The sequence below is a fragment of the Bacillota bacterium genome (assembly GCA_036504675.1).
In the GTDB taxonomy this organism is placed as follows: domain Bacteria; phylum Bacillota; class Sulfobacillia; order JAJYWN01; family JAJZPE01; genus DASXUT01.
Genome location: DASXUT010000004.1, coordinates 1 through 53,485, shown reverse-complemented (window position 1 = coordinate 53,485; position 53,485 = coordinate 1). Strand labels below are relative to the sequence as shown.

General features: G+C 64.7%; 49 protein-coding genes and 1 pseudogene. 32 read left to right on the top strand and 18 right to left on the bottom strand.

The features are described 5' to 3' along the window. Both VGL40_00350 and VGL40_00345 read right to left on the bottom strand, forming a co-directional pair. Positions 1–150 (bottom strand): transposase (locus tag VGL40_00350; protein HEY3313724.1); only part of this gene is annotated, 150 nt, incomplete at its 3' end. Positions 151–1,562: 1,412 nt separating this feature from the next. Then, complete coding sequence (locus VGL40_00345) at positions 1,563–3,014, bottom strand: CBS domain-containing protein (protein HEY3313723.1); 1,452 nt, start codon at positions 3,012–3,014, stop codon at positions 1,563–1,565. Positions 3,015–3,386: 372 nt separating this feature from the next. Between VGL40_00345 and VGL40_00340 the strand changes: the two are divergent. The 10 genes and pseudogenes from VGL40_00340 (at position 3,387) to VGL40_00295 (ending at position 12,557) form a co-directional block, all read left to right on the top strand. Beyond that, positions 3,387–3,627 (top strand): annotated as a pseudogene (locus VGL40_00340) (hypothetical protein). 107 nt (positions 3,628–3,734) lie between these two features. Next, a complete protein-coding gene (locus tag VGL40_00335; GenBank protein ID HEY3313722.1) occupies positions 3,735–4,733 on the top strand; it encodes a dipeptide ABC transporter ATP-binding protein in 999 nt (332 codons plus the stop codon). A 57-nt stretch (positions 4,734–4,790) separates the two neighbouring features. Continuing rightward, positions 4,791–5,966 (top strand): molybdopterin-guanine dinucleotide biosynthesis protein MobB, encoded by a 1,176-nt coding sequence (locus VGL40_00330; protein ID HEY3313721.1) that lies wholly within the window; start codon positions 4,791–4,793, stop codon positions 5,964–5,966. A 309-nt stretch (positions 5,967–6,275) separates the two neighbouring features. Further along, positions 6,276–7,463, top strand: a complete 1,188-nt coding sequence (locus tag VGL40_00325; protein ID HEY3313720.1) for a thiolase family protein — start codon at positions 6,276–6,278, stop codon at positions 7,461–7,463. A 30-nt stretch (positions 7,464–7,493) separates the two neighbouring features. Further along, positions 7,494–8,345, top strand: a complete 852-nt coding sequence (locus VGL40_00320) for a 3-hydroxyacyl-CoA dehydrogenase family protein (protein HEY3313719.1) — start codon at positions 7,494–7,496, stop codon at positions 8,343–8,345. Positions 8,346–8,357: 12 nt separating this feature from the next. Continuing rightward, positions 8,358–8,687 carry a 3-hydroxyacyl-CoA dehydrogenase family protein gene (locus VGL40_00315; protein HEY3313718.1) on the top strand — a complete coding sequence of 110 codons (330 nt, stop codon included), beginning with the start codon at positions 8,358–8,360 and terminating at the stop codon, positions 8,685–8,687. 33 nt (positions 8,688–8,720) lie between these two features. Continuing rightward, a complete protein-coding gene (locus VGL40_00310; GenBank protein ID HEY3313717.1) occupies positions 8,721–9,509 on the top strand; it encodes an enoyl-CoA hydratase-related protein in 789 nt (262 codons plus the stop codon). 13 nt (positions 9,510–9,522) lie between these two features. Next, the gene (locus tag VGL40_00305; protein ID HEY3313716.1) at positions 9,523–10,671 is read left to right on the top strand and encodes an acyl-CoA dehydrogenase family protein; all 1,149 of its coding nucleotides are present in this window, start codon (positions 9,523–9,525) and stop codon (positions 10,669–10,671) included. Continuing rightward, a complete protein-coding gene (locus VGL40_00300) occupies positions 10,668–11,444 on the top strand; it encodes a hypothetical protein (GenBank protein HEY3313715.1) in 777 nt (258 codons plus the stop codon). The genes VGL40_00305 and VGL40_00300 overlap by 4 nt, the downstream gene beginning before the upstream one ends. After that, positions 11,445–12,557 (top strand): FAD-binding protein, encoded by a 1,113-nt coding sequence (locus VGL40_00295; protein HEY3313714.1) that lies wholly within the window; start codon positions 11,445–11,447, stop codon positions 12,555–12,557. A gap of 128 nt (positions 12,558–12,685) precedes the next feature. On the opposite strand, the gene VGL40_00290 is transcribed toward VGL40_00295, so the two are convergent. After that, complete coding sequence (locus VGL40_00290) at positions 12,686–13,207, bottom strand: MarR family transcriptional regulator (protein ID HEY3313713.1); 522 nt, start codon at positions 13,205–13,207, stop codon at positions 12,686–12,688. A gap of 85 nt (positions 13,208–13,292) precedes the next feature. On the opposite strand from VGL40_00290, the gene VGL40_00285 reads away from it, so the two are divergent. The 3 genes from VGL40_00285 to VGL40_00275 all read left to right on the top strand — a co-directional run bounded on the left by VGL40_00285 (position 13,293) and on the right by VGL40_00275 (position 16,447). Further along, the gene (locus VGL40_00285; protein ID HEY3313712.1) at positions 13,293–14,489 is read left to right on the top strand and encodes an acetyl-CoA C-acetyltransferase; all 1,197 of its coding nucleotides are present in this window, start codon (positions 13,293–13,295) and stop codon (positions 14,487–14,489) included. 186 nt (positions 14,490–14,675) lie between these two features. Beyond that, positions 14,676–15,455: an electron transfer flavoprotein subunit beta/FixA family protein gene (locus VGL40_00280; protein ID HEY3313711.1), complete on the top strand. Its 780-nt coding sequence runs from the start codon at positions 14,676–14,678 to the stop codon at positions 15,453–15,455. Between the two features lie 14 nt (positions 15,456–15,469). Further along, on the top strand, positions 15,470–16,447 hold the full coding sequence (locus VGL40_00275; GenBank protein ID HEY3313710.1) for an electron transfer flavoprotein subunit alpha/FixB family protein: 978 nt from the start codon (positions 15,470–15,472) through the stop codon (positions 16,445–16,447). Between the two features lie 102 nt (positions 16,448–16,549). Here VGL40_00275 and VGL40_00270 read toward each other — a convergent pair whose 3' ends face one another. Further along, entirely contained in the window at positions 16,550–17,212 is a 663-nt protein-coding gene (locus tag VGL40_00270; GenBank protein ID HEY3313709.1) for a CPBP family intramembrane glutamic endopeptidase, read from the bottom strand. A 165-nt stretch (positions 17,213–17,377) separates the two neighbouring features. Here VGL40_00270 and VGL40_00265 point away from each other — a divergent pair, with 165 nt between their 5' ends. Then, on the top strand, positions 17,378–18,508 hold the full coding sequence (locus VGL40_00265; protein HEY3313708.1) for an acyltransferase: 1,131 nt from the start codon (positions 17,378–17,380) through the stop codon (positions 18,506–18,508). 252 nt (positions 18,509–18,760) lie between these two features. Here the strand turns inward: VGL40_00265 and VGL40_00260 are convergent, their stop codons facing one another. The 6 genes from VGL40_00260 to VGL40_00235 all read right to left on the bottom strand — a co-directional run bounded on the left by VGL40_00260 (position 18,761) and on the right by VGL40_00235 (position 25,010). Beyond that, a complete protein-coding gene (locus tag VGL40_00260) occupies positions 18,761–19,807 on the bottom strand; it encodes a dipeptide ABC transporter ATP-binding protein (protein HEY3313707.1) in 1,047 nt (348 codons plus the stop codon). Beyond that, positions 19,800–20,819 (bottom strand): ABC transporter ATP-binding protein, encoded by a 1,020-nt coding sequence (locus VGL40_00255; protein ID HEY3313706.1) that lies wholly within the window; start codon positions 20,817–20,819, stop codon positions 19,800–19,802. The genes VGL40_00260 and VGL40_00255 overlap by 8 nt, the downstream gene beginning before the upstream one ends. A 7-nt stretch (positions 20,820–20,826) precedes the next feature. Beyond that, positions 20,827–21,747, bottom strand: coding sequence for an ABC transporter permease (locus VGL40_00250; protein HEY3313705.1), 921 nt, complete (start codon positions 21,745–21,747; stop codon positions 20,827–20,829). 17 nt (positions 21,748–21,764) lie between these two features. Next, positions 21,765–22,721, bottom strand: a complete 957-nt coding sequence (locus tag VGL40_00245) for an ABC transporter permease (GenBank protein ID HEY3313704.1) — start codon at positions 22,719–22,721, stop codon at positions 21,765–21,767. A gap of 180 nt (positions 22,722–22,901) precedes the next feature. Next, a complete protein-coding gene (locus tag VGL40_00240; GenBank protein HEY3313703.1) occupies positions 22,902–24,521 on the bottom strand; it encodes a peptide ABC transporter substrate-binding protein in 1,620 nt (539 codons plus the stop codon). Between the two features lie 291 nt (positions 24,522–24,812). Then, positions 24,813–25,010 carry a YezD family protein gene (locus tag VGL40_00235; GenBank protein ID HEY3313702.1) on the bottom strand — a complete coding sequence of 66 codons (198 nt, stop codon included), beginning with the start codon at positions 25,008–25,010 and terminating at the stop codon, positions 24,813–24,815. Between the two features lie 602 nt (positions 25,011–25,612). On the opposite strand from VGL40_00235, the gene VGL40_00230 reads away from it, so the two are divergent. Next, a complete protein-coding gene (locus VGL40_00230; GenBank protein HEY3313701.1) occupies positions 25,613–27,235 on the top strand; it encodes an exonuclease in 1,623 nt (540 codons plus the stop codon). Continuing rightward, positions 27,216–27,956 (top strand): HAD-IA family hydrolase, encoded by a 741-nt coding sequence (locus VGL40_00225; GenBank protein ID HEY3313700.1) that lies wholly within the window; start codon positions 27,216–27,218, stop codon positions 27,954–27,956. Before VGL40_00230 ends, VGL40_00225 begins: the two co-directional genes overlap by 20 nt. Before the next feature lie 56 nt (positions 27,957–28,012). Here VGL40_00225 and VGL40_00220 read toward each other — a convergent pair whose 3' ends face one another. The 4 genes from VGL40_00220 to VGL40_00205 form a co-directional block, all read right to left on the bottom strand. After that, on the bottom strand, positions 28,013–28,756 hold the full coding sequence (locus tag VGL40_00220) for an NAD-dependent protein deacylase (GenBank protein HEY3313699.1): 744 nt from the start codon (positions 28,754–28,756) through the stop codon (positions 28,013–28,015). Positions 28,757–28,775: 19 nt separating this feature from the next. Next, positions 28,776–29,471, bottom strand: a complete 696-nt coding sequence (locus tag VGL40_00215) for a hypothetical protein (GenBank protein ID HEY3313698.1) — start codon at positions 29,469–29,471, stop codon at positions 28,776–28,778. Continuing rightward, a complete protein-coding gene (locus VGL40_00210; GenBank protein HEY3313697.1) occupies positions 29,437–31,122 on the bottom strand; it encodes an N-6 DNA methylase in 1,686 nt (561 codons plus the stop codon). Before VGL40_00210 ends, VGL40_00215 begins: the two co-directional genes overlap by 35 nt. A gap of 148 nt (positions 31,123–31,270) precedes the next feature. Then, positions 31,271–31,729 (bottom strand): DinB family protein, encoded by a 459-nt coding sequence (locus VGL40_00205; GenBank protein ID HEY3313696.1) that lies wholly within the window; start codon positions 31,727–31,729, stop codon positions 31,271–31,273. A 336-nt stretch (positions 31,730–32,065) separates the two neighbouring features. On the opposite strand from VGL40_00205, the gene VGL40_00200 reads away from it, so the two are divergent. From VGL40_00200 to VGL40_00170, 7 genes are all read left to right on the top strand, one after another. Continuing rightward, entirely contained in the window at positions 32,066–34,168 is a 2,103-nt protein-coding gene (locus tag VGL40_00200; protein HEY3313695.1) for an acetate--CoA ligase family protein, read from the top strand. Between the two features lie 185 nt (positions 34,169–34,353). Beyond that, positions 34,354–34,908 (top strand): transcriptional regulator, encoded by a 555-nt coding sequence (locus tag VGL40_00195; GenBank protein ID HEY3313694.1) that lies wholly within the window; start codon positions 34,354–34,356, stop codon positions 34,906–34,908. Between the two features lie 44 nt (positions 34,909–34,952). Beyond that, entirely contained in the window at positions 34,953–35,666 is a 714-nt protein-coding gene (locus tag VGL40_00190; protein HEY3313693.1) for a hypothetical protein, read from the top strand. Between the two features lie 7 nt (positions 35,667–35,673). Further along, positions 35,674–37,179, top strand: coding sequence for an SPFH domain-containing protein (locus tag VGL40_00185; GenBank protein ID HEY3313692.1), 1,506 nt, complete (start codon positions 35,674–35,676; stop codon positions 37,177–37,179). A 70-nt stretch (positions 37,180–37,249) separates the two neighbouring features. Then, positions 37,250–37,921: a PspA/IM30 family protein gene (locus VGL40_00180; GenBank protein ID HEY3313691.1), complete on the top strand. Its 672-nt coding sequence runs from the start codon at positions 37,250–37,252 to the stop codon at positions 37,919–37,921. Between the two features lie 151 nt (positions 37,922–38,072). After that, the gene (locus tag VGL40_00175) at positions 38,073–39,311 is read left to right on the top strand and encodes a DUF4932 domain-containing protein (GenBank protein ID HEY3313690.1); all 1,239 of its coding nucleotides are present in this window, start codon (positions 38,073–38,075) and stop codon (positions 39,309–39,311) included. A gap of 119 nt (positions 39,312–39,430) precedes the next feature. Beyond that, a complete protein-coding gene (locus VGL40_00170) occupies positions 39,431–39,886 on the top strand; it encodes a DUF441 domain-containing protein (protein ID HEY3313689.1) in 456 nt (151 codons plus the stop codon). A 253-nt stretch (positions 39,887–40,139) separates the two neighbouring features. On the opposite strand, the gene VGL40_00165 is transcribed toward VGL40_00170, so the two are convergent. Further along, complete coding sequence (locus VGL40_00165) at positions 40,140–41,381, bottom strand: Nramp family divalent metal transporter (GenBank protein HEY3313688.1); 1,242 nt, start codon at positions 41,379–41,381, stop codon at positions 40,140–40,142. 392 nt (positions 41,382–41,773) lie between these two features. On the opposite strand from VGL40_00165, the gene VGL40_00160 reads away from it, so the two are divergent. Next, the gene (locus tag VGL40_00160; protein ID HEY3313687.1) at positions 41,774–42,244 is read left to right on the top strand and encodes a pyridoxamine 5'-phosphate oxidase family protein; all 471 of its coding nucleotides are present in this window, start codon (positions 41,774–41,776) and stop codon (positions 42,242–42,244) included. A 210-nt stretch (positions 42,245–42,454) separates the two neighbouring features. Next, a complete protein-coding gene (locus VGL40_00155; GenBank protein HEY3313686.1) occupies positions 42,455–43,939 on the top strand; it encodes a trimethylamine methyltransferase family protein in 1,485 nt (494 codons plus the stop codon). A 119-nt stretch (positions 43,940–44,058) separates the two neighbouring features. Here the strand turns inward: VGL40_00155 and VGL40_00150 are convergent, their stop codons facing one another. Both VGL40_00150 and VGL40_00145 read right to left on the bottom strand, forming a co-directional pair. Next, a complete protein-coding gene (locus VGL40_00150) occupies positions 44,059–45,933 on the bottom strand; it encodes a PQQ-binding-like beta-propeller repeat protein (protein HEY3313685.1) in 1,875 nt (624 codons plus the stop codon). 293 nt (positions 45,934–46,226) lie between these two features. Then, positions 46,227–47,801, bottom strand: a complete 1,575-nt coding sequence (locus VGL40_00145) for a hypothetical protein (GenBank protein ID HEY3313684.1) — start codon at positions 47,799–47,801, stop codon at positions 46,227–46,229. 268 nt (positions 47,802–48,069) lie between these two features. On the opposite strand from VGL40_00145, the gene VGL40_00140 reads away from it, so the two are divergent. From VGL40_00140 to VGL40_00120, 5 genes are all read left to right on the top strand, one after another. Further along, positions 48,070–48,690: an O-methyltransferase gene (locus VGL40_00140; protein HEY3313683.1), complete on the top strand. Its 621-nt coding sequence runs from the start codon at positions 48,070–48,072 to the stop codon at positions 48,688–48,690. 257 nt (positions 48,691–48,947) lie between these two features. Continuing rightward, on the top strand, positions 48,948–49,157 hold the full coding sequence (locus VGL40_00135) for a helix-turn-helix transcriptional regulator (protein ID HEY3313682.1): 210 nt from the start codon (positions 48,948–48,950) through the stop codon (positions 49,155–49,157). Then, positions 49,157–49,711 carry a hypothetical protein gene (locus VGL40_00130; protein HEY3313681.1) on the top strand — a complete coding sequence of 185 codons (555 nt, stop codon included), beginning with the start codon at positions 49,157–49,159 and terminating at the stop codon, positions 49,709–49,711. Before VGL40_00135 ends, VGL40_00130 begins: the two co-directional genes overlap by 1 nt. Next, entirely contained in the window at positions 49,708–50,187 is a 480-nt protein-coding gene (locus VGL40_00125) for a hypothetical protein (GenBank protein ID HEY3313680.1), read from the top strand. Before VGL40_00130 ends, VGL40_00125 begins: the two co-directional genes overlap by 4 nt. Before the next feature lie 87 nt (positions 50,188–50,274). Further along, a complete protein-coding gene (locus tag VGL40_00120; protein ID HEY3313679.1) occupies positions 50,275–51,675 on the top strand; it encodes an MFS transporter in 1,401 nt (466 codons plus the stop codon). On the opposite strand, the gene VGL40_00115 is transcribed toward VGL40_00120, so the two are convergent. Beyond that, the gene (locus VGL40_00115) at positions 51,623–52,321 is read right to left on the bottom strand and encodes a hypothetical protein (GenBank protein ID HEY3313678.1); all 699 of its coding nucleotides are present in this window, start codon (positions 52,319–52,321) and stop codon (positions 51,623–51,625) included. The two genes, VGL40_00120 and VGL40_00115, sit on opposite strands and share 53 nt — an antisense overlap. A gap of 111 nt (positions 52,322–52,432) precedes the next feature. Between VGL40_00115 and VGL40_00110 the strand changes: the two genes are divergently transcribed. Both VGL40_00110 and VGL40_00105 read left to right on the top strand, forming a co-directional pair. Next, complete coding sequence (locus VGL40_00110) at positions 52,433–53,260, top strand: 2-phosphosulfolactate phosphatase (protein HEY3313677.1); 828 nt, start codon at positions 52,433–52,435, stop codon at positions 53,258–53,260. Further along, the coding region (locus VGL40_00105) for a class I SAM-dependent methyltransferase (protein HEY3313676.1) at positions 53,257–53,485 on the top strand (229 nt) is incomplete at its 3' end. The genes VGL40_00110 and VGL40_00105, both read left to right, overlap by 4 nt.

Below are 53,485 nucleotides of genomic sequence, written 5' to 3'. Positions count from 1 at the left end.
GGGTAGGTTTTTCAAGGCCTGGCTCCGCCACCGGTGGAGCTGGTTTGGGTGAAGCCCATACTGGGAGGCCAGTTCTGTGATCGTCTTCTCTTCCTTGAGCATTTCCAGCACAATCTGGGCTTTCAGCTCAGGCGAGTGCTTTTTCCTCATACCCCGATTGTAACTTAAAACCGGCCATCTTCGTGTCTAGTTTTCTGGGTCCACTATACTTAGAGGCACGAAACACGGCTCTCTTACTCATCGTTGGCCAGACTGTCGGGGGAGCCGTTTTCCCCTGGCTGACAAGCGATGCGCGCAACGCCGTGTCGGACATGGAGGTACTGAGGTTCTTGAGGGCGTTTGAGGGCCGACGCGCAATAGGAGATCGACTGGGTATGCTGATCGAAGTATAATCCCTGGCAAGACGCGACCCAAGGTTGACTGGCTGGAGGTTCCTCCCCGGGGGCTGGGACAAAACGGGGCCAGCACCGAGTAATCCGATGTTCTGCCAGTTTGGAGCCACTCCGTTCGATGGCAATGACCGCTTTGTTCTCAGAATGGTTGCGGATAGAAAGGTCGGGGATTTTGCCATCGGGCTTTCAACTGACTGGGGAGAACAAGAATCTGATCTTGCACCGCTGAGCCAAAGAAGGAAGCGACTTGCTGCCCTAATTCAAGATTGGATAGGTAGACTCCCCCAATGCACTGTCGACAGTCCCGCACCGATTACCACTTCTCGAAACCATGTCCACGCGTTCAAGGGTGTCGAGTGGGAATTTCCAACGCCCCAGAGTGCTGCTATCCTAGCCGACAGGTTTGTGACAACCGCCCTCAACTGGTATTGGTCCTTTGGAGACGTGGTGTTGAAGACCTTGGGTCAATGCTTTGGGCTCGGAAGTCGTCCCGCCGGGAGTCATCGGGTAGAGTAGGCAGCGACACAAGGGGCCGTTTGGTTTGACTGGAGACAGGGAGGAGGCAAGATCAGGTGAGAGGGGCTAGATGGGTTAAGTGGCTACCCATCATCTTCATGATTGCGCTCGTATTAGCATGGGTTCTTAGGTATGACTATGTTGGCACCAAGACCTATTCCGACGGTATAATCCGGTTCAAGGTAGACAGATGGACATCATATAAGTGGCAGGATGTCTTCGGCAAGTATTCCGGCACATATCCGGCATACAACGTTAAGGATCAAGAGGATTTATGGGACCGTTCTGTCCGCGCGGGCAAGATTGCTACTAGAGCTTGGTGGTTTCTGTTCGGCATTGACGCTCTATGGCTACTCTTCGACAACGTCTTGCCTCCTGTTCGCAGGCGGTCCCTACATCGGTCTACCCCTTAGAGAACGAGCAGGCCGCAGCGACGCCGGCATCGACCGGGAGGATCACACCGGCACCGGCATCATGCTGGACCCGGGATCACAGCCTTTTGAGTCTAGTCACCGACAAACACGACTCAAAGCCCCAACCGGGTTGAAGCAATCCCATCTGAGGCTAAGATTAAGAACGCGTTGTTCTGGTCGCGGATAGCAAAGACGGCCCCCATCACGGGTAGCCGTCTTTTTCGTGCAGCTTTCCGCTTCGTCAAGCGCCGGCGGACACCTGTGTGCCTATATTTCCGTTCTCCTCAGTGACCGGGAAGGTCTGGAGGATGTGCCGTTCACCGGTGAACAAGTCGATGCTCCATTCGTTGTTGAACTGGGGGTGACCGTTGTGCTCCGAGACGATCAACCGTGATCCGTCGGCGGCCAGCCGGTACGACCCCTTCCGCCGGGTCAGGCAAGCCGACAGGCCGTCGATTACTCGCAACAACCGGTGCATCGGCAAGAGTTGCGGCGGGAAGTCGGACGGAAGGACATTCTCTTCGTGATGGTGGTAGCGGATCAGGTGAACCACGTCGGCGTCCTTGTTGTAGAAGTGCTGGGCGATGTCGGCGCTGCGGGCCGCGTGGAGGTAGCCGTCCTCGAAGGTCTTCTTGGGGTCCACAATGTCGCCCACGGCCAGTTGGGGCTGGCTCTTGCCGATGTCGTGGAAGATGATCGACTGGACGACGGTATCCTTGTTGATCCCGATGAGGCTCATGACGCCCTTGTCATTGAGGTCGGCCGCCACCCGCATCGAGTTGACCACGTGCTGGTAGCAACCGTCGGCGATGACCTCGGTGATTTTTATCTTCTTGCTGTGGAGAAGGTAGACATCCCGATACTCCGGGGAGTGCTTCAGCTTGTGCTCGACCTTGGAGTTGGGAAGGGTCAGGGCGAAGGCCTTGTCCAGCTCGTCGCGGGCCGATTGGAGTTCGCGCTGGAGCTCTTTCTGGTCGCTGATATCATTGAAGGTCTGAATGACCCCGGTGACCTCGCCGCTCTCGATCAGCGGGACATAGTTGGCCAGGAACCAGCGCCCATCCTTCAACTGGGACTCTTCGCTGTAGATCGGTTGACCGCTGGACATCACCTTGAAGATCGGCGAGTCATTGACACTGACGACGCGGGCCTTCTGACCCAGGCGGTCGGCGGCTTTGTTGCCGGTCAGCCGTTCGGCGGCGGCGTTGTACTCCCGGATGACGAGGTCCTTGTCGACGACGATAAGTCCCTCATGGAGGGACTTGAGGATCATCCCCGCCCGGCGCTCCCAGGCCTCCCGCTCTCGCCCGGAGATCTCCTGCCAGGAGAAGTAGGACAGGACGGTGTCGCGGGTGAGGACGCCGACGATCTTGTCCTTGTCGACCACCGGCAGGCCGACCACCTTCTGTTCGGCGATCATCTCGGCGGCCTGCTCCATCTGAGTGTCCATGGTCACCAGGGAGAGGTTCTTGGCCGGCACCATCAGCTCGCTGACCGGGGCCTCCGGGTTGACCCCGCCACGGGCGAGGAGGGCCCTCAGCTCCTGGTCGGAGACTAACCCTGCCAAGCGCTCGCCGGACATGACCAGAGCGCACTGGGATTTGGCTTCAGTGAGCCTGGCGGCGGCGGCGGAGGCCGGAGTGTCCGGCGCGATCACCGGGATATTGGTGGCCACCAGGTCTTTAACCTGCAAGTTTCTTCCCCCCAAGGATAGGCTTCCGTGCTCCCACACTATGGTTATCGGCTGACAGGGCCGGGTTTTTTACCCATTTTTGGACCTCCCAGTCTCAAGGGCCAAGGAAGTTTCGACAACCGGAAGGTCCAGTGCGTCGAAAAGGGCGATTTGCGTGCCTATTCCCGGCGGACCGCTCTCAATGGGCTCGTTTACCAGCACCCTTTATTTCCAGACCGGAAAGGGAAGGTCAGGTGGGCGTCGAAAAGGCAATTCTAGGTGATTCAGCCCAATGCCCAAGACGCCCGGCCGGACCCTCCTCCGGCCATCCATCCATCCAGTCGTCGCAGCGCCATCCTCATCGACCTGCGGACGGGTCAGGGGCTCTATTCGATGCGCCCCGACGCGCGGGAGTACCCGGCCAGCACGACCAAGGCCCTGACCGCCGTCATCGCCCTGGAAGTCGGTCGCCTCGACGACCTGGTGACGGTCGGGGACGCCCGCCTTCGCCGAGCTCATGAACCGGACGGCCGCTCTGATCGGGGCCAAGAATTCCCATTTCGTCAACCCCAACGGGCTGTCCGACAAGGACCATTACACGACCGCCCGTCGCCCGCGGTCCCGTCGCCGCTGAGCTCTTGCGCCGGGGCAGGATTCGGCCCTCCCATGGGCGAATCCCGACCGGCAAAGGACCCGGCCCCATCCAAGGCGGCCCCATCCAAGCGACAGGGGGTCTGTTAAGTGGCCCAGACCCGCCCCGTCGTGACCTCCGGCGAGAGCCTCGTAGAGGTCCGCGACCTGGTCAAATGGTTCCCGGTGACGGGCGGGATAATATCCCGGGCCGTCGCCTTCGTGAAGGCCTGCGACGGGGTCAGCTTCGACATCCGCCGCGGGGAGACGTTGGGGCTGGTGGGCGAGTCCGGTTGCGGCAAGACGACCACCGGGCGGGTCGTCCTGAGGCTTGAAGAACCGACCTCCGGGACGGTCAAGTTCGCCGGCCGGGACATCTTCAAGCTTGGCCGGGAGGAGCTGCGCCGGCTCCGGCGAGAGATGCAGATCATCTTCCAGGACCCCTACAGTTCCCTGGATCCGCGGATGACCGTCGGCGAGATCGTCGGCGAGCCATTGACCGTTCACGGGGTGGCCAGGGGGAAAGACAAGGAAGACCGGGTCATGGAGCTGCTCAAGGTGGTCGGCCTGACCCCGGCCCACGCCAAGCGCTATCCGCATGAGTTCTCCGGCGGACAGCGCCAGCGGATTGGCGTCGCCCGGGCCCTGGCCCTCAACCCCAAGCTGATCGTCTGCGACGAACCCGTCTCGGCCCTCGATGTCTCCATCCAGTCGCAGGTCCTCAACCTCTTGGCCGACCTCCAGGCCAAGTTCGGCCTGACCTACCTGTTCATCGCCCACGATCTCGCGGTGATCAAGCACATCAGCGACCACATCGGGGTGATGTACCTCGGCAAGCTGGTCGAGACGGCGAGTGAGCCGGAGCTCTTTGCCGACCCCCTCCACCCGTACACCCAAGCCTTGCTTTCGGCGATCCCGATTCCCAACCCGCGCCACCATCGGGAGCGAATCGTCCTCGAGGGTGACGTCCCGAGCCCGATCAACCCGCCCCCCGGTTGTCGCTTCCACACCCGATGCCGGCTGGCCATCGACCGTTGCCGGGTCGAAGAACCGGTCATGCGTGAACTCGCCCCCGGTCATCAGGTGGCCTGCCACCGAGCGGACGAATAGGGGAGGGGAGAGGGCCGGCCGGCTTGCGGCGGGCATCCCTGAATCAGGGAGGAAGAGATGAGGCCATACGTCCCGGCGATTGCCGTCGTCGGCGGTTCCGGAAGCGGCAAGACAACCTTGATCTCCGGCGTCCTTCCCAGCCTGGCCGGGAGGGGGCGCCGGATTGTCGTCATCAAGCACGCCGCCCACGGCTTCGACCGTCGGGGTGGCCCCCCCAGGGATAGCGACCGCTTCCTCGAGGCCGGCGCGGCCGGAGTCGTCCTCGTGGGCCCGGAGACCATGGCCGCCGTCGCCTCCGGAACGGCCGCCAGCGCCGCCGAAAGGCCGGTCGAGCCCGGCACATCCCCCCTCGAACAGGCCCTGGACCTTGCGGTCGTGGCCTTTGGGCGAAACGACCTGACCATCGTCGAGGGCTTCAGGGAGTCTCATCTGCCCAAGGTGTTCGTCCGCGGCGGCCGGGCCAAGCCGTTCAGCGGGGCCGTCTTCGCCCCGCAGTCCTATCCGCCGGGGGTCCTGGCGGTCGCCGCCGCAAGCCGCCCGCCTGGACTGCCCCAGGCCATCCCGGTCCTCGGCCCCGGGTCGTCCGCGAGATGGGCCCAGTTCTTCGATCACCTGGCTCTGGCCGGACCCGGGGGGCCCAAGCCCGCCTTCAGCGGGGTCATCCTGGCCGGCGGACGCAGCACCAGGCTCGGCCGAAACAAGGCCCTCCTGGACTTCGGCGGCCGGCCGCTCATCGCCCACGTGGCCGCCAGGCTGCGCCCCCTGGTCGAGGAAGTGGTCATCGTCGCCGGCGAGGCCGATGATTATCGGCCCTATGCCGATCGGGTCGTGCCCGACGTGATGCCCGGCTACGGGCCGCTGGGGGGGATCTACAGCGGGCTCCTGGCCGCCCGGCACCGCACCGTCGTCTTCATGGGCTGCGACCAGCCGCTGGTCCCGGCCGACCTCTTGGAAAGGGTCGGCTCGATCGTCGCCGCCGGGGCCGATGCGGCCGTGCCCTTCGCCGGGGGTGAGTATGAACCGCTGGTGGCGGCCTATGCCCGGACCTGCCATTCGGCCGTCGAAGAGGCGATGGCCGCCGGGCGCCGCCGGGTGGTCAGCTTCTATCCGGCGGTCCGCCTATCCGTCCTGGCCGAGCAAAGCGTGAGGGCCCTCGGCGACCCGAAGACCCTCTTTCTCAACATCAACTCCGAGGAGGATTACCGCCGGGCTCTGCGCCGCCGGCCGTCCTAGACGTTTGACTCCCGCCCCGATCCCACGACCACAGAGGGCCGGCCCGCGGCCGCCGGCGCCGGTAAGGCGCCAGGCTCAGGGGTCGGCCTTCAGCGTTCCCGCGAGTTATTTTCCGGCTGCAAAGTTCCCCGTTGACAAATGTTGCCTGGCAGTGCTACCATCAAACTAGACTGAACATACTCGCATTTCCTCACTCTTCAACCCGGCGCCACTACAACTGAAGCTGCAACCCCGTCCAAAAAAGGGGGGCGATAGCAGGCACGACGCGCGTCTCATTCCAAGCGGACTTGGGAGGAGGAGCTACGCGGCATGAAGAAGTGCGTCATCACCGCGGCCTGCCGGACCCCCGTCGGCAATTTCGGCGGGGCTTTTCGTGACATGACCGCCACCCAGCTCGGGGTGGTCGCCGTCAGGGAAGTCATCAAGCGGGCCGAGATCGAAGCAAGCCAGATCGACGAGGTCGTTGTCGGCTGCGGCGGGATGCCGCCGAAGGAAGCCAACGTCGCCCGCCAGATCGCTCTTTTCGCCGGGCTGCCCATCGAGACCCCGGCCTTCAGCGTCCAACGGAATTGCGCCAGCGGTCTGCAAGCCATCACCAGCTCTGTCCAAGCCATCCAGGCGGGGGCTGGTGATCTTTATTTGGCCGCCGGCGTCGAGCAGATGTCCGGCGCGCCGTACCTGGTCTACGGCGCCAGGTGGGGCCTGAGGCTGCGCCCGACGACCTTCGACGACTCCATTTGGTGCGGCCTGATCGACCCCTTCGCCGAGATGATCATGGGCGAGACCGCCGAGCGGCTGGCCGAAAGGTACAACATTTCCCGCCAGGAGCAGGACGAGTGGGCGGTCCTTTCGCATAAGAAGGCCTTCATGGCCCAGCGGATGGGGAAGTTCAAGGACGAGATCGTCCCGGTCAGCGTGCCGAAGAAGCGAGGGGAGCCCGAGCTGGTCGTCAACGACGAGGGTCCGCAGGCCGGCCTGTCCCTCGAACGTCTGGCCCTTTACCCGACCATCTTCCGGGAGAAGAACGGGACGGTCACCCCGGGCAACGCCTGCCCGATGAACGACGCCGCCGGGGCGGTCATCGTCATGAGCGAGGAGAAAGCCAGGGAGCTCGGCAAGAAGCCGCTCGCCTACGTCAAGTCCTATGGCTTCGCCGGGGTCGACCCGAAGATCATGGGCATCGGTCCGGTCTACTCGACCCGCATCGCCCTCCAGCGGGCCGGTCTCGAGCTCAAGGACATCGGGCTGATCGAGCTGAACGAGGCCTTCGCCGCCCAGTACCTGGCCTGCCAGCGCGAGCTGGGCTTCAACAACGACATCGCCAACGTCAACGGCGGCGGGATCGCCCTCGGCCATCCGATCGGGGCCACCGGGCTGCGCCTGATCAACACCCTCACCTACGAGATGCGGCGCCGCGGCGTCAAGTATGGGTTGGCGACGATGTGCGTCGGCGGTGGCCAGGGCGGCAGCGTCATTCTTGAGCTGCCGGAGAACTGAGACCCAATCGACGGTAAGGGGGGTCAATGAGTGTACATCTTCAAGGCGGCCGTGATCGGGGCCGGGACGATGGGGTCAGAGATCGCCCAGGTCATCTCGTACAGCGGCCTGCCCGTGGTCCTCAAGGACGTCGAGCAGAGGTTCGTCGACAAGGGCCTGGAGAGGATCAAGTCGATCTACTACCGCCGGGTCAAGTCCGGGAAGATGAGCCAGGGCGAAGCCGACTCCAAGATCGGGCTGGTCGTCCCGGCCGTCGACTACAAGGAGTTCAAGGACGTCGACATCGTCATCGAGGCCGTCCCCGAGAAGATGGAGATGAAGCAGAAGATCTTCGCCGAGCTGGATCAGGTCTGCCCGTCGACGACCCTCCTCGCCTCCAACACCTCGGCCCTGTCCATCAGCGAGATGGCCTCGGCGACCAGGCGGGCGCCGCGGGTCGTCGGTCTCCACTTCTTCTTCCCAGCCAGCGTGATGAAGCTGGTCGAGGTCATCGCCGGCCGGGAGACCAGCGACGAGACGATGGACACGGCCGTCGAGTTCACCGAGAGCTTGCGAAAGTTGCCGGTCCGCGTCAAGGAGTGCCCCGGGTTCCTGGTCAACCGGGTCTTGATGGCCTCGATGGCCGAGGTCCTCAGGTTCCAGGAAGAGACCGGGACCCCCTACTCGGACATCGACGACCTGATGAAGGCCAAGGGCGGGGCGCCGATGGGGCCGTTCGTCCTGACCGACTCGCTGGGTCTCGACATTGCCCTGGACACCGCCCGCACCCTCGAAGCCGCCTACGGCGAGCGCTTCACGCCGCCCAACAACCTGGTCGAACTGGTCAAGGCGGGTCACCTCGGGGCCAAGGCCGGCAAAGGCTTCTTCGACTACACGGGCTAAGGAGGGAGACCGATGGATCCCAAGGCCGAACAGAACATCCTCGACCGGTCCCAGCTGATCGCCTTCGCCGAGGCCTGCCGGCTGCTGGACGAGGGCATCTCCAGCATGAAGGACATCGACCTGGCCATGCGGGCGGGCGCCGGCTACGCCGCCGGGCCATTCGCCATGGCCGACCAGATGGGCCTTGACGTCGTCCTGCAGAAGATGGAAGGCCTCCAGAAGCAGTACGGGGAGAACCGTTTCTACATCTCCTCGCGCCTGCGCGACCTGGTCGCCAGGGGCCACCTCGGGGTCAAGACCCAGAAAGGGTTTTACGAATACACCGGCGGCGCTCCGCAATAGCGGCGGCTCCGCCATCCACAAGGAGGGGAGACCATGGCTTTCAACACGATCATCCTGGAGAAGGAGCCCCCACTGGCGATCATCACCATCAACCGGCCGCCGGTCAACGCCCTGAACCCGGAGTGCATCGGCGAGTTGACCCAGGCCTTCAAGGAACTCCGCGACGACGCCTCGGTCCGGGTGATCATCATCACCGGGGCCGGCCAGTATACCTTCGTCGCCGGGGCCGACATCAGTTCCTTCGGGGCCGGTCAGGGCGAGCCGGGCGAGGCCGCCTTCGCCCAGATCCGCAACGGTCAGAAGCTGTTCACCGACATCGAGACCTACCCCAAACCGGTCATCGCCGCCATCAACGGGGTCTGTCTCGGCGGCGGTAACGAGCTGGCAATGGGTTGCGATCTCCGGATCGCCGCCGAGAGCGCCCGCTTCGGCCAGCCCGAGATCAACCTGGGGATCATCCCCGGCTGGGGCGGCACCCAACGCCTGCCGCGGCTGATCGGCAAGACCAAGGCGATGGAGCTTCTCCTGACGGGAGATATGATCAAGGCCCCGGACGCCCTGCGGGTCGGCCTGGTCAACAAGGTCGTCCCGGACAGCGAGCTCCTGACCACGGCCAAGAACGTCGGCCGGATGCTGGCGACCAAGGCCCCGATCGCTATGGCGGCCATCAAGAAGGCCGTCTTCCAAGGCCTCGACGCCTCGATCGAGGAGGGCCTCGACGTCGAGTTCAACGGGTCCGTCGAGTGCTTCAAGAGCGAGGACGGCGTCGAGGGCATCACCGCTTTCCTCCAGAAGCGGAAGCCGCAGTTCAAGGGGAAATAAGGGGGGGACCGACGTGGATTTCACCATCCCGGAAGACCTGGAGATGGTGCGCCGCACGGCGCGTGACTACTTCAACGACCGGATCCTGCCGGTCGTCGACAAGATCGAAGAAGAGGACGAGATCCCGCCCGAACTCATCAAGGAACTGGCTGAGATGGGCTTCTTCGGCCTGCCCTTCCCGGAAGAGTACGGCGGGGTGGGGATCGGCGAGCTCGGGTACTGCCTGGTTCTCGAGGAGATTGGCGGCTCGGCCCCCTTCGGCAACCTGATCGGGGCCCACACCGGCATCGGTTGCATGTCCATCTACCTCGGCGGAACCGAAGAGCAGAAGATGAAATACCTGCCCGACCTGTGCGCCGGGAAGAAGATCGCCGCCTTCGCCCTGACCGAACCGAACGCCGGTTCCGACGCGGCCAACCTTCAGACGACGGCCGTCCGGAAGGGCGACAAGTACATCATCAACGGCAGCAAGATCTGGATCACCAATGGCAACATCGCCGACGTCCTGGTCGTCTACGCGGTGACCGACAAGTCCCTCGGGGCCCGCGGGGGAGTCACCGCCTTCATCGTCCAGAAGGACTTCCCCGGCTTCAAGGTCGGCAAGATCGACCAGAAGATGGGCCTCCGCGGCTCCCACACGGCCGAGCTCATTTTCGAAGACATGGAGGTCCCGGCGGAGAACGTCCTCGGCGAGTTCGGGGCCGGCTTCGTCACGGCCATGAAGGCCCTTGACTGCGGCCGGATCGGGCTCGCCGCCGGGGCCGTCGGCGGGGCCCAGAAGCTCCTCGAGATGTCCATCCAGTGGTCCCAGCAGCGAGTCCAGTTCGGGCAGCCGATCGCCAACAACCAGGCCATCCAGTGGTATCTGGTGGACATGGCGACGAAGATCCACGCCGCCCGGCTGATGACCTACAACGCCGCCTGGAAGTACGACCAGGGGCAGAAGGTCACCCGCGAGGCCGCCATGGTCAAGCTCTACGCCAGCGAGATGGCTTGCGAGGTGGCCGACATGGCGGTCCAGGTCCACGGCGGGATCGGCTACATGAAGGAGTACCGGATCGAGCGGGCCTACCGTGATACCCGGATCCTCAAGATCTACGAGGGCACCAACGAGATTCAGAAGCTGGTCATCGCCCGCGAGCTGTTGAGGTCAGGCAAATGAAGGCCTTTGTCTGTCTGTCGGTGGCCTTCTCGACCTGGAACATCCTCTGGTCGATGGGGGCGCTCGACACCTCCGAGGCCCAACGAGAGCTGCCGGCGCTGGACCGGGCCGCCCTCGAGATGGCCAAGAAGGCCGGGGCGGAGGAGGTCGTCGCCCTAGGGTGGGTCTCGGCCGCCGACGAGTCGGTCTTCCGGCAGGCCCTCGCCTTCGGGGCCAACCGGGCCTTCCGGATCGCTCAGCCCCTGGCCGACGAGGCGGCCGTCGATCCGCTGGTCGTCGCCGGCGGCTTGGCCGAGGTCATCTCCAAGGTGGCTGGGGCGCCTGGTGCAGGTGACGAACCCGTCAAGGTCCTGGTCTTCTGCGGACAGGCCTCGGCCGAGTACGGCCGCGGGGCGGTCGGCCCGATGCTGGCCGAACTGCTCGGGGTACCGTGCGTCACCGGGGCCCGCTCCCTCGAGGGCGGGGCCGGCGGCCTGACCGTCCAGGCTTGGGAAGACGATGCTCTGGTCACTTACAGGATCGAAGGGCCGGCGGTGGTCACCGTCGGACCGGCCGCGCCGGCCCCCGGCAAGCCCAACATGCTGGCCGCGGCCAAGGCGATGAAGGCCCCCATCGAGACCGTCGAGGTCTCCCCGCGAGCCCCGGTTGTGAAGGCCCGCGGGGTCGTTTCCAACGAACAGAAACGCCGAGCCAGGGAACCCATTACCGGCTCGAACGTGGCTGAGTCGGTCCAGATCCTCCTGGGCCGCCTGCGGGAAAGGCGGGTGGTCTAGTTGCCGGAGAAGCTCAAGCTCGTTCCGGAGAAGTGCAACGGCTGCGGCCTGTGCCTTCAGGCTTGCGCCTTCTTCGCGGTCGACGTCGTCGACGGGAAGGCCGTCTTCGCCGAGAGCTGCGTCGAGTGCGGGGCCTGCGTCCCAGCCTGTCAGCCGGGGGCCATCGAGATGGCCGGGGAGGGGGCCGGGGCCAAGGCCGGCGGGCTGTGGGTCTACGTCCCCGAGGGCTCGTCCCCGGCGGCCGTCACGGCGGTCCGCCCGGTCGCCGACGAGCAGGGGACGACCGTCTCCGCCATAGTCACCGCTGAGCCCGCCGACCCGTCCCGTCTCTTCGCCGCCGGCGCCGACGAGGTCGTCGTCCTCAAGGGCCCGGCCGATCCGGCCGGACTGCTGATCGAGGCGGTCCTCAAGGAGGCCCCCTCGGCCCTTTACGGGCTGGCCGGTGCCGAGACCATGCGGGTCCTGCCAAGGGTGGCCGCCGCCGCCGGTTCGGCCTATGTCTCCCTGGCCGACGAACTGATGCCCGCCTACGGCGAAAAGGTCGTCGACGCCAATCGTCCCGTTTACTCCGGTCGCTTCCGGACGCGGATCACCCCGTCCGGTAAGACGACCGTCTTCTCCCTCGACCCGGTGGCTTTCTCGGCGGTCGGGCGCGACAGCGCCCGGCGGGGGCAGGTCAGGACCCTGGAACTGCCCGGGGCCAAGCGGCGGGACCTCGAACCGGTCTCCCGTGAGCCGACCCGCCGGGAGGTCCCACTGGCCCAGGCCCGCGTGGTCGTGGCCGGGGGCCCCGGCCTCGGCTCGGCCGGGAATTTCGCCAAGCTTCAGTCGCTGGCCGACCGTCTCGGCGGAGTGGTCGGGGCGAGCAAGGAGGCGGTCGACCTCGGTTGGGCCAAGCCGACCCAACTCGTCGACTCCTCGGCCGGCCCCATCTATCCGCACCTCTACCTGGCTTTCGGGATTGACGGCTCGACGACCCACAACGCGGCCATCGCCAAGGCCAGGGTCGTGGTGGCCGTGGTCGACAAGGCTGACGTCGGGCTCCTCAGCGTCGCCGACTTCATCGTCGCCCAGGACCCAGCGGCGGTCCTCGAGGCCATGCTCAGGGGCTGACTTGGGTGCCCCTCAGGCCGGGCCGCCCCGCAGGAGGGCCCAACGGAAAAGGCCGGCGGTCGCCTTGTTGGGGCGACCGCCAGCCGGGCCCGGCCCGTACGGCCGGGGGCATCATCGATCTTGTTCGCTCAGGTCTCCTTGGGCTGGCGGCCCCGGCGCTGTGGCTTCGTTCCCGCGGACTCGGCGTTCTTCTCCGCCTCGTGCCGGTTTCGCTCGGCCTCCTGCTCTTTGAACACCCGCAGGATGGCCCGCAGCGATGAAATCAGCATGCCCTGCTCCTCCGCCGCGAGTCCCTTCGCGAGTTCGGAGAAACGGCGCTGGCGCCTGGCGTTGACCAGCTCCGCCAGCTGTCGCCCATAGGAGGTCAGGGACACCCGAACGACCCGCCGGTCCTTCTCATCGTCCCGCCGCCGCACCAGAAAGGTCTTGACCAGCCGGTCCACCAGCCTGGTGCAGGCGCTCTCAGTCAGGTACATCTCAGTGGCCAACTCACCCATGGTGGCGTTGTCCGTGAAATACAGGACCAAGAGGGCGTTGATCTGGCCGGGGGTCACCCCGAGGCCGGTCAGCTCACGAATCTCTTCAGCTTCGAGGTATCGCATCACCCTGGGAAAGAGCTCCTGGATCGCCGAGACGAATGGTAGGTCCATCGCCATCTCCTGGGTCGATCAGTTTGTGGAACAGCGTCTAGTTTCGCCAAAATTATAACATCGCCCATCCAAAGGAGGCAAGGGCATGGAGGATGTCGTCATCACCAGCGCCGTACGGACGGCGGCCGGCCGGTACATCGGCGCCCTCAGGGATATCCCCCCGGAGATCCTCGGTTCCATTGCCGTCAGAGAGGCCATCCATCGCTCGGGCATCGACCCGGGGGCGGTCGACGAGATCATCATGGGCAACGTCCTCCAGACCAACGACGCGCCCAACCTGGCCCGCGTCGCCGCCCTGTGGGCCGACGTCCCGATCACCGTCCCCGCCTACACGGTTCACCGCCAGTGCGGCTCGGGCCTCCAGGCCGTGGTCAACGGGGCGATGCAGATCCAGACGGGGAACGCCGACATCGTTGTCGCCGGAGGGGCCGAGAGCATGACCCGAGCCCCTTACTACTTCGCCGAGGCCCGTCTCGGCTTCCGCCTGGGCCACGTGCAGCTCCTCGACCCCTTCGTCCGCAACTCCGAGCGGGCCGCGCCGCCGGAGAAGTTCGGCGCCATGAACATGGGGCTGACCGCCGAGAACCTGGCCGAGAAGTACCACACGACCCGGCAGGAACAGGACGCCTTTGCCGTCGCCAGCCACCAGAAGGCCGTCGCGGCCATCCGCGAAGGCCGTTTCAAGGACGAGATCGTTCCCGTCCCGGTCCCTCAGAAGGGCAAGGAGCCGCTCAGCTTCGACACCGACGAGCATCCCCGCCCGGATTCCTCCCTGGAGGGGCTGGGCCGTCTGAGCCCGGCCTTCAAGAAGGACGGCACGGTGACGCCGGGTAACTCCTCGGGGATGAACGATGCGGCCGCCGCCGTCGTCCTGATGAGCGCGACCAGGGCCGCCGCTCTGGGGTTGACGCCCATGGCCAGGGTGGTCAGCTTCGCGGCGGCCGGCGTCGAGCCATCGATCATGGGCATCGGGCCGGTTCCGGCCTGCCAGAAGGCCCTCGATAAGGCCCGCCTGACGATGGACGACATCGACCTGGTCGAACTGAACGAGGCCTTTGCGGCCCAGGCCCTGGCGGTCCTCAAGGAATGGCGGATGGTCGACGACCCGAGGGTCAATGTCAACGGCGGGGGGATCGCCCTCGGACACCCGCTCGGGGCCACGGGGGCCAAGCTGCTGACGACCATCATCCATGAGCTCAGGCGCCGCAACGCCCGTTACGGGTTGGTGACCCTGTGCATCGGCGGCGGCATGGGGATCGCCGCGGTCGTCGAACGGGTCTAGGTCCGAATAGCCAAAAAAAGGGCAGGTCCACGGGGCGGTCGCAAGGCAGGAGTTGGTCCGACCGCCCTCGAAATACTAGACCTATTTGTACCGACAGGCACAGCCGTCATCACCGACCTGCGGCGCGGCCGAGCCAGTGGGTCTGGATGGCATTGGCAAGGTCTGAGGTGAAGAAGGAGGCCGACCATGAAAGTAGCAGTCCTGGTTAAGCACGTCCCGGACACGGAGACCAGGATCCAGGTCAAACCGGGGGACAAGAAGATCAACGAAGAAGGCGTGACCTGCGTGGTGAGCCCGTTTGACGAGTTCGCCATGGAGGAGGCCCTCCTTCTCCGGGAGCGCCTCGGCGACGTCCAGATCACCGCCGTCACCCTCGGGTCACAGCGCGCCCAGGAAGCCCTGCGGACCTGTTTAGCCTTGGGCGCCGACGACGCCATCCTCGTCTCCGACCCGACCTTCGAGGGCGCCGATCCCTATGTCACCGCCAAGGCTCTGGCGGCGGCCCTGAAGGCCGGCAACTACGACCTGATCCTCGCCGGCAAGCAGGCGGTCGACGACGATGCCGCCTACGTCGGCGCGGCCGTCGCCGAGTTCCTAGACATCCCGGTGGTCAACTTGGTCACCAAGCTCGAGGTGAACAAGGGTGCCGGGACCGCCACCGCGACCCGCGATCTGGACGGCTACAGCCAGGTCATCGAGGTCAGGTTGCCGGCGGTCTTCACCGCCCAGAAGGGGTTGAACAACCCGCGTCTGCCGGCCCTGATGGGGATCATGAAGGCCAAGAAGAAGGAGATCAGGGTTCACAACGCCCAGGCTTTGGGCCTGGCCGGTGAGGGCGCCAAGGTCGAGGTCAAGGAGATGTTCGTGCCGTCCAAGGCGCGGAAGAACAAGGTCCTGACCGGCGCCGCCGCGGAGACCGCCCCCGAGCTCGTCAAACTCCTGGCCGAAGAGGCCAAGATCCTGTAAGAGGGGGAGCGAACATGGCTAAGGACATTTGGGCATTCGTCGAAGCGCGGGACGGAAAGCCGCGCAAGATCTCCCTCGAAGCCATCGGCAAGGGCCGCCAACTGGCCACCGCCCGGGGCGTCAGGCTCGCGGCCGTGGTCATCGGGGCCGACGTCGGGGCCGCGGCTGAGGAAGTGGCCAAGTATGGGCCGGACCTGGTCTACGTGGCCGAAGACGAGCGACTCAAGGACTACAACACCGAACCCTACACCCGCGTCCTGGGCGACCTGATCAAGGAGAACGGCCCGGCCGTGGTCATCTTCGGCGTCTCGGTGCTGGCCAAGGATCTGGCCGCCCGCCTCGCGGCGCGGCTCGGCGCGGCCCTCGCCGGCGACGTCATCGGTCTGGAGGGCGACGGGGAACTCGTCGCCACCCGGCCGGTCTACGCCGGCAAGGCTCAGGTCAAGCTCGGCTTCAAGGGCGACCCGATCCTCCTGACCATCCGTCCGAACGTCTTCCCGGCGGCGACCGCCAACGGCAAGTCCGGCGAAGTGATCAAGGTGGCCCCGAAGCTCGAGGACAAGGACTTCCGAGCGACCGTCAAGGAGACCATCGTCCCCAAGAAGGAGCGCGTCGACGTCCTCGAGGCGGATGTCATCGTCTCCGGCGGCCGGGGGATGAAGGGCCCCGAGAACTACGTCATCCTCGAGAAGCTGGCTGACCTTCTCGGCGCGGCCGTCGGCGCCTCGCGAGCGGCCGTCGACGCCGGCTGGCGGCCTTACAGTGACCAGGTCGGGCAGACCGGCAAGGTCGTCGGCCCGAACCTCTACATCGCTTGCGGCATCTCCGGGGCCATCCAACACCAGGTGGGGATGTCTTCGTCCAAGGTGATCGTGGCCGTCAACAAGGACCCGGACGCCCCGATCTTCAAGATCTGCGACTACGGCATCGTCGGCGACCTCTTCGAAGTCGTCCCGGCGGTGACCGAGGAAGTCAAGAAGCGCAAGGGCTAGACAGCCAAGGAGCGACGTCCAAGCGGTCGGCAGGCGTCTTTGCTCCGAGCACCGACGAAATGGGCCCGGGCCAGCGGCCCGGGCTCTTGCGCAACTGGGTGCCTATTTCATCGGGCCGGCCGGCACGCCCACCCCGAAGGGCCACCAGCGTTCGGCCATGCCGACCGAGACGGCCACGTTATAGACCATGTGGGTGAGGATGGAGGCCATCAGCGAGCCGGTCAACTGATAGACCGTTCCGAGGACGAGACCGGAAATCGCCGCCGAGACAGCATAGGGCCAGGTCACCTTGGCCCATCCGCCATGGGATAGTCCGAAAAGGGCGGAGGTGAGGGTCAGGCCGGCGACCGGCTGGATGGCCCCGCGGAAGAGGATCTCCTCGCCGATCGGCGGCAGGGTCACGCTGAGGAGCATCCCGAACCAGCCGACCTGGGCCAGGGAGGTCCGGATGACCTCGACCGCGGTGCCGTCGGTGGTCACCCTCAGGGCCGGCCAGAGGGAGTACATGACCACGGCGATGACGAAACAGACGGCCGCCCCTCCCGCCGCCAGCAGCACCCCGCGAAGGGTGAGGTCGAAGGCGGCCAACCGGATCGGCTGCCTGACCACCCAGGCCACGAAGATGCCCAGGGTGCCGAAGAAGACCATCGAAATCAGGGCCATGGTGACGACGCTCGGCTGCCGGCGGGTGCCGGCGAATTGGGCCGCCGCCCTGAGGCGGTTCGGTCGAGAGGCGGGCTTCCCGGGTTTGACCGGTCTGGCCATGGCGATCCCTCCGCTTCGAATCATTCTGGCAGCTCTCACTTCGACCCGGCCGCGGCCGGCTCCTGCCCCTGTCCGGGGTGGCGGGGAGGGCGGGTCTTTCGGGGCGGTCGCGCTTTTCTTGCCGGATCGGAGCCTGGGGGACAGTTGGGGGAGAGAGGCTTGCCAATGCCAAGAGCCATGCCCGAGCAAAGATTACCAGAGCCCGACGTCCTGCGGGCGGTGGGGATCGTTGCCGTGGTCATCATCCATTCCTCGGCCATCGCCCAGGGCGCGCTGACACCGGCCTCCCGGCTCTATCCGGTCTATTTCGGGCTGACCCGCCTGGTCCTCTTCGGCGTGCCGCTCTTCGTCTTCGTCAGCGGGCTGGTCCTGGGCCATCGCTACTCGGTGGGGCCATTCAGCGGCCGGACCTTCTACCGCCGGCGTCTGGCCACGGTGGTCGTTCCCTACGCCGCGTGGACGGCCATCTACTGGCTCTATTCGACCCTCGCGGCGGCCGGGCCCGATGGCCTCCCAGCCGCCCTGGCCACCTTGGCTACCAGAGCCTGGTGGGCCGGACTCGCCCGGGTCTTCTTCCTCGGGACCGCGTACTACCACCTGTACTTCGTGGTCATCATCGTTCAGTTCTACTTGCTCTTCCCGCTCCTCCTCGCAATGGGTCGAGCCCTGGCCGGGCGGCCACTGGTCGCGTTGCTCGGGGCCGCTCTCATCCACCTGGCCTACGCTCTCGGCGCCCGTCGTCTCGGGTGGGCCTTTAGTGACCGCTTCTTCCTGACCTACTTCGTCTTCTTCAGCGCCGGACTCCTAGCCGGCCTGCGCTTGCCGGCCTTCCGCCGGTTCGCCTCCGGGCATGAGAAGAGCCTGGCGGCGGCCTTCTGGGCCACCGCCGGGCTGTATGTCGGGTTCACCCTCTTGGTGCTGCTCCGCCCGGCCGGGTCGCCTTGGGCCCGCCTGGCCACCTCCGGGGCGGCCGGCCTGACCTCGGTCCTGATCTGGACCCTCTACTCCCTGACGGCGGGGGCCTACTTCCTTGCTCTGGCCTCCGGCCGGTGGCACGGGTGGCGCGGGCAGCGCTGGCTCCCGCCGCTCTTCATCGCTCTCGGCCGCGAATCCTTCGGCATCTATCTCATCCACCCGCTGGTCCTGGACGGCCTCGAGCGGCTGGCCGCGGCCGTGGGGCCGGTCTCGACCACGCTACGTTTCGGCCTCGAAGTTGCGGGCGCGTTGGGCCTCTCGTCCTTGACCAGCGGTCTTCTAAGGCGATTCCCCGTGACCTCCCGGCTCGTCGGGCGGTAGGTCGGCCGCGATCCGCTCGTCGATCCGGCGGATCAGGGAGTATGATGCGGGCGTGAAACGGCCCAGCCAAAAGCGGCTTTCGATCCAGATAATCCCTGGCCGAAGGGTCCACGCAGTTGCAGGAGATGGTCCGACGCTTCAAGATTTGGACCCGGGCAGAGCAGGCGAAGCTGACGCAAAGGCCCTTGCCGCCCGCCCCCGTCTCTCGGGGCCGCCGGCAAGGGCCTCTTTTGTTGCTTCGGCGTCACTTCGTCAGGTCGAGGCCGGGGCGGGGAAGGCCGGGGAGGGCCGGGGAGGGGGGCCTGAGTCGGCCGCCGTGTTTTCGGCCCCGCGGGCTAGGTGGCAGGCCACCTGGTGGCCCCCGCCGAGGTCGCGGAGGGCCGGTTCCTCGGCCTTGCAGCGGTCGATGGCGATCGGGCAACGGGTATGGAAGCGGCAGCCGGCTGGCGGGTGGACCGGGCTCGGCACATCGCCCTCGAGGACGATGCGCTCCCGGTGCTGCAGCGGGTCGGGGATGGGCACCGCCGAGAGAAGGGCCCGGCTGTAGGGATGGAGCGGGCTGTCGTAGAGGTCCTTCTCCGCCGCCAGTTCGACGATCTTACCCAGGTACATCACGCCGACGACGTCGGAGATGTGGCGGACCACGGACAGGTCGTGGGCGATGAACAGGTAGGTCAGACCGAGCCTCTTCTGGAGGTCCTCGAGGAGGTTGATAATCTGCGACTGGATCGAGACGTCAAGGGCCGAAACCGGCTCGTCGGCCACGATCAGCTTCGGGTTCAGGGCCAGGGCCCGGGCCACCCCGATGCGCTGCCGCTGGCCGCCCGAGAACTCATGCGGGTAGCGGCGGGCCTGCTCGGCCCGGAGACCGACCATCTCCAGGAGTTCCATGACCCGGTCGTGTTTGGCCTTGCCCTTGGCGATGCGGTGGACTTCGAGGGCCTCGCCGACGATCTGCTCGACGGGGATCCGCGGGTTGAGCGAGGCATAGGGGTCCTGGAAGACGATCTGCATCTCCCGGCGTTGTCTGCGGAGCTCCTCGCGGCCCATCTTGGCCAGGTCGCGGCCTTCGAAGAGGATCCGGCCGGAAGTCGGCTCGAGGAGCCTGAGGACCAGCCGGGCGGTGGTCGTCTTGCCGCAGCCGGACTCACCGACAAGACCGAAGGTCTTGCCCCGGGGGACATCAAAGGAGATGTCGTCGACCGACCGGACGTATCCGACCGGCCGGGCCAGGATGCCGCCCATCACCGGGAAGTACTTCTTCAGATGCTCTACGCGGACCAGGATGTCATCAGCCATTGGCCAGGGCCTCCTTCGCGTCGCTGCCCTTGCCGTCGTTGAGCCAGCAGGAGACGGCATGCTTGGTGCCGTCTCCATTGCCGCCGACCACCTGCAAGACGGGATCCTCACGGCGGCAACGGTCCATGACGCCGGGGCACCGGGAGGCGAAGCGGCAACCCGGCGGCAGGTTCATCAGGCTGGGGACGACCCCCTCGATGACGTGGAGGCGTTCCTTTGGCGCGTTCAAGCGGGGGATCGACATCAGGAGCCCCTGGGTGTAGGGGTGGCGCGGGTGCTGGTAGAGGTCGACGACCGGGGATTCCTCGACCACCTTGCCGGCGTACATGACCACGACCCGCTGGGCCATCTCGGCGACGACCCCGAGGTCATGGGTGATCAGCATGATCGCCGTGCCCAGCTCCTGCTTGAGTTTTTTCATCAGCTCGAGGATCTGGGCCTGGATGGTGACGTCGAGGGCCGTCGTCGGCTCGTCGGCGATGAGCAGCTTGGGGTTGCACGACAGGGCCATGGCGATCATCACCCGCTGCCGCATCCCCCCGGACATCTGGTGCGGGTACTCATTGACCCGCCGCTCGGGGAGGGGGATGCCGACCAGCCGGAGCATCTCGACAGCCTTGTCCATCGCTTCCCTGCGTTTCAGGCGCTGGTGCAGTTCGATGGCCTCGGCGATCTGGTCGCCAACGGTGAAGACCGGGTTCAGCGAGGTCATCGGCTCCTGAAAGATCATCGAGATGTCGTTCCCGCGGATCTTCCGCATCTCGTCCTCGCGGAGCTTGAGGATGTCGCGCCCGTCGAAGGTGATCCGGCCGGAAGCGACCTTCCCGGGCGGCCAGGCGATGAGGCGCATGATCGACAGGGCGGTGACGCTCTTGCCGCAGTCCGATTCGCCGACGACACCAAGGGTCTCCCCACGGTCGATGTGCAGGCTCACCCCGTCGACGGCCTTGACCAGACCGTCTTCGGTGTGGAACTCAGTATGGAGGTCTTTGACCTCGACCAGCGGCGGCATCAGATGGTCACTCCTTCAGCCTCGGGTCAAGGGCGTCGCGCAGCCCGTCACCAAGGAAGTTGATGGCCAGGACGGTCAGGAAGATCGCCAGCCCCGGAAAGACGACCAGGAGGGGCATGGTCAGCATGTAGGACTGGGCCGTGGACAGCATGTTTCCCCAGGTCGGCAGGGGCGGCTGAACCCCAAGCCCGAGGTACGACAGGGCCGACTCATACAGGATTGCGTAGGCCACGCCCAGGGTCGCGGCGACGATGACCGGAGCGAAGGCGTTCGGCATGATGTGACCGATCATAATCTGCTGGTCCTTGAGCCCAAGGGCCCTGGCGGCTTCGGCGAAGTCCTGCTGCTTGAGGGACAGGAAGGAGCTTCGGACCAACCTGGCCACGCCCATCCACGAAAGGCCGCCGATGATCAGGGTGATGGTCATCACCGAGGGTCCGATGAAAGCGGCCAGGACGATCAACAGGAAGAGGGCGGGGAAGGCCAGGACCATGTCGGTGAAGCGCATCAGGAGGTTGTCGATCAGGCCCCCGTAGTAGCCGGAGATGGACCCGATGACCATCCCGATGACCAGTGAGACGGCCATCGAGGCGAAGCCGACCCCCAGCGACACGCGGGAACCGAAGATCAGGCGAGAGAGGATGTCTCGGCCGAGTTCGTCGGTGCCGAGGAGGTGCACCGGGGAGCCGGGCAGCCCCGGGGAGCCGGGCGGCATCAGCTGATGGCCGGCGGTGAGGTCCTGGGTCTGGTAATTGTAGGGCGCCACCAGGGGTGCGGCCAGGGCGGCGAAGGCCAGGAAGACCAAGAAGGCGGCGGATGCCACGGCCAGTTTGTGTCGCTTGAAACGGCGCCAGATCATCCGGCCGGGGGATTGGACGGGCGCGACGACGACCGGGGCCTCGGCAGCGACTTGCGTCTCAGTTGCCACGGCTCTCGTCACCTCCCTCAGTCGTACTTGATCCGCGGATCGAAGAACCCGTAAGCGATGTCCGCGATCAGGTTGAACACGACCACCAGGGCTGCGCCGACGGTCAGGATGGCCATCAGGACGGTGTAGTCGCGGGACATGACCGAGTCATAGTACAGCCGACCCATGCCCGGCCAGGCGAAGATGGTCTCGGTGATCACCGCCCCGGTGAAGAACCCCGGAATCTCCAGGGCCATCACGGTGATCACCGGGATCATCGCATTCTTTAGGGCGTGCTTGTAGATGACCACCCGTTCGGCGAGTCCCTTGGCCCGGGCCGTGCGGATGAAGTCCTGGCGGACCACCTCCAGCATCGACGAGCGCATGTACCGGCTCCAGCCGGCGATCCCCCCGAGGGAGAGGACCAGGGAAGGCAAGACCAGGTGCCTCAAGCGGTCGATGAGATCGGTGCTGTCGGCACCGACGCTGATCATCCCGGCCGACGGCAGAATCCTCAGTTTGACGGCGAAGATGATGATGAGGATCAGTCCGAACCAGAACACTGGCATCGACACCCCGAAGAAGGAGAGGGTCGAGGCCGAGTAGTCGAAGATCGAGTAGCGCTTGGTGGCCGAGAGGATGCCGATCGGGATGGCCAGGACGACGGAGAGGACGAAGGACACGGCCATCAACTGGAGGGTGTTGGGCAGGCGGGCGGCGATGATGTCGATGACCGGCCGGCCCCGCCCGAGGGAGATTCCCCAGTCACCCCTGACCAGGGCCCAAAGCCATTTGAAGTACTGGATGTAAAGCGGCTGGTCGAAACCGAAGTTGCGGCGCATCCGCTCGATATCCTCCGGGGTCACGTGGGGGCTCATGGACATCAACGACACCGGGTCTCCCGGGGTCAGCCTCATGACGAGGAAGGAGATGACCGTGATCCCTAAAAGCAGGGGTATGGCCTGTAGGATTCGGCGGATCACGTATGTCCGCATTGGTTTGCCCCCTTGTATGGCATTGGCCGCGCGAACCCGAGGGCATTCTCAGTCAGTCCGAGGTGGGCTGCCGGATGCGCGTGGTGGCGCGGCCAACGGTCCCGATCAGGAATGCGGTGTGGGGCCCACCGGGCCGCCCGTCCCAGGCGGGCGGCCCGGTGGATAGCTGTGGGCTGGTGGCTACTGGGCGGCGACCCGGTTGAACTCCCACTCCCAGGCGTTCCAGAAGTTGGTCCTCAGGGTCGGGTTGGGCTTGAAGTTCTTCAGGCCGGTGTTGACCGCATCGAGGGTGGCCCGGTAATAGATGAAGATGGTCGGCAGCTCGGTGGCCAGGATCTCCTGGACCCGGCGATAGATCTGCTTCCTCTGGGCCACGTCCATGGTCTTCTGGCCCTGATCGAGCAACTGGTCCAGCTCGGCGTTCTTGTAGCCGACGTAGTTCTGGCCCTCGCCGATCTGCTTGGAGTGCCACAGGGTCAGGTCGTCGGGATCGACGCCGGACTGCCAAGCGTAGAGGGCGGCCTCGAATTGGCGCTTTTGGGTGGCCTCGAAGAAGGCAGCCGCCTCAGCGTTCTTGATGTTGACCTTGATCCCGACTTCGGCCAGGTTCTGCTGGAAGATCTGCTCGATCTTCTCCCGGGAGGCGTTGCCGGCGGTGGTGCCCAGGGTGAACTCGAACTTCTTCCCGTTCTTGACCAGGATGCCGTCGGAACCGGCCTTCCAGCCGGCCTCGGCCAGGAGGGCCTTGGCCTTGGCGACGTCGCGGGTGTACTTGGTGACGTTATCGTTGTAGTAGGGCGAGATGGGGACCTGGTCGGCGTTGGCGATCTGGACCCGCCCGTACATGACCGTATCGACGACGGCCTTGCGGTCAAAGGCGTACATGATCGCCTGGCGGACCTTGACGTCCGCGAAGATGCTGGGCTTGGTCAGGTCCTTCATGTCGTTCTCGTTGAGGTCGATGTGCTCCCAGAGGAAGCCCGGGGTGACGAAGGCCTGCTGGTTCTTGAGCCCCTGGATCTGCTGGAGCTGGTTCCAGTTGAAGCTCAGGAAGCCGTCGACCTCACCCGTCTGGAGCTGGGTGAACATGACGTTGGTATCGGGGACGATCTTGTAGATGATCGTCTGGACCTTCGGCTTGCCGCGGTAGTAGTTCTTATTGGCGGTGAACTCCAGGTAGCTACCTTCCTCGGTCTTGGTCAGGGTGTACGGGCCGGTGCCGACCGGGGTCTTCCAACCCGGGTCGTTGTTCAGGTCCTTACCGGCGTAGACGTGCTCGGGGACGACGATGTTGAACATCGAAAGGAAATCGGCGTAGACATCCTTCATGTGGAGGACGGCGGTGTAGTCGTCCGGGGTGTCGATGCTGCCGATGAGCTCATAACCAGAGCGGGAAACGACGTTGGTCTTCGGGTCCATGATCGCCTGCCAGGTGAACTTGACGTCCTTCGAGGTGAAGGGCTTCCCGTCACTCCACTTGACATCGTTACGGAGCTTGTAGGTGATGGTCTTGCCATCGGTCGACACGCCGCCGTTGGCGGTCGTCGGGACTTCCTTGGCCAGGGCCGGGATCCACTCGAGCTTGTCCGTGATCTGGACGAGCGGCTCGTAGATCAGGGTCTCGACCTCGGCCGAGGCGACCATTTCGCTGGTCAGCGGGTTGATGTCCTTCGGCTCCTGGAGGGAACCGATGATCAGCTTGCTCTTGCTGGAGGAACCCGAAGAGCAGCCGGCCAGGGCTGTCGTGGCGATGAGGGCCACGATCAGAAGGGCAATGACGGTGAACTTCTTGACCTTCAAAGTTCGCTCTCCCTTCGACATTGGAATTCCGCCGGAAAGGCTCTTTGCCCCCGGCGGTCGAACTGGGCCTCTGGGGCTGCGACACCTGGGAGTCGGACGCCCGATTGGAACGACGGGCCTTCGCCGAAAAAAAACGAAGAGGCGCGAAATTTCCCCTTACTCCCCCGCGAACAGGCGGAGCAAGGGCAGATCGCGGCCTCCGTTTCCCGGTCGGCCCGATATTCCCTTATTCTGGTGAAGCGGAACAAAACGGATCTGAGCCCGGGTCACGAGGAGCGTTCCCGGTGGCGGTCAGGACCGACCGATCCGCCGTTTGGTCAACTCATCGTAGCCGATCACCTTGCCGTCCTGGACCACGACGGTGAAACTGCCGAAGCGAGTATCCTTGAGGAACCGAAGTAGCTCGTTGAACCACTCATCATCCATGAGCTTGCGGAGGAAAGCCCGATCGGCCGGGAAGGCCGTCTCATGGCTGTGGGCCATGCTCATCAGCAGATGCCCCCAAGGAAAGCGAATTGTTGAGCAGTTGTCGCGATAGTTGCCACCTTGTCGCCGGTGCCGGGTCAGCGGGCTTCAGCGGTTTGGTCTCATTCGTCCCGTGATTTCAGCAATTGCCACCTGGCGCCGCATCGTTGTCATTATAGCACAGCTCCTGGCCCTGCAACGCACCCGAGACTGCGCCAAGCGGGGAGAATCTGGCGGAAAACCTGGGTCGCTCCCCCACAATTTCGGAAGAATCATCCAGGTCTGCACAGCAACGGAAGGGAATGCCCAACCTGGCAGTGGCCTTGACAATAGAGTTTAATATCAATTCTATATGAGCGGTCACAGCACCTTTTTTTGCATTCGCTTGAGGGTTCTGATAGCGGGCGGGTGGTCTGGGGGCCGAAAAATGGGCACTTGGAGACGCTACGGGTTCCGTCAGACCTTACTGATCGCGGTTCTGACCGTTGTCATGATTGGCGGACGGCCGGTTCAGGCCGATGGCTCCCCCAAGCGCCCGGCCCTCGCCGTTGGCCCACAGGCCGGCAGGAAGGGCGGGCGTCTGAGGTGAACCCATACGCAGGAGAGTCGGCTTGGAGGGTGGTTTTGTGAGCCTGCGGATCACGGTCTACGACGGCGCGGGGGTCATCGGCGGGAACAAGATCCTCGTCGAGACCGAGCGGGGGTCGATGTTCCTCGACTTCGGGATGGGATTCGCGGGGCGGGGGCGGTTCTTCGAGGAATTCCTCAAGCCGCGGTCGGCCCTCGGCCTGGTCGACCTGCTCGAGTTCGGGCTCCTGCCGCCCCTCGCCGGGCTCTATCGGCGAGACCTGGACCTGCCTGAGTGGCGGCTCTGGGACCGCTACCGCCGTCACCCCTGGTTCAGAACGGTGAAGGTGGACGGGGTCGTCCTGACCCATGCCCACCTCGACCACTCCGCCTACATTTCCTTCCTCGACCCAGACATCCCGGTCTACACCGGGCTGGTCACGGCGGTGATCGCCAAGGCCGCTCAGGATTCCGCCCCCAACGACCTCGAACGCGAGGTCTGCTACGCCACCCCACGCGAGGGTAGGGACGGGCTCTTGACCCCCGGTCACTACAAGAAGGTCCCTTACCGACAAAGGCCTTTCCGGGTCGTCGACCGCCCGGTGCCCGAGAATCTCTTGCCCTTCTGGGGCCAGGGGGGAAGCACCCGGGGGATGACCCCACAGATGCTGCGCGAGGTTGGCGACGGAGGGCTTGCCGGCCCCAGCCGTTTCGACCTCGGAGGTTTACGGCTCGCCTACTTCCCGGTCGATCATTCGATCCCCGGGGCGGGCGCTTTCGCCGTCGAGACCGACCAAGGGTGGTTGGTCTACACCGGCGATTTGCGGTTGCACGGGCAGGGGAGGGGGCAGACCGAAGCCTTCCGCGACGCCGCCGCGCGGCTCAAGCCGTTCATCCTGATCAGCGAAGGGACGCATCCGTCGACTCACCGCCCGGTGGCCGAGGAGGAGGTCTATAACCGCGCCCGGGTCGCCGTCACGAAGGAGCGGGGCTTGGTCGTGGCCGACTTCGGGCCCCGCAACGTCGAGAGGCTCCTGACCTTCCTCCGCATCGCCCGGGAGACCGGCCGGCGCCTGGCCATCACGGCCAAGGACGCTTTCCTCCTAGAGGCCATGGCCAAGGCCGACCCGGCCACACCCGACCCGCTGACCGAGGATGGTTTCGTCGTCTACGGCGAGGCCCGGCTGAGCCGCGAGACGTGGGAACGGACCTTGCTTGAGCGATACGCCGGCAAGGTCAAGACCGCCCGCGACATCGCCGCCGGCCAGGCCGACTACATCCTGTGTTTCGGCTTCTTCGACCTCTCAGAGCTGATCGACATCCGCCCCTCGGGCGGAACTTACGTCTACTCCTCGAGCGAGGCCTTCAGCGAGGAGATGGCCATCGACCTGGCCCGCCTGCGCAACTGGGTGAACCACTTCGGACTGACGATGGCCGGCGACCCCAGCCGTGAGAAGGGTTTCCACGCCTCCGGTCACATCCACGGCCCGGGCCTCGAGGATCTCATCCGGACCATCAGACCCCGTTACCTCCTGCCCGTGCACACCGAGAGCCCCGATTTCTTCGACCGTCCGGGTGACTCCGACTGGCCCTTGGTGGTCTGGCCGGAGGTCGGCCGGAGCTACGAGTTCGCCGATGGCTCACTCCGGGAGCCGGCACCCAATGATCGCGGAAAGGACTGATGGGATCATCGAGACAAGGGACGACAGCCCAACAGGGCTGAGGACAGAACCGGGAGCGCGAATCAAGGCCGTCCTCTTCGACCTCGATGGGACCCTCCTCGACACGATCGCGCTGATCCTGGCGTCTTACCGCCACACGGCACGGGTTTGCCTCGAGCGCGAGATCGACGAGGCCTGGGTCATGGCCCACCTGGGAGACCCTTTGACCGTCACGATGGCCGAAGTCTGTGCCGAGCGGCTGGACGAGCTGATCACCGTCTATCGCCAGCACAACCTGGCCGAGCATGATCGGCTGACCAAGCTTTTCCCGGGCGTCCGCGAGGCCCTTCAGGCCCTCGAAGCGCTTGGGCTGCGGATGGCAGTCGTCTCTTCGAAGATGCGGCTGACCGTTCACCGGGGCCTCGACTTGTTCCAGTTGACTCCCTTTTTTGACCACGTCATCGCCCTCGAGGACTGCCCCAGGCACAAACCAGACCCGGGACCGGTCCTGACTGCCCTGGAGCGGCTGGGCATCGCGCCCGTCGAGGCGGTGATGGTCGGGGATAGCCCGGCCGATGTCCTGGCGGCCAAGGCGGCCGGGGCTAGGGCGGTGGCCGTCGGCTGGAGCCGGTCGGACCCGAAGCTGATCGACGAGGCTGGCCCGACGGCGACCGTCTCCACCATGGCGCAACTGGTTGGCCTGATCGATGAGTGGGGGGCGACGGACGGCCCCCGCCGATGAGCCTCAAGAACGACGAAGGACCGCGCGCCGCGTGGTCCTTCTTGTTGCGATTGTTGTCAGCTGAGGACCGCTTGGGCGAGCGCTTCGATGACCGGACCGGCCTGGTCGTGGATGACCACGCCGGCAAGGCCGTCGTAGGGGGTCGGCGTCAGGTTGACGATGGCCAGATTAGTGGCGTACTGAGGAAGATAGGCCACGGGGGCCACTTGCAGGCTCGAGCCGACGACCAGGAGGAGGTCGCTCCCCAGGACCTCGCGGGCGGCCAAGTCGAAGGCTTCGGGCATGGGGTCGCCAAAGAGGACCACGTCCGGGCGGAGGACGCCGCCGCAGCGGTCACAGCGGGGAGGGACCTCACCGGCCCGGGCCTTGTCCGCCAACACCGAGAAGGCGACGGTGGAACGGCAACGTTGGCAATGCCCGCTTCGCAAGTGCCCGTGGACTTCGAAGACCCTCTGCGAACCGGCCTTGTGATGGAGCCCGTCGATGTTCTGGGTGATCACGGCCTTCAAGCGGCCGGCTTTCTCCAGCGAGGCCAACGCCAGATGGGCCCGGTTTGGCTGGGCCTCCCGAAGGGCACCGAGGAGTTCCATCCCGGTCGAGTAGAACAGCTCCGGCCGGCGCTCCAGGGCCTCAGTGGAGAGATAGGCCATCGGGTCGACGGTCTCCCAGAGGCCTGTGCCCGGGCTGCGGAAGTCGGGCAAACCGCTTTCCGTGGAGATCCCGGCCCCGGTCAGGGCCACGGCATGGCTTGACTCGCGTAACAGCCGGGCCAGACGTGCAACGTCAGCAGTCTCAGCCATCACTCTATGGACACCTGTCTCATCGCCGCCTTGTCAAGTTTCCGCTCGCATACACAAGATGATCCGGGTTCCGTTCGGCAACCATCCGAAGAAGCTCGTCTCTGGCTGTGTTCCACAAGATTGGCTCACCAGGCTTGCCGGCTTCGTAGAGGACTGCGACGGCTGGGTCATCGCTGTAGGAAGCGAGCCACATCCGTTCAAGCTGTTCCTCTCGGTCTCCGGGGTCCTGCCGTCTCGTAAACAGGCGGAAGCGGTCATGCGCGTTATCCAGGGTGGATTGGCGCTCCTTGCCTTGGTCTTTCTCAGCCCCACAATGAAGGAACAGTAGCCCGCCGAGAACGGCATAGGGGAATCTACGGTGGAGGGTGACCGCTTCGAACAACATATCCCCCCGGCGATTGGTCAGGTTCTTCTGGTAGTTGCCAGTCTTCCGGTCGGCGAAGTTGATCGTCTTTATCGAGATTGCCAGGAGAAGGCCAGCCTCCTCCGAAGACCAGGAAACGTCGACCTTCTTCGCACCGATGCCTCCGGCAAACTCCCGTTCAACTCCCCTTGGCGGATTGGGAAGACAGTCGGTGAGGCCATGGGCTCTCAAGTCCGCGGCCACCACTGATGCGATGGCCCCCGATAGCCTCGTTCCGTAAACTCTCTTCTCGGAATCAGTCCCTTCGTCTAGAGGCCTAGGTCTCGCCTTGAGGATCCCCTGTTCCAGCACGGTTTGTCCTCCGATGCTTGCGAAGTGCTCTCAGCTTGCCAAGCCCCAGCCTAAGGGCGTTTAGCTCACCAACGCCCAACCCCAGAACCCTGACCAAAACGTACTGGTCGGCGAGGTCCCGGGCTTCGACAAGCCTTCCGGCCCTGAGGGCCACATCAATTTGCTTTAGCTCATCGCGAGATAGGACGCACTCACTTGGCAAAGCCCACCTCTTGGCTTCGAATGGCTCGAACTTGAGGGCTCCCCCCCCAAGGACGTGGCCCTCTACCTCAGCGCCCAGTTGGGCCAGGCTGGTCAAGGATGAGGCCGCCAAGACTTCATGGTCGATTCTCGAGCCCGGGCGATCGCTTAGCGTGAGGACGCTGTTCGCGGCAACGACCCCGGCGCGGTTTTCGACCAGTCTTGGGCCACCGCTGCTGAAGACACTCATAAGCATGTCGGGTACGCGGACGCCGGGAACGCGGTACCATGGACTCCGGGACCGGCACTTGAATCGACTCATGACCCCAGACTTTTCGCCATCATGGACGTGAATGGCGGAGCCCGAAGCTAGTCCGTCAGCCGGGTTGAACAACCAGTGAGATCCATTCATGCGGAGCGTCAGGGCGTCCTCAGGGACCAGCGACAAGCCGGCCCGGAGGAGGTCCGAACTGCGTCGAACAGCCAGGGTGAGATCGGTGAACGGTACTTCTTTTCTCACGGCATCCTGCTCGGTAAGGTGAAAGAAGTAGTTGTCGCCTGTCACGTAGCCGATTGTGATGACGAAAAAGCGACCCAAAGATATTACTTCAGGCCGGCTGAGAAGTGTCGTGTAAAGCTCGGCGCACTCAGAGCCTACGTCAACAAGCCTAGCTCGGAAGGAGCCGTCCACCCAATCATCGACGTTCACCCGGTGACCCGGCGACGAAACGGTGTTGTCCAAGGCCTTGGTCGAGCTCAGCCTGCGGATCTCCACGGACCGCGAAGACCCACCGAAGCCGTCGCACAGTAGGAGCACGGTACTTTCATTAAGCTGTGGGAAAAGGGGTTCTTCGAAAGTCAAGCAGGTTATGGCTGAGAAGGACCTAGCTAGAAATCCAACGACCGGTCTAGCGTAGTTGGCATAGGTAAGCTCGAGCGGCGCCACCATGGCAAGCCGTCCACCGCGAGTAAGGTGACTGGCCGCCATTACTATGAAGGGGGCCCAAGCGCTTGCCAAAGCCGGGATTCTAACCCCGAGGTCGCTGACCTGTCTCAAGGCGCGGCTTCTGGTTTCCCCGTTGAAGTAGTGATGGCGGATGAACGGCGGATTCCCGATCACGGCGTCAAAAGCCCCTAACGAAGCGGGGCTAACCATGAAGAAATCCTCGTTTATGAGCTTCACGCGACTGAATGAGCGGCTCGCCAACTGCCAGGCATCGGTGTCGACGTCAACACCAACGATAGTCCCAGCCCCGCCAAGCTCGTGCAGCCTCTCCTCGGCCGCTTGAAGGAAGACCCCCGCGCCGAAGCTGGGCTCCAAGACTCGGTCAGTCGCTCCGCGGATTGCCCAAGACGCCAGGAACCGGGCCACCGCAGTGCCTGTATAGTAGCTCCCTGTTGTTTTCTTCTCTGGCCTCGAAAGGGCCACGTCCGCCTCCACCCCTTCTCTTTCGGATTCGTAGCTAGTCAAGAGTTTTCCTTCAAGCCAGCCTTTGAGGTCGGCATCCACAAGAAAACAGGCGCCCACAGGTTAGGCGCCTGCTTTCTCGCTTCGCGGAAACCTGTCGTCGCAGAGGACGTCGCGGGGGACGAGGACGAGGCGCCGGCGAGCCGTCAGATCAGACGTAGACGCTGGCGGGCTTGACTCCGGCCAGTCTCAGAGTGGTGATGAGGTTGCCCCGATGGTGGACCTCGTGGATGATCCAGTCGTAGAAGAGGTCTTCAATGGTCGTCTCGGCCCACGGGGTCCTGACCCGGGAGGCCACGTCATCGTCACTCAAGGCGGCCAGGTACTTGCGAGTCTCGCCACTCTGCCGGTCCAGGGCGTCGAGGGCCTGGTCGATGGTCGGGTAGTGCTTCGCGTCGAGGCCGGTCTCCCATTTCCACTGACCCGGCATGACGGTCAGCGCGTCGACGGCCGTCTTCTCGGCCGATGCCACGTGGAGGACCAGCTCGACCAGGGACATGGTCTCGGGAGTCGGCCGGAAGCCCTCTTTCCCGGGCGGAATGCCTTCAGCCAGCTTGCGGAAGGCCGCCCGGCTTTGTTCCCACCGGTGAAGCAGAATCTTGGAATCCATGGTGCACCTCCTTGACGGATAGGGGGGCCATCATCAGTCATACGAACAAGCGTTCGCCGCGCGGGTCTCGTCTCCTGCCGATGGCCGGCCATGTCGAAAGGTTTTCCCCGTTTTTCTCGGGTTCCACCATCGCTGTTCGACAGCTTTTCGCCCGCCCCACCAAACCGCCGCCGTTCGATAGGAAGTCGGGACGGCCGGGGAGAATCCGTCCACCCTGGGGGGGGGGTTGGGCATCCGGACGCTGACCACGGAGCCGCGGGTCTCGGAAAAATCCATCGGTCGTGGAGCTAATACCCAATCCGCAGGGGGTGCGTAGTCACGGCAACCGCTCGGGTAATGGCCTATGACCCGAAGCTCATGGAGCTCTTCTTCAACCCAAAATCCGTAGCCATCATCGGAGTATCAAGAGCGACGGGCGAGGGCGCGTTCAACATCCTTGACAACCTGGTGAACATGGGCTACCCGGGGCGGCTGTACCCGGTCAACCCGAAGGCCGATCAGATCCTTGGCCTCAAGTGCTATCCTTCGGCCCTGGACCTACCGGAAGTCCCGGACCAGGCGATCATCACCCTCCCCAGGGAATTGGTGCCAAGGGCTGTGCGAGAATGCGGCGAGAAGGGGATCAAGGCAGTGGTCCTGGTGACCCAGGGCTTCGGCGAGGCCGACGAGGTCGGCGCCCGGCTGCAGGAGGAGTTCATGGCCGAGGCCCGGCGGGCGGGGATCCGCCTGATGGGACCGAACACCCTGGGCACCCTGAACATCTTCGACCGGTTTTCCAGTTCGTTCATGCCGATCGTCCGCCGGCAACCCCTGCCGGCCAGCGTCATCTGTCAGACGGGGTTCTTCATCGCCCTCGACCTGGGCCCCACGGTCGGGCTGGGCCTGGGCGTGGACGTGGCCAACTCGGCCGACCTCGGTTTCTACGAGGCCCTGCGTTACCTGGGCGAGGACGAGCGGACCGGGCTGATCGCCATGCATGTCGAAGGAATCAAGGATGGGCGGGTGGTCTACGACCTGGCCCGCCGGATCACGCCCAAAAAACCGGTCCTCGCCCTGAAGACCGGCCGGAGCAAGATCGGGGCGGCCACGGCCGGCTCGCACAGCGGCTCGCTGGCCGGCGAGTACCAGGTCTACGAGGCTGCCTTCCGGGGGGCTGGGATCATCCAGCTGGAGGACGTCGACGATCTCGACGACGCGGTCAAGGCCTTCATCCATCTGCCTCCCCTCCGCGGTCCGCGGGTGGCCATCGTCACCACCACCGGAGGTGGCGGAATCATGGCCGTCGATGCCTGCGAGAAATACGGGCTGCAATTGGCCGAGTTCACCGGGCCGACGCTGGCCAAGCTGGCGGAGATCTACCCGACCTGGATGCCTCCGGCCAACCCCCTCGATGTCTGGCCGGCTGCCATCGGCAAGTTTTATCCCCAGATCTTCATGGACATCTTCAACGCCGCCGTCGGCGACCCGAACGTCGACGCGGTGCTGGCCATCGGCGGGTCATTTCCGTTCCCGTCCCTGGACGTTACGCCCTTCCTCAAGGCCTCCGCCGAGTCCAGGCGAGACAAGCCCATCGTCTGGTGGCTCTATGGGGCCGGGGCCGAGGCGACCGCCCGGTCGGCCGAAGAGAGCCGGAGGACGGCCGTCTACGGGTCTCCGGAGCGGGCCGTCCGGGCCCTCGCCAGGCTCTACCAGTACTATGGAAAGATTCAGGGGCGCGCGCCGGAGGGACCGGCCACTTTCGCCGACGTTGATCGGGCGGCCGTCCGGCGGGTCATCACGGCAGCGCCCCGGGGGGCCTTCCTCGGGGCCGAGAGTTTCTCCGTCATCGAGGCCTACGGCCTGCCGGCGGCGCCTTGGCGGGCGGTCCGAACGGCCGAGGAGGCCGCGGCGGCGTCCGCGGCCATCGGCTACCCGGTGGCCCTCAAGGCCCTCGCCAGGGGTCTGGTCCACAAGTCCGAAGCCGGGGTCATCCGCTTGGACCTGACCGGGGAAGAGGCCGTGACGGCGGCCTTCGCCGAGGTCATCCGCGCGGTCGAACGGGTGGGGGCCTCGCCCGAGGGAGTCTTGGTCCAAAGCTACCTCACTGGCGGCCAGGAGTTGATCCTCGGGGCCAAGCGGGATGCGGCCTTCGGCCCGATCGTCCTGTTCGGGCTGGGTGGCATCTTTACCGAGGTTCTTAAGGATGTGGCCATAGGCCTGGCTCCTCTGTCGCGAACCGAAGCCGAGAGGATGGTCCGGTCGATTCGTGGCTACGAGGTCCTCCGCGGAGTCCGGGGGCGGCCGCCGGTCGACCTCGGCGCCGTCGTCGAGGCCCTCCTGAGGTTGTCCGTCCTGGTGGCTGAGAATGAGGAGATCAGCGAGATCGATGTCAACCCCCTCCTGGCCTTCCCGGAAGGCCAGGGGTGCCGGGCGGTGGACGCCAGGATCAGGATCGGGTGAGCGATGGGCGGGGGCGGCCGGAGGGCCCGTCCTCGCCGCTGATATAGCAGATTGCTAAAATCGCTTGACATTCTTCTTAGCAATCTGCTATACTTGGGCCGGCGGGTGACCCGTGCCAATCGCCTGCCCAAGAGTGAACAGCAGCCGGCCATAGGTCAAGCGTGACGGGAAGTGGAGAAACCGCGATGCGGCTCGCCGACAAGCTCAAGCATCTGCGGCTGGTCGAAGGTCTTGTTCGAGGCAAGGACAGGGCATTGACCCAGGCGGAGGCCGTCCGGTTGATGGAAGAAAGCCTGGGCAAGACGATCAGTCAGGCCTATCTGTCGCAACTGGAATCGGGAGCCAGGGAGCACATGACGATGACCACGAGGAACCTGCTGGCGCAGTTCTTCAAGGTCCATCCCGGCTACCTGGTCAGCGATCCCGAGGATTATCAGGAAGAGCTCCGAACCGGGCCACTCTTGGGGCCCGCCGGGGCCGCGGGGGCGCCCGCGGCTTCGACCGCGCGTGAGCCGCCGAGCGCCGGGAAAGACGAGCCCCTGACCGGCCCCGGCGACGACGACGCTTTGCGCGGGTGGCTCAAGAGCGCGGCGCAGCATCCGGAACTGGGGGCCGGGGTCCAGGCAGCCCTGCTGAAGCTGGCCGAGGCCGAGGACCCGGCGACCTATCTATGCCTGCTCCGGAGACTTACCGAGCTCCCCGAAGTGGCCAAGGACCTCTTGGACGTGCTGAAGGAGTGACGGGCCGGCCACCGAGCCGCCCCCTGAAAAAGGGAGTGTTTTGAATGGACACCCTAAGCGCCTTCTACATGGTCTGTTTTCTGGTCGGCTTTGGCCTGTCGGCCATCTCGTTCCTCTTCGGCTTCTTCGATTTGAGCCTTCACCTTCCCCATGCCCCCCACGTCGACCTCGGGGGCCACGACTTCGGCGGCCAAGTCGGCGGGCACGTCGCGGACGTCGGTCACCTTGGCGATGTGGGCGGGCATGGGGTCCATCTTGGTGACGGGGCCCACGGTGCGGACGGAGTCCACGGCGGCTTGGCTCACGGAGCCGAGACGGCGATCTCGCCCTTCAACTTCGGGACCGTGATGTCCTTCGTCACCTGGTTCGGGGGTATCGGCTACCTACTCCACGTCTACTCGCGGCTGGTGGCCTTGATGGTGGCGTTCGTCGCCGTCGGCGGTGGTCTGGTCGGGGCGAGCATCGTCTTCTTTTTCCTGGCCAAGTTCCTCCTGCCGGGGCAGCGGGTGCTCGACCCGGATGACTACTACCTCCCCGGGACCATCGCCAAAGTGACCTCCACGATCCGCCAGGGAGGGGCCGGCGAGATCGTCTACTCGCTGGCCGGGACCCGGCGGACGTCGGGAGCCCGGGCCGAGGACGGCCGGGCGATCAAACGGGGCGAAGAAGTGGTCATCACCGGTTACGTCAACGGCCTGGCCGTGATCCAACCCTGGTCAGAGTTCGTCAAAGACAAGGAAGACAAGAGAGAGGAGTGACGCAGGTTTGTTCAACACCGTGTTGATCATCTCCGGGCTGCTCGTCGTCGGTCTGCTTTTCATCCTGGCCTTGCTGTCGAGCATGTTCCGGAAGGTCGGGCCAAACCAGGCCTTGATCATCTACGGCTTCGGCGGCACCCGCATCGTCCAAGGGGGCGGGGCCATCGTCTGGCCGATGATCCAGAGCTGCCGGGAACTGTCCCTCGAGTTGATGTCCTTTGACGTCGCCCCGCAGCAGGACCTGTTCACCAAGCAAGGGGTGGGCGTCAACGTCGAATCGGTCACCCAGATCAAGGTCAGGTCCGACCCGGAGAGTGTCCGGACGGCGGCCGAGCAGTTCCTGACCAAGCGGCCCGAGGAGCGGGAGGCCCTGATCCGGTTGGTCATGGAGGGCCACCTCCGGGGCATCGTCGGTCAGCTCTCGGTGGAAGAGATCGTCAAGGAGCCCGAGATGGTCGCCGATAAGATGCGGACCACCTGCGCCGACGACATGAACAAGATGGGGCTCGAGGTCATCTCCTTCACCATCAAAGAGGTCCGCGACAAGAACGAGTACATCATCAACATGGGCAAGCCGGACGTGGCTCGAATCAAGAAGGCGGCCGACATCGCCATCGCCGAGGCCGAGCGGGACACCGCCGTCCGCCGCGCCGAGACCAGCCTCGAGGCGGCCACGGCCAAGGCCAAGGCCGATCAGGAACGGTCGATCGTCGAGAACGCTTCCCAGACCCGCCAGGCCGAGGCCCAGAAGGACCTGGCCCTGAAGAAGGCCGACTACGACACGTCCGTCCGCAAGCAGCAGGCCCAGGCCGACAAGGCCTACGACATCCAGGCCAACGTGATGCAGCAACAGGTCATGGCTGAACAAGTCCGGATCGAGCGGGTCCAGAAGGAAGAGCAGATCAAGGTCCAGGATGCCGAGATTCAGCGCCGGGAGCGCGAGCTGATCGCCACCGTCCTGAAGTCGGCCGAGATCGAGCGGCAACGGGTGGAGACCATCGCCCTGGCCACCGCCAAGCAGGCGATAACCGAGGCTGAAGGCCAGGCTGAGGCGGTCAAGCTCCAGGGCCAGGCCGACGCCGACGTCATCCGGCTGAAGGGCAACGCCGAGGCCGAGATCATCCGGGCCAAGGGCGAGGCTGAGGCCGACGCGATGCAGGTCAAGGCGGCCGCCTTCCAGCACTATGGCCAAGCGGCCATCCTCGACAAGCTCCTCACCGGGTTCCCCGAAGTGGTCAAGAACATGGCCGAACCGCTGGCCAAGACGGAGAAGATCGTCATCCTCTCCAACGACGGCGAGGCCGCCGGCGCCTCGAAGGTCACCGGCGACATCGCCAAGATGATCACTCAGGTCCCACCGCTCTTCGAGGCCCTTGCTGGGATCAAGATCGCCGACCTCCTCAGCCAGGTGCCGGCCATCGGCAAGGCGATCGGGGGAGCAAAGGACGACTCAGCCAAGGCTCAGGTCGCCGCGACCGTCGAGAAGGCCGCCAGGACCGCCCCGAAGGAGTAAGGACCCTTTAGAAAAGGCCGACACCACAGGTCGAGTGGCCCCCTTATCCCAGGCAAAGGAGGGAAGAAGGGTGAACCTATTGGAAAGAGTCAGCACGCTGATCCGCGCCAATCTCAACGACCTGATCGATCGGGCCGAAGATCCGGAGAAGATGATCAAGCAGGTCCTCCTCGACATGCAGAACCAGTTGATCCAGGTCAAGACCCAGGTGGCCATCGCCATCGCGGACGAGCGGAAGCTGGAGAAGCGTCACGGCGAGAACGTCCAGGCGGCCAGAGAGTGGGAAGACAAGGCCGGGTTGGCCGTCGACAAGGCTCAGGACGACTTGGCCAAGGGAGCCCTGGAACGGCGCAACGCGCACCAGGCCATCGCCGACGGGTTCAAGCAACAGTGGGAGGAACAGAAACAGCAGGTCCAGGTGCTCAAGCAGGCCCTGTCCGGCCTGGAAGCGAAGATCACCGAGGCCGAGGCGAAGAAGGACCTTCTCATCGCCCAGAACCGCCGGGCCCTGACCGGCAAGCGGGTGGCCGAGAGTCGGGCCAGGATTTCTGGTACCGATCCCCTGAGCACCTTCCGGCGGATGGAAGAGAAGATCACCGATATCGAACTAAAGGCTCAAGCGACCCAGGAGATGCACCAGGAGTCGCTCGAGGAGAAATTCGCCAAGCTCGAGAAGGACGACTTGCTCGACCGGCAACTGGCCGAGCTGAAGGTCAAGCGGTCGGGCAAGGCCGGGGTCTGAAGGCAGGGAAGGGGGAGGACCGAGAGGTCGTCCCCCTTTCCCTCATTTCGCCCTCTAGGTGGCCCGAAGGCCAGAAACCTGTGGCCGATTCTCGAGGTAGCCTGGGAGAGGGCGGCGCCGGGACGACGATCCTCCGAAGGGAGCCCGGGGTATGCGACGACGTCGGTGGCTCGCTCGGTTGGCCTTTGTTCTGGCCTTCATCGCGACCATCTGGGCCGGAGGCCCGGGGGGCCTGGCCACGGCCGCAGCACCTCGCTACAGCGTCGAGGTCCGCCCGGAGTTGGAGCTACTCGCCGGGGTGCTGGCCCAGACCAGCTGGATGAAGGTCGGCCACCCCGAGGGGACTGGTTCCGCCTACTTCGGCGCGTTGAAGGGGTTCTTTTCTCGATATCGGGATCATGAGGCCATCCGCCTGGCTGAGGCCTTGACCCGCGATGGCTTCGCCTACGATGCCCCGCCGACCTTCATCCTTCACCTCGGTCCCCTGCCGGACCTGAACCTCGTCTACGATTATGACGACTATCTGGTCCAGAGGGCCGGGGGACGGGACCGCCTCGAGGCCTTCCGGCTGGCCCTCAAGGACCTCGCTGCGAGGTCCGGTTTCAGCGACTTCGTCGTCCGATGGCGGGACGAGTACTCGGAATGGGTCAACGGGACGACTTTCGACGGAGAGAAAGTCATCGACTGGCTCGAGGCCTTCTTCGGGGCCGAGGCGAGCGAGTACCACGTCGTCCTGGCCCCATCGTTGTTCCCGGGCGGCGGCTACGGCCCGCTCTTGACCGGAACCGGAGGGGAGCGGTTGGTCTTCCAGATTGTCAGGGCTCAGGGGAGCAGTTCCGGCGACCCGGACCTCCCGACCGGACCGGAGTTGGAAGCCCAGGCCATCCACGAATGGGGGCACTCCTTCGTCAACCCCGCGTTGGCCCCGGACCGGTCCCGTCTTGAGGCCCTTGGCTTCCTCTTCCAGCCGGTGCGGCGGGCGATGCGCAGGATGGCCTACACCGACCCGGTTACCTTCTTCAACGAGCAGGTCCTTCGAGCTGTGACCTCCCTGGCCGCGGAAGACCGTGGCGTGCCGATGATCTACATCTATGAGCGGTTCAAGGCCCGAGCGGTCATCGCCAGCCACAGCGATGTCGAGACGGCCATCAGGTACAACGAGTCCCTGGGGTTCTACCTGACCAGGGAGGTCGTTGCCATCCTCCGAGAGTATCAGGACAATCGCAACCTCTACCCGGACTTCCAAAGCTTCGTGCCGCGGTTGCTGGATGGGCTGGCCGGCTGTGAGCCCAAGAAGCTCAGTCATTCCACGGGCGACATCGTCCTGCTGCTCCTAGGAGTCTACGTCCTCGGCCGGGTCGACCTCCTCCTCCTTAGGAGGATGAGATAAGGCCGGATCCGCCGATCCCGGCCTAAAGGACCAGTTTTCCGCCCGGCCACATTTACCCCTCCACTTCGCCATATACATGGGCTTGAGGGGCGCTCTCGGGACGGGAGGCGGCGGCCGGCTTGAACCAGGAATATCTATTTCTCCTAGTCATCCTGGGCCTGGGGCTTCTCGGCCACAACCATCTGATCATCGAGGCCTCGGTGATCCTCTTGGCCCTCAAGATCCTCGGTTTCTCGGACGTCTTTCCCTTCCTTGACCAGCACGGCCTCAACCTGGGCCTGCTTTTCCTGGTCATGGCCATCTTCGTTCCCTTTGCCTACGGGCGGGTCAAGCTCGTTGAGGCCCTTAAGATGATGGTCTCCTGGGGCGGGTTTCTGGCCCTGGTCGGCGGGGCCATCGCCGCCTACCTGGGGGCCCAGGGAATCGAGCTGCTGAAAGACAAGCCCGACGCGAATGTCGGGCTGATGGTCGGGACAATCATCGGCTGTTATTTGCTGCGCGGGGTGCCGATGGGGCCCTTGGCGGCGGCCGGCGTGACCGCCCTCTTCTTCCGCCTTTTCCGGTTGTGGAAATAGGGCCCCGGCTCCCGGGCCCGGGGCCGGAAGAGGCCGCCTGCACCATTCCCGGACGCGGGCATAGACTAGAGCAGAACTGAATCGCCGGGTTATTCTCCGTAAGGGGGAGTAGCTCACAGATCCACGATCTGTCGGCAGAGGCGACATGCTGGCGGCCCACAACCGCCCGTCCTGCCGGCGAGCCCTCAGGCTCGGGAGCCAGACCTTTACTTCAGGATGAGTCCTGAGGTAAAGGCCTTTTCAATGATAGCCGTCAGGCCGCGCCGCTGAAGGTCAGGTAGAGGAGCACCAGGTTCAGGAGGACGATGGCCAGGGCCACGAGATAGCCCACACCGCTGGTCAGCCGGCTGTTCGTGAAGGGCCCCATGACCTTCCGGCGGCCGGTGATGACCAGCAACGGGATGACCGCGAAGGGGAGGGCGAAGCTCAGCGAAACCTGGCTGAGGATGAGGGCCTTGACGGGGTCGGTCCCGGTGGCGATGATGGTCATCGCCGGGACCATCGGGATCAGCTTTTGCAGGGCGGCCGGAACCTTGATCGGGACGAAACCCTTGAGGATGACCTGACCGGCCATGGTCCCGACGGCCGAGGACGATAGACCTGAAGCCAGGAGGGCGACGGCGAAGGCCATTCCCGAGTAGGCTCCGAGGAGGGGCGCCAGAGACATGTGGGCCTGCTCGATCGAGGTGACGACGATGCCCCGGGAATGGAAGACGGCGGCCGCGACGACGACCATCGCCGCATTGATCAAGAAGGCCACGTTCATGGCCACGGCGACGTCGATCTTCTCCATCCTCAGATGGCGCCTGAGGGACGCCAGGGTCGACGGATCCCGACGGGATTGGACCAATTGGGAGTGCAGGAAGATGACGTGGGGCATGACCGTGGCGCCGAGCATGCCCACGGCCACCAAGACGCTATCGCGGTTGAGGCCCGGGACCAGGGTGTGGATGGCGACCTGGCCCCAGTCCGGGGAGGCCAGGAAGATCTCGAGGACATAGGCCAGGCTGATCACGCCGACCAGCGCGGTGATGGCCCATTCGACGGCCTTCTGGCCGAACCGGTCGAGACCGGTGATGACCAGGCTGACCAGACCGGTGAGAACACCGGCCCATGGCAAAGGAAGTCCGAAGAGAAGATAGAAGCCGAGGGCACCGCCGAGGAATTCGGCCAGATTCGTGGCCATGGCCGCGACTTCGGCGACCGACCAGAGGAGCCAGTTGACCTTCGGGGAGAAGAGTTCACCGCACAGCTCGGGGAGAGCCTTTCCGGTGGCGATCCCGAGTTTGGCCGAGAGCGTTTGGAGAAAGATGGCCGCCAGGTTGCTCCACAGGACCACCCAGACGAGGCTATAGGCGAAGGCCGAGCCGGCGCTCAGGTTGGTCGCGAAGTTGCCCGGGTCGATGTAGGCCACGCTGACGATGAAGGCGGGCCCGAAGAAGGCCGAAAGACGGGCCAGGCGGCCCGCCACCCCGGATCGCCGGATGGCCGCAATCGCGGCAGTCCGCTCGGGAAGGGCTATGAGCTGCGCCGAGTCGGAGGTCGAGGCCGAGGATTCCAGGGCCGAGGACCCCAGGGCCCTCGAGCCCTGGGCCGGGAAAGGCAGGGTCGCGGTTTCGTCTAGGGCCTGTGGCAAAGGCAAGCCATATCCCCCCAGCAGCGCCGACGGTGCCGCCCGCCAAGACCGCTCCGTCAAAAAGGCTGCTCTCTACAGGATATGGCCGCCCGGAGAGGGCTGCCACCGCCCTGCGGGGCGGTGGCTTTTCCATTATCTGGCCGGATAGAGCCGTGGTCAGGAGGCTCCTGGGGGGATTCCCGGCGCCGATGTCGAAGTCCGGAGGAGGCGGTCCACCCGGCCGCCGTCAACCTGGGAGGGGGATCTCGGGGATGAGGGGCAAGATCCGGAGGACCATCAGGGCGGCTGGGCCGGAGGTGGGCGAGGAGGTCCTACGGAGCGCACCCGTGGGCCATTTGGGGACGGTGGGCGCCGACGGTTACCCGTACGTGGTCCCGCTGACCTTCGCCTGGGTGAATGGGAAGGTCTATTGGCACAGCGCCCTGGAGGGGGACAAGCTCGACAACCTTAGGCGTGAGCCGAGGGTCTGCTTCGAAGCCTTGGACTACCTGGGCCTCAACCACTGCGATGATCCCTGCGAGGCCGGGGTCGGCTACCGCAGCGTCGTCATCTTCGGGCGGGCCCGCGAGGTACCTGACGGCCCGGAGAAACTCGAGGCCTTGAAGGCGATCGTCAAACGGTACGGAATGGCCGGGCCGATCCCCGACCGCAAGGTCGGGTCTTGTGCGGTGGTGGCCATCGACCCAGAGGTGATCACGGCCAAGTTCGCCCCCCGCCAGTAGGATCGGCCGGCTGGCCGACTGGGGCTGAATCAGCTGCCGGGATTTGGTCATCCGCCGGTTTTTCGTCCGCCAGAGGGCGAGCCCGGCGCCGCCGGCGCCGGCCGGAGCCACTTGGGGCTGATGCAGGCCCTCGGGCATGGTTCTTGCTTCGATTGGTGGATGATCCCGCGGAATGGGGACGATCATGCCGACGACGGGGAGGTAGCGACGATGGGCAAGTTCGACCTGTCACAAGTCCCGCTGCTCGGACCCTTCACCCATGACCAGGTGCTGCAGGTCCACGAGGCCGCCATCAAGGTCCTCGCGGAGACGGGCGTATTCATCGATTCGAACTCCGCTCTCGATCTGCTGGCCGCCAACGGGGCCGAGATCGACGCCGGGCGGAAGATCGCCAAGATCTCTGCCTCCATGGTCGAGAAAGCCATCATCGCCGCGCCGGAGCAGTTCCAGCTGTACGACGGGGCCGGCCGGCCGGCCGCGCTGATCGGCGGTAATCGCGTTCATTTCGACCCGGGCTCCTGTGCCGTTCGCTTCCTCGAGGACGACGGGGTGACCGCCCGCGACTCCACGGCCGCCGACCTCGACCAGGTCGTCCGCCTGACCGACGCCCTGCCGCACATCGGGACGCAGGCTACGGCCATCGTCTGTCACGATGCCCCGAACGAGATCGCCGACACCTATCGTCTGTACATCATCCTCCGGGCTTCGAAGAAGCCCATCGTCACCGGGGCCTTCTCGGTCCAGGGGCTGCACGACATGAAGGACGTCCTGGCGGCCGTCGCCGGCAGTCCGGAGGAGTTGGCCAAGAAACCCCGCGCGGTCTTTGACGTCTGCCCGTCGCCGCCCCTCAAGTTCGCCAATCTGGCCGCCCACAACATCATCGATGGGGCCAGGGCCGGCCTGCCCATCGAGTTCGTCTCCATGCCCATGCCCGGCGCGGCCTCCCCGGCCACCATCGCCGGTTCCGTGGTCCAGCACACCGCCGAGACCCTGGCCGGGGTGGTCCTGACCGAGTGCGCCAAGGAGGGGGCCAAAGTCGTCTGGGGCGGAGCCCCGGTCGTCTTCGACATGCGCTTCGGGACGACGCCGCTCTCGGCCGTCGAGGCCACCCTCATCGGCATGGCCTCGGCCCAGATGGGCAAGTACTATGGGCTTCCGACCCACACCTACGCCGCCCTGAGCGACAGCAAGATGGTCGATGCCCAGTCGGGGGCGGAGACGGCCCTGTCCGGGATGCTCGCCGCGTTGGCCGGGGTCAACATCATCTCCGGCCCCGGGCTGATCGACTTCGTCAACACCATCAGTCTGGCCAAGCTGGTCATCGACAACGACATCTGCGGCCAGATCTACCGGGCCCTCCGCGGGGTCGAGGTGAACCCCGAGACGCTCGCCGTGGACGTCATCAAGGCGGCCGGCCCGGGGGGCTACTTCCTAAGCCTGGCTCACACCCGGCGCTGGTACCGCAAGGAGATCGACCTGCCCAGCGCGGCCTTCGATCGCCATGACCGCCGCGGCTGGCAGGAGGCCGGCAGCCTCGACACGTATTCCGCGGCCCTGCGCATCGCCCACGACATCCTGGATAAGCATCCCGGCTCACCGCCACCGCCGGCGGCCATGGACCGGCTCGACCGGGCCATGCGGGAAGTGGCCGCGCGGAACGGGGTCACCGGCCCACTGCCGCTTGGGCCGAACTGAGACGAAGACTTGCACCGGACTCGGTGCGAAGACCGAATCCCTGAACGAGGTCAAAGAAGAGGCTCGCCCCCTTGGGGTCGAGCCTCTTGGCTGGAAATGGCTGCCAGAGTAAACATCCGCTATTGACGGGCGGGCCGCAATAGGTAGAAAGTGATCTCTGACCCCTCCGCGCCGACCGCCAGAATGGCACTGGAAGTCGTCAGAACCGAGTTCGTCTGCTTCAGCAAGTCCAGGATCTGAACGTCGTCCCCCTTCACCAAGAGGACCATTTGACGCGGCGCACCGGGGCTGCGAAGCCTAACGAGCGTCCGGTCACTGAGAAGGTAGTCAAAGCTATTGACGACATTGCTTTGCCTGGATAGGATGGCTCCATCGGAGAGGCGCAGCACCGCCGGGGCCTTGCGCGATTCCGGCTCGAATAGGGCCAGCTGGTCTGTGGCTTTGCTCATCCAGAGGAGCCGGCAGCCCGGACCAAGTTGCTGGGTCCATTCTACTCGTCCCCCGAGCCCAATCCTTGTCACAGTCCCTTCGTCTCCGATGACAACAAGATCATGCCCGACTGGTTCAGCGCGAACCGCTTCTTCCGGGAATTCGTGGACGAAGGCCTCCTTACCCGACCTCAGGTCATAGCCGACCAACAGCCCACGGCGGACTGCGCTGGAGTCTGCTGTTCCGGCTGAGGAGCTTTGCTGGCCGCTCAGAACCACCTCAGACGGGGTCAGGTGGAGTTCGGCTTCGGCGAGTCTGCTCGGCAAGGGCTGAGACCACAACTGGTTCCCACTGTTAAGGTCGTAGGCCGCAAGATAGAGCTGCTCACCGATGTAGATGAGGGTGTCCTCGAAAACCCCTAGGGGACTCCGTCCGACCTCCGGCAGAGCAGTTGCCCGAACCGGCAACGGCGAGAGGTCCGTCTCCCTTGGTGAGATCCCATGGAGGTTGGCTTTGACGGCGAAGGCACGGGGTTCAGTCTGGCTTCCCGGCCCGTCGATTGGAAAGGCGAAGCCCACGACGGCAGCGGTGTTCCCGCACGCCGCCAGGTAGGCCCACTCTACGAAGGGCGTCGGTGGGGACCACCGGGTTCCCTCGGGCGGCTTGACCTCAAAGATTCCCCAAACCCCGTCTGCAAGAGAGACCGCCGACAGTCGCACCCTCACCTGGTCAGGCTGCACCGTGGCGGCGGGGTAGCCTAAGAGCCAAACGTTGCCCTCCGTCCACACAACCTGATTTGCCGATCCGAGCTCTGCCGTTTCCCAGAGGATGCGGCCATCAGGATCAAGACACCTTATCCGCCCCGTGCTCTTCTCCAAGAGGTAGAAGCGCTCCCCATCAACCCGGACTTCCAGTCCGCCGGCTCGAAGGGGCAGATGCCGGGTCTTGAAACCATCGGTTTCAGTCCAGCGGACAACGGTGTCTTCGGCGAAAACGAAGATGACATTGTCCCGTGAAAAGCCCTCAAGGTGCCGCTCCGTGGGGGGTACGCCGCTGATCATGCTTGTCTCGGCCAGGGTCAGATCCTTGACAAGCACCTTCCCGGGTGCTGCGCCGATGACCCTGGTCACTGAGAACCCCGTCAGGACCTGCGCGGCGATGGCTACAAGCAGCGCCACGCTGGGCAGCCACCAATACATACCGCGAACCAACTGGCCGGCGGCGAGTTCCGCCATGATTGAAGCCATGACCCCCGCCGTGATGATAAAAAGGAAGAGGCCAGTGTTCGGCACTGGGAACCCGTGTACGAACCCAACAAGAGGCTCACCCTGGATCCAGAAGGCCAAAGGCACAGCAATCCAGGCCAGCCACGGTCGCCACCGCCTGGGCAAGCGCCCGAGCCAGGGGGAGAGCACCGACGGCCATATGAACGTGCCGATGCCCAAGCACAGCAGTCGGAACTGTGGCCCCAAGACGACGGGTGGTTGCCTATGCGCCAGCCACACCATCGCCCCGGCTGCGCCGACGCTGGCGACTAGGGTCGCGAGTCGGAGCCGTCTCCTCAAGGCCACCACCTGCCTAGCGCCCCTCGGCGCCATATCCTCTCTGAAAGCTCAAATGGATTCCTTCCCCATCGGATTTGCCGGAACCAGGCACCACGGCACATGTCCAAGTCCCCATATTCTTCGATGTCACGTGGGTTCCTTTTGTTCTAGACGATCGAATATGGTTGTCGGTTACTCCCGGGGCTTTGTGCTTCCGGGACGACGGTGTCCGGTTACTGCCAACAATCGGCAAGCTCTCCCGGTCAAGACGGAAGAGCTTGCCATCAAGCCCGCGCAAAATCCGGTCGACAGCTCTACTGGTGTATGTAGCTGGGACCGCAATACGCTGTGTTCGAGAACACCACGGTTCCCCCGCTCAGATAATCGAACCGCACGACAAGATAATAGCCATACCTTCCCGACTGCGCGGTCGTAGCTAGGTTGGCCCAGGAATAGCTTGATCCGCTTGATAGGACGGGGGTCGTACCTCCGTTTATGCGGGTTAGCCCGCGGTAGAAGTCCCAGGTCATCTGAACCTGATAGCCGTTGTTGGGAGCATAGAGATAGACACTGTAGTAGGCCGTAGTGCCAGCTGCAGCGAAAATGTCTGCGCCAGGGTATTGGCCTCCCAGGAGAAAATGGGCCAGGTCTGCTTCTTCCGTGGCTGCACTCTTGCCCTCAAAGAGGGCCTGTGAAACAGCGCTCTGCTTGGCGCTTACCGTTGTCGCAGAAGACCAGCCGGGCGAGTACAACCATGTGGCAGGGCCCATTGACTGCCAAGAGTAGTGCAGATCCGAGCCAGCTGTGGCCGCCGGCCTGCAGGAGTTGGGATAAGTCCCTATCGAGTCCGTCCAAAATGGCTGACTATCGCCGTTGGTGAACGGGTCGCCGAGGGTCTGGACGCTCTTATAGCCCGTCCCTTTGTATGCCCATGAAGGGTTGCCACTGGGGTGAGCCACACCGGCGGAGGCAAATCCACCATAGTCCTGGATACTGCTGACCGTTAGGGCACATCCCTGGCTCTTGTTCTGGACATTCACCGGATCACGATCCGACGGCAGCCCATACCCCAGTGCGTCGCCGTCGTATTTCCCATCGCCATTTGCATCACTACAGGTGACTTCAAGGCCAGGTACCATCACATACGGGAGCACGGAAGCGTTGGAAACATTGAGATAGTAGTTGAGCCACCCGGCACCAGACCTAATGAGATCGATGTGGTCGGTAACATAGGTGAAGGAGTGCCCCAGGCTCGTTGCCCGTGTTCTGATATCGGATAGCTGTATGCCATCCGAGTATGTCGAGTGTATGTGAGTATCCCCAAGAATCCAGCCGGAGGGGGCGTTGACGGATTGAGCCACGGCTGTTGCAGTAGATGTCATGGTCTGCCCCGAGTCAAGAGTAGCTTCGACGGCTACTGCGTACTTATCCCCAGGCTTTGCTCCAACTGGTTTGGGTACATTTATGCATATGGAGTCAAACTTGCTGCTTGAAGAGAGAAGTAGTTCGTTTACTGATTTTGCCAAAGCGGAGACCGAACCGACTTTTGTACCCGGAGACTGATGGGCTTCCCAAGCACGTTCGAAGGATGGCCGATCCGAGAACGTTTGCCCAACCTCAAGGGCGCGCCACGTGCCTACTTGTTGAACACTCGAAGGTCCAACGCTTACTTTGACCCTTATGACTGTAGACTGGTTGCCTGCGAAGTTGGCGACCACGGCTCCAATCGGAATCTCGGTCGCGCTGACATCGAAGAACTGCAGAGACTTTTGGATGTAGACGCCCGACTCTGGGGGTACGCCTTGGGCCACGACGGGAGACGCCGAAAGGGTAGCAAGCAGCAAAGCGAAAGTCAAGAGCACTCCGACTCTTCTTGCCACAAGACGCATACGCAGTCCTCCTTGATATAACAATTTGGGACCAGTTGGTATATTATGCCCCTACTACCAATTTCCTGCCAATAAAAGTTTGGAATTGAATGACAATATTCGACACCGCTCGCCACCTCAATCCAAAGCAGTGCAATGATGGGATCCGTTCCTGTTGGCCCAATCAGTGACATTGAGAACCGACCTTGGTTCGGCCATGGCATACTGACCCCGAGACACTCGTGGAGTCAAAGCTTACCATACGCCGTCCTGCATGTGCGGCAACGAGGTGGGACAATTGGACAAGCTGACTTACATCCATGACTTCGTCAGACTCGACCACCCATACTTGCGGGCCATCGCCGAGCAGGATGAGGCCCGCGAGGACATCCAACCGACCATCGGCCCGGATGTCGGCCGCCTCCTCGGCCTGTTGATCAGGATGGCAAACGCCAAGCGGGTCCTCGAGTTCGGTACCTGCCTCGGTTATTCGACGGTCTGGCTGGCGACCGCCGTCAAGGCCACGGGTGGCCACCTGACCTCGATCGAGCTCAGGCCCGACCTGTACGCCGAGACCCAGAAGAACCTGGCCGCCGCCGGCCTGTCCGGCTACGTCGACCTGATCCGGGGGGACGCCAAAGAGGTCGCCGAACGGCTGGCCGGCCCCTTCGACCTCATCCTCCAGGACTCCGACAAGGCCCTCTACCCGGAGATGCTCGAACGGTGCATCGCCCTGGTCAGGCCGGGTGGCCTGGTGGTCGCCGATGACGCCTCGTTCAAGCCAATGGGGGTGCCAGCAGCTCTCAGCGACCCGGTCCATCGCTATAATCAGATCGTCTTCGCCGACCCGAGGCTGTATAGCACGATTCTACCCATCGGTGACGGGTTGACGATCAGTCTCAAGCTTTAGGCCGGTGCGTGCTTGCCGGTCCGGTCCGGGTGCATGACCAACTTCATAGTTTGGATGTCATAGCGGGGAAGGGGACCAAGCTACGGTCACCCTTCTTCCGTATTCGGCCGCCCGTATCGACCTCCTCGACGATGAGGACGGACTCGCCCGGGGCCGGAACGAGCCGGGGCGATGTAAAGAAGTCTTGACAAGAAGATCGGGGTTGGATAGGATATGGGTGTAAAGAACTTTTGACACCAACGGCGGGGGTGACCCATCTGAAGAACTACATCAGGGAACTGCGCGACGCGGACGGGCTGACCCAGGATCAGCTGGCCGCCGAGGTCGGGGTGACCCGCCAGACGATCAACGCCATCGAGAACGACAAGTATAACCCCACTCTGGAGCTAGCCTTCAAGTTGGCGAGATTCTTCAGTCGCCCGATCGAGGGCATCTTCGAATACGGCCCGAAGGGGAGGAAGGGCTGATGGAAGGTTGGGCTGGACACTGGCCAGAACTGTTGGGAGCGGCTATTGGTTCGGCCGCCGCCCTATCGATCATCGTTACCGGCTGGCGGAAGCGAGGCTTCAGCGAGGCGCCAGACGAGCGCACCAAGGAGATTCGCTTTCGAAGCTCCGAAGCCACGCTTTGGGTGGTCGTCACCGCCGCCTTCATCCTTTGGATCATCGATCTCCGTCCGTGGGAAGGTTCGTCGCTACGGACCGGCCCATGGCGTTCGCCATTGACGCCCCTCATCGCCACCTTCTTTGTCGCTTTCCTGGCCAGCCGCGCCTTCTTCGCCTGGCGAATGGGCGGTGGGGACATCCTTGGCGACCGACCCTGGACGACGCTGCTAATGGCCGCCGTCGCCCTGGGCCTCCTCTTTACTGGACAAATCGCTGGAGCTTGGTATATGCTCATCAGTTCGGTTGTTCTCACCATAGTCTTCTGGGCCACCGGCTACACCCGGCCGCGCGTCTCGCCCGATGGCCGAGCCGGATCCGGGCCTAGCTCTCCGACATCTGAAGGAGGCAAACAATGAACCCAACCATCTTGACCTACCTCATCGCCATCGGCGCCGCCGTCGTCGCCGTGCTCGGGGCCCTCGCCTGGACCGCCTGGCGGGCCCGTCGAAGCGGGACCGTCGCCGCCGACGAACGGGCCATCGCGGCCGACCAGAAGAGCGCTTCGTTGACCCTCAACGTCGTCTCCTTGGTCGGCGTGGCCCTCTGGCTGTGGGACGGCCTGAGGAACGGAAACGGCGACCTCTGGGCGTCACCGCTGGCTCCATTACTAGTCATCCTTCTCGCCGTGCGTTACGTCAGCCACCTCCACTTCGTCTGGAAGATGGGCGGGGGGGAGATGGCCGGGGTCGATCTGTGGACCAACGGCCTGATGACCCTGGCCGGCTTGGCCCTCTTGGTGTTCGGTCAGCTACTTGGGGCCGTCGGCATGTTCATCGCGGCGGGCGTCCTCCTCGCCGCCTTCACCGCGATTGCCGCCAAACGTCGTAGTTAGGAGGCGCCCATCCTGGACAAACCCCCCCCCGCTGAAGGGGTGGGGGGCGTCGGCGGCGAAGAACTCCGGCGGGAAAGGGGTGACCCCATGAGGGACGACCAGACCCTGTCCCGGACCTCCCGTCGGCCCCTGCGACCGATCCAAATGATCACCTACGCCGCCGGGACGAGTTCCGGGCTCCTGCTGAACACCACGGTCGTCACGTGGGTGATGTACTTCTACGCCCCGCCGCCGGGGAAGGGTGGCACGCCGCTCATCCCCATCGCCGCCTTCACCGCCATCCTGCTCCTCGGCCGGATCGTCGATGCCCTGGCCGACCTGCCCGTGGCCTTCCTCAGCGATCGGACGACCGGACGCTTCGGACGTCGGATGCCCTATGTCCTGGGCCTCGGCCTGCCGATGGTGATTATCTACTGGCTCCTCTGGACTCCGCCCCATGGCCAGGTGAGCCTGGCCAACACCATCTACTTCGCGATGGTTATCAACGCGTTCTTTGTTTTCTACACCGCGGTCTTCAACCCGCTGATGGCCCTCCTGCCCGAGATCGCCCGCACCGATGATGAACGGATCGGCGTCTCGACCTGGGGGGCCTTTTTCGCCATGGTCACCACGGCCATCGCCGCCGTGGGCTCGGGCTTGCTGATCGAGCGGTTTGGGTTCAGGGGGATGGCCTGGGCCATGGGGGCGGTCGCCCTGGTCCTCATCTACCTTCCGTTCCTGACCATAAGGGAGACCCCCAAGACCGCCCGGGACGCGGTTGGGATGGGCTTTTGGGACATGCTCCTGAAGACCTTCACGAACGGTCCGTTCCTGGCCTATGAGCTGAACATGGCCCTCTTCTACGTCGGCTTTAACGCCGTCATGGGCGGGCTCCCGTATTACGTCACCGTGGTCCTCAAGCAGTCCGAGGGGTCGGTCGGGCTGTTCCTCGGAGCTCACCTGGCGACGGCTGTGGCTTGCTTCCCGCTGATGTCCAAGCTGGCCCCCAGGGTCGGCAAGAAGCGCCTCTACACCTGGGCCATCCTGGCCATCGCCGCCCTCTTTCCACTGTTCTTCCTGGTCGGGCGGGTACCTCTGCCGTTCTCCCCGATGGTCCAGGGCCTGGCCCTGATGGCCGCTGTCGGCGTGCCCCTGTCGGCCCTCTACATGCTACCCAACCCGCTCATCTCGGACTGCATCGACTTCGACGAGCTGGTCACCGGCAAACGCCGAGAGGCTATGTACTACGGCGTCCAGAACATCCTACAGAACGCGGCCATGGCCGTCTCCACGGCTGTCCTGGGATGGCTCTTTGGCCGCTTCGGCTACAGCATGCAAAACCCGGCCGGGATCTACCTGATGGGCCCCGCGGCCGGGTTCTTCTTCTTCCTTGCCGGATTGGTTTTTCTGGCCTATCCTCCGGACAGGCGCCGGGTCTCCGACTGGCCGAGGCGTTTCATCGGGGCGCCTCGCCCGGCTCCGGAGCGGGCCGGCTCGGCTTCAGATTGAGGATGATCTGCGTCCGGATGACGTAACGGAACCACAGGCGCTGGATGATCGGGCGCCAATTGCGAACGGACAGGGGGATCGGGCGCCAGCGCGTCCCCCGGGCGACCTCCTCGATTCGGGGGTGCCGGGCCAGGGATGAAGGCCAGGGGATGGTCCGGCCGAGGAGGATTCGGGGGGACAGGTCCACGCCCTGCCCGCGGTAGGCATGATAAACCAGGGACGTGCAGGTGAAGGCAGTCTGGTCATGGAGCCGGAAGAAGGTCCTGAAGAGGTGACGAGGGAAGGGCTTGCCGACCTGGGCCACGGCGAAGGCGGCGGCTGCTTCCCGTTTTTCCTTCGAGCAGTCCACACGAAGGACCAGAATATCGACGTATGATAGGTACATACGCTTGCTTGTGAAGCGCACCCTTTGCCAGGGGAGCCGGCGCTCGCTCCGGCGTCGGACCGGCAGATCGACCGCGTCGACGAAGGCCTTGGCCGCTTCAGGAAGGCCGGTGTAGAGGCCGGCGTGCGACCAGAAGAGAAAAGTTCGCAGGAGCGAGGCGTCGTGCGGGTTGGCGCACAGGACGATGTCCCCCGGCTCGAGCCGGGCGAAGTCGACGCTGTTCTGTTTGGAAAGCAGATGCCTGAAGCGGTGGCCGCGCATGACCGTCCCCCTTCGCCCTTCGCCGGGGCATTTCGCCGGTAGCAGGGAAGAGTCCTGCCCGGCCGGAGCCCGGCGCCCCTGCAGCCCTCAGACGAAAGTGAGTGACGATGATTGGCTGAATCGATCACCGGTCGGAGGGGCCACAACCCTGAGCGGCCTCACCGTCTGCAACTGAAAGTAGCCGTCTGGGGAACCGCCGAAGAGGCCGCCGACCGTGCCGGCGACCCGGCTCTGCCCAGTCTGACCGCCGTGGTCATCGACGTCCTTCGAGCGACCAGCACGATCGTGGCCGCGCTGGCGGCCGGGGCCCACGGGGTCATCCCCGTCCTCACCCCCGAAGAAGCCCGGGCCCTGGCCCGAACGATGCCCGGGGGGCGGGTCCTCCTGGGGGGCGAACGCAAGGCCGTCCTCATCCCCGGCTTCGACCTCGGCAACTCACCTCGCGAATACACTCCCGACGTGGTCGCCGGCAAGACCATCATCCTGACCACGACCAACGGGACGAGGGCCGTCCATGCCGCCTCGACCGCCGCCAGGGTCTTCATGGGAGCGGTCCTCAACGCCGGGGCCGTCGCCCGGGCGGTCATCGCTGAGGGTCGGGACCTGGTGATCATCTGCGCCGGCACCCGGGGCAGCTTCTCCCTTGAGGATGCCCTGGCCGCGGGGTTGATCCTCGAAGCCCTGCCCGAGGCGGCCGATCTGGACGGCTATGACCTCGAGGCTGACTACGACGACCTCAGTTGGGCCACCCTGGCCATCGCCAGCCACTACCGCGGCCGGCCGGCCGAAGCCCTCCGGCGGATCCACCACGGCCAGGATCTGCAGTCCTTGGGTTTCGCGGCCGACCTCGACTACTGTGCCCTTCTCGATTCGATCCCCGTGGTCCCGGTGTGGAGCGAAGGGATCATCCGGCTGCGCCGGGGGGAGGGGCCGGATTGACCCCTGACCACCGCGGGCCGGTGGATCGACCGACCCGTCTCCGGCGGCTGGATCACGTTCAGCGTCGTTACGACCTTTGGGCCTGGCTCTTCGAACTGGGGGTCGGCGCGGGCGCCAACTTCCCCCATTACCCGGTGGAGGCCAGAGTGAAGGCCATCGATATCAGTCCGGGCATGCTCGACCGGGCCAGAAAGCGGGCCGCCAGGGACGGAGTCCGGGTCGGTC

Excerpts from the sequence above, each read along its gene's own strand:
- VGL40_00285 (HEY3313712.1), top strand. The coding sequence starts at position 13,293 with ATGGAGGATGTCGTCATCACCAGCGCCGTACGGACGGCGGCCGGCCGG.
- VGL40_00130 (HEY3313681.1), top strand. The coding sequence starts at position 49,157 with ATGGAAGGTTGGGCTGGACACTGGCCAGAACTGTTGGGAGCGGCTATT.
- VGL40_00220 (HEY3313699.1), bottom strand. The coding sequence starts at position 28,756 with ATGGCTGAGACTGCTGACGTTGCACGTCTGGCCCGGCTGTTACGCGAG.
- VGL40_00225 (HEY3313700.1), top strand. The coding sequence starts at position 27,216 with ATGATCGCGGAAAGGACTGATGGGATCATCGAGACAAGGGACGACAGC.
- VGL40_00205 (HEY3313696.1), bottom strand. The coding sequence starts at position 31,729 with ATGGATTCCAAGATTCTGCTTCACCGGTGGGAACAAAGCCGGGCGGCC.
- VGL40_00160 (HEY3313687.1), top strand. The coding sequence starts at position 41,774 with ATGAGGGGCAAGATCCGGAGGACCATCAGGGCGGCTGGGCCGGAGGTG.
- VGL40_00265 (HEY3313708.1), top strand. The coding sequence starts at position 17,378 with ATGCCAAGAGCCATGCCCGAGCAAAGATTACCAGAGCCCGACGTCCTG.
- VGL40_00245 (HEY3313704.1), bottom strand. The coding sequence starts at position 22,721 with ATGCGGACATACGTGATCCGCCGAATCCTACAGGCCATACCCCTGCTT.
- VGL40_00300 (HEY3313715.1), top strand. The coding sequence starts at position 10,668 with ATGAAGGCCTTTGTCTGTCTGTCGGTGGCCTTCTCGACCTGGAACATC.
- VGL40_00270 (HEY3313709.1), bottom strand. The coding sequence starts at position 17,212 with ATGGCCAGACCGGTCAAACCCGGGAAGCCCGCCTCTCGACCGAACCGC.
- VGL40_00195 (HEY3313694.1), top strand. The coding sequence starts at position 34,354 with ATGCGGCTCGCCGACAAGCTCAAGCATCTGCGGCTGGTCGAAGGTCTT.
- VGL40_00200 (HEY3313695.1), top strand. The coding sequence starts at position 32,066 with ATGGCCTATGACCCGAAGCTCATGGAGCTCTTCTTCAACCCAAAATCC.
- VGL40_00290 (HEY3313713.1), bottom strand. The coding sequence starts at position 13,207 with ATGGACCTACCATTCGTCTCGGCGATCCAGGAGCTCTTTCCCAGGGTG.
- VGL40_00145 (HEY3313684.1), bottom strand. The coding sequence starts at position 47,801 with ATGCGTCTTGTGGCAAGAAGAGTCGGAGTGCTCTTGACTTTCGCTTTG.
- VGL40_00325 (HEY3313720.1), top strand. The coding sequence starts at position 6,276 with ATGAAGAAGTGCGTCATCACCGCGGCCTGCCGGACCCCCGTCGGCAAT.
- VGL40_00155 (HEY3313686.1), top strand. The coding sequence starts at position 42,455 with ATGGGCAAGTTCGACCTGTCACAAGTCCCGCTGCTCGGACCCTTCACC.
- VGL40_00280 (HEY3313711.1), top strand. The coding sequence starts at position 14,676 with ATGAAAGTAGCAGTCCTGGTTAAGCACGTCCCGGACACGGAGACCAGG.
- VGL40_00275 (HEY3313710.1), top strand. The coding sequence starts at position 15,470 with ATGGCTAAGGACATTTGGGCATTCGTCGAAGCGCGGGACGGAAAGCCG.
- VGL40_00310 (HEY3313717.1), top strand. The coding sequence starts at position 8,721 with ATGGCTTTCAACACGATCATCCTGGAGAAGGAGCCCCCACTGGCGATC.
- VGL40_00125 (HEY3313680.1), top strand. The coding sequence starts at position 49,708 with ATGAACCCAACCATCTTGACCTACCTCATCGCCATCGGCGCCGCCGTC.
- VGL40_00115 (HEY3313678.1), bottom strand. The coding sequence starts at position 52,321 with ATGCGCGGCCACCGCTTCAGGCATCTGCTTTCCAAACAGAACAGCGTC.
- VGL40_00330 (HEY3313721.1), top strand. The coding sequence starts at position 4,791 with ATGAGGCCATACGTCCCGGCGATTGCCGTCGTCGGCGGTTCCGGAAGC.
- VGL40_00235 (HEY3313702.1), bottom strand. The coding sequence starts at position 25,010 with ATGAGCATGGCCCACAGCCATGAGACGGCCTTCCCGGCCGATCGGGCT.
- VGL40_00190 (HEY3313693.1), top strand. The coding sequence starts at position 34,953 with ATGGACACCCTAAGCGCCTTCTACATGGTCTGTTTTCTGGTCGGCTTT.
- VGL40_00175 (HEY3313690.1), top strand. The coding sequence starts at position 38,073 with ATGCGACGACGTCGGTGGCTCGCTCGGTTGGCCTTTGTTCTGGCCTTC.
- VGL40_00255 (HEY3313706.1), bottom strand. The coding sequence starts at position 20,819 with ATGCCGCCGCTGGTCGAGGTCAAAGACCTCCATACTGAGTTCCACACC.
- VGL40_00120 (HEY3313679.1), top strand. The coding sequence starts at position 50,275 with ATGAGGGACGACCAGACCCTGTCCCGGACCTCCCGTCGGCCCCTGCGA.
- VGL40_00315 (HEY3313718.1), top strand. The coding sequence starts at position 8,358 with ATGGATCCCAAGGCCGAACAGAACATCCTCGACCGGTCCCAGCTGATC.
- VGL40_00260 (HEY3313707.1), bottom strand. The coding sequence starts at position 19,807 with ATGGCTGATGACATCCTGGTCCGCGTAGAGCATCTGAAGAAGTACTTC.